The organism is Xanthomonas vasicola, from assembly GCF_000772705.2.
GTDB classification, from domain to species: domain Bacteria; phylum Pseudomonadota; class Gammaproteobacteria; order Xanthomonadales; family Xanthomonadaceae; genus Xanthomonas; species Xanthomonas vasicola.
On record NZ_JSBW02000026.1, the window covers coordinates 1 to 57671 of the forward strand.

The 57671-nt window shown below is 63.5% G+C and carries 42 protein-coding genes and 8 pseudogenes (1 of these 50 running past the window's edge); 25 read left to right on the forward strand and 25 right to left on the reverse strand.

Features of this window, described 5'->3' with window-relative positions:
* The 3 genes and pseudogenes from NX05_RS05175 to NX05_RS05185 all read right to left on the reverse strand — a co-directional run.
* Positions 1-235 (reverse strand): transposase (locus NX05_RS05175; RefSeq protein WP_155550123.1); only part of this gene is annotated, 235 nt, incomplete at its 3' end.
* A 98-nt stretch (positions 236-333) separates the two neighbouring features.
* Positions 334-4149 (reverse strand): LamG-like jellyroll fold domain-containing protein, encoded by a 3816-nt coding sequence (locus NX05_RS05180; protein WP_039437072.1) that lies wholly within the window; start codon positions 4147-4149, stop codon positions 334-336.
* Between the two features lie 359 nt (positions 4150-4508).
* Positions 4509-7290: pseudogene (locus NX05_RS05185) on the reverse strand (TonB-dependent receptor).
* A 287-nt stretch (positions 7291-7577) separates the two neighbouring features.
* Between NX05_RS05185 and NX05_RS05190 the strand changes: the two are divergent.
* Positions 7578-8600 (forward strand): sugar kinase, encoded by a 1023-nt coding sequence (locus NX05_RS05190; RefSeq protein ID WP_039437069.1) that lies wholly within the window; start codon positions 7578-7580, stop codon positions 8598-8600.
* Positions 8601-8775: 175 nt separating this feature from the next.
* Here NX05_RS05190 and NX05_RS24715 read toward each other — a convergent pair.
* The 3 genes and pseudogenes from NX05_RS24715 to NX05_RS24720 form a co-directional block, all read right to left on the reverse strand.
* Positions 8776-9061, reverse strand: a pseudogene (locus NX05_RS24715) (hypothetical protein).
* Positions 9062-9235: 174 nt separating this feature from the next.
* Complete coding sequence (fabV, locus tag NX05_RS05200; RefSeq protein ID WP_039437066.1) at positions 9236-10444, reverse strand: enoyl-ACP reductase FabV; 1209 nt, start codon at positions 10442-10444, stop codon at positions 9236-9238.
* A gap of 331 nt (positions 10445-10775) precedes the next feature.
* A complete protein-coding gene (locus tag NX05_RS24720) occupies positions 10776-11486 on the reverse strand; it encodes a hypothetical protein (protein ID WP_253956513.1) in 711 nt (236 codons plus the stop codon).
* A 554-nt stretch (positions 11487-12040) separates the two neighbouring features.
* Between NX05_RS24720 and NX05_RS21835 the strand changes: the two are divergent.
* Positions 12041-13331: pseudogene (locus tag NX05_RS21835) on the forward strand (winged helix-turn-helix domain-containing protein); the annotation flags it as partial.
* Positions 13332-13380: 49 nt separating this feature from the next.
* Here NX05_RS21835 and NX05_RS05235 read toward each other — a convergent pair.
* Positions 13381-14013, reverse strand: a complete 633-nt coding sequence (locus NX05_RS05235; protein ID WP_039437061.1) for a response regulator transcription factor — start codon at positions 14011-14013, stop codon at positions 13381-13383.
* The gene (locus NX05_RS05240; protein WP_039437058.1) at positions 14010-15236 is read right to left on the reverse strand and encodes a sensor histidine kinase; all 1227 of its coding nucleotides are present in this window, start codon (positions 15234-15236) and stop codon (positions 14010-14012) included. Before NX05_RS05240 ends, NX05_RS05235 begins: the two co-directional genes overlap by 4 nt.
* A 33-nt stretch (positions 15237-15269) precedes the next feature.
* Here NX05_RS05240 and NX05_RS05245 point away from each other — a divergent pair, with 33 nt between their 5' ends.
* From NX05_RS05245 to lldD, 4 genes are all read left to right on the forward strand, one after another.
* Positions 15270-15836 (forward strand): methyltransferase family protein, encoded by a 567-nt coding sequence (locus NX05_RS05245; RefSeq protein ID WP_039437055.1) that lies wholly within the window; start codon positions 15270-15272, stop codon positions 15834-15836.
* Between the two features lie 219 nt (positions 15837-16055).
* Positions 16056-16478 carry a DUF2141 domain-containing protein gene (locus NX05_RS05250; protein WP_039437052.1) on the forward strand — a complete coding sequence of 141 codons (423 nt, stop codon included), beginning with the start codon at positions 16056-16058 and terminating at the stop codon, positions 16476-16478.
* Between the two features lie 26 nt (positions 16479-16504).
* A complete protein-coding gene (locus NX05_RS05255; RefSeq protein ID WP_039437049.1) occupies positions 16505-18022 on the forward strand; it encodes a carotenoid oxygenase family protein in 1518 nt (505 codons plus the stop codon).
* A gap of 138 nt (positions 18023-18160) precedes the next feature.
* Positions 18161-19327 (forward strand): FMN-dependent L-lactate dehydrogenase LldD, encoded by a 1167-nt coding sequence (gene lldD / locus NX05_RS05260; RefSeq protein ID WP_039437047.1) that lies wholly within the window; start codon positions 18161-18163, stop codon positions 19325-19327.
* A 100-nt stretch (positions 19328-19427) separates the two neighbouring features.
* Here lldD and ku read toward each other — a convergent pair whose 3' ends face one another.
* Both ku and NX05_RS05270 read right to left on the reverse strand, forming a co-directional pair.
* On the reverse strand, positions 19428-20384 hold the full coding sequence (ku, locus tag NX05_RS05265; protein WP_039437045.1) for a non-homologous end joining protein Ku: 957 nt from the start codon (positions 20382-20384) through the stop codon (positions 19428-19430).
* Positions 20384-20782, reverse strand: coding sequence for a hypothetical protein (locus NX05_RS05270; RefSeq protein ID WP_010379762.1), 399 nt, complete (start codon positions 20780-20782; stop codon positions 20384-20386). Before NX05_RS05270 ends, ku begins: the two co-directional genes overlap by 1 nt.
* 151 nt (positions 20783-20933) lie before the next feature.
* Here NX05_RS05270 and NX05_RS05275 point away from each other — a divergent pair, with 151 nt between their 5' ends.
* Entirely contained in the window at positions 20934-21113 is a 180-nt protein-coding gene (locus NX05_RS05275; protein ID WP_026112262.1) for a hypothetical protein, read from the forward strand.
* A 418-nt stretch (positions 21114-21531) separates the two neighbouring features.
* On the opposite strand, the gene NX05_RS24725 is transcribed toward NX05_RS05275, so the two are convergent.
* The 3 genes and pseudogenes from NX05_RS24725 to NX05_RS05285 form a co-directional block, all read right to left on the reverse strand.
* Positions 21532-21828 (reverse strand): hypothetical protein, encoded by a 297-nt coding sequence (locus NX05_RS24725; RefSeq protein ID WP_039437044.1) that lies wholly within the window; start codon positions 21826-21828, stop codon positions 21532-21534.
* Between the two features lie 304 nt (positions 21829-22132).
* Positions 22133-22426: pseudogene (locus tag NX05_RS24730) on the reverse strand (hypothetical protein); the annotation flags it as partial.
* 224 nt (positions 22427-22650) lie between these two features.
* The gene (locus NX05_RS05285) at positions 22651-24789 is read right to left on the reverse strand and encodes a TonB-dependent receptor family protein (protein WP_039437041.1); all 2139 of its coding nucleotides are present in this window, start codon (positions 24787-24789) and stop codon (positions 22651-22653) included.
* Between the two features lie 155 nt (positions 24790-24944).
* Here NX05_RS05285 and NX05_RS05290 point away from each other — a divergent pair, with 155 nt between their 5' ends.
* The 6 genes and pseudogenes from NX05_RS05290 to NX05_RS24735 all read left to right on the forward strand — a co-directional run.
* Positions 24945-26147 carry an amino acid aminotransferase gene (locus NX05_RS05290; RefSeq protein WP_010367069.1) on the forward strand — a complete coding sequence of 401 codons (1203 nt, stop codon included), beginning with the start codon at positions 24945-24947 and terminating at the stop codon, positions 26145-26147.
* Between the two features lie 179 nt (positions 26148-26326).
* Complete coding sequence (locus NX05_RS21845; RefSeq protein ID WP_080764478.1) at positions 26327-27118, forward strand: hypothetical protein; 792 nt, start codon at positions 26327-26329, stop codon at positions 27116-27118.
* Between the two features lie 4 nt (positions 27119-27122).
* Entirely contained in the window at positions 27123-28109 is a 987-nt protein-coding gene (locus tag NX05_RS05295; protein WP_249027775.1) for a hypothetical protein, read from the forward strand.
* A gap of 417 nt (positions 28110-28526) precedes the next feature.
* Positions 28527-29537 (forward strand): class 1 fructose-bisphosphatase, encoded by a 1011-nt coding sequence (locus NX05_RS05300; RefSeq protein WP_039437036.1) that lies wholly within the window; start codon positions 28527-28529, stop codon positions 29535-29537.
* A 325-nt stretch (positions 29538-29862) separates the two neighbouring features.
* Positions 29863-30252 carry a hypothetical protein gene (locus tag NX05_RS05305; RefSeq protein ID WP_039437033.1) on the forward strand — a complete coding sequence of 130 codons (390 nt, stop codon included), beginning with the start codon at positions 29863-29865 and terminating at the stop codon, positions 30250-30252.
* Between the two features lie 351 nt (positions 30253-30603).
* Positions 30604-31062, forward strand: a pseudogene (locus NX05_RS24735) (PmbA/TldA family metallopeptidase); the annotation flags it as partial.
* Between the two features lie 362 nt (positions 31063-31424).
* Here the strand turns inward: NX05_RS24735 and NX05_RS05320 are convergent.
* A complete protein-coding gene (locus NX05_RS05320) occupies positions 31425-32072 on the reverse strand; it encodes a DUF938 domain-containing protein (protein ID WP_039437027.1) in 648 nt (215 codons plus the stop codon).
* Between the two features lie 278 nt (positions 32073-32350).
* Here NX05_RS05320 and NX05_RS21850 point away from each other — a divergent pair, with 278 nt between their 5' ends.
* Positions 32351-32620: a hypothetical protein gene (locus NX05_RS21850; protein ID WP_080764479.1), complete on the forward strand. Its 270-nt coding sequence runs from the start codon at positions 32351-32353 to the stop codon at positions 32618-32620.
* A gap of 114 nt (positions 32621-32734) precedes the next feature.
* On the opposite strand, the gene NX05_RS05325 is transcribed toward NX05_RS21850, so the two are convergent.
* Positions 32735-33529, reverse strand: coding sequence for an EcsC family protein (locus tag NX05_RS05325; protein WP_039437023.1), 795 nt, complete (start codon positions 33527-33529; stop codon positions 32735-32737).
* Positions 33530-33698: 169 nt separating this feature from the next.
* Between NX05_RS05325 and NX05_RS05330 the strand changes: the two genes are divergently transcribed.
* On the forward strand, positions 33699-34172 hold the full coding sequence (locus tag NX05_RS05330; protein WP_039437020.1) for an SRPBCC domain-containing protein: 474 nt from the start codon (positions 33699-33701) through the stop codon (positions 34170-34172).
* A gap of 341 nt (positions 34173-34513) precedes the next feature.
* Here NX05_RS05330 and proP read toward each other — a convergent pair whose 3' ends face one another.
* From proP to NX05_RS05355, 5 genes are all read right to left on the reverse strand, one after another.
* Entirely contained in the window at positions 34514-36004 is a 1491-nt protein-coding gene (gene proP, locus NX05_RS05335) for a glycine betaine/L-proline transporter ProP (protein ID WP_039437017.1), read from the reverse strand.
* Between the two features lie 640 nt (positions 36005-36644).
* Positions 36645-36974 (reverse strand): thioredoxin family protein, encoded by a 330-nt coding sequence (locus NX05_RS05340; protein WP_039437014.1) that lies wholly within the window; start codon positions 36972-36974, stop codon positions 36645-36647.
* Between the two features lie 20 nt (positions 36975-36994).
* Positions 36995-37393, reverse strand: a complete 399-nt coding sequence (locus NX05_RS05345) for a host attachment family protein (protein ID WP_010364644.1) — start codon at positions 37391-37393, stop codon at positions 36995-36997.
* Positions 37394-37496: 103 nt separating this feature from the next.
* Positions 37497-38633 (reverse strand): alpha/beta hydrolase, encoded by a 1137-nt coding sequence (locus NX05_RS05350; RefSeq protein ID WP_039437011.1) that lies wholly within the window; start codon positions 38631-38633, stop codon positions 37497-37499.
* 282 nt (positions 38634-38915) lie between these two features.
* Positions 38916-39401 (reverse strand): NUDIX domain-containing protein, encoded by a 486-nt coding sequence (locus NX05_RS05355; RefSeq protein ID WP_039437008.1) that lies wholly within the window; start codon positions 39399-39401, stop codon positions 38916-38918.
* A gap of 178 nt (positions 39402-39579) precedes the next feature.
* On the opposite strand from NX05_RS05355, the gene NX05_RS05360 reads away from it, so the two are divergent.
* Entirely contained in the window at positions 39580-40650 is a 1071-nt protein-coding gene (locus NX05_RS05360) for a M4 family metallopeptidase (RefSeq protein WP_039437006.1), read from the forward strand.
* Positions 40647-40958 (forward strand): protealysin inhibitor emfourin, encoded by a 312-nt coding sequence (locus NX05_RS05365; RefSeq protein WP_010364649.1) that lies wholly within the window; start codon positions 40647-40649, stop codon positions 40956-40958. The genes NX05_RS05360 and NX05_RS05365 overlap by 4 nt, the downstream gene beginning before the upstream one ends.
* Positions 40959-41259: 301 nt before the next feature.
* On the opposite strand, the pseudogene NX05_RS24150 reads toward NX05_RS05365, so the two are convergent.
* Positions 41260-41436, reverse strand: a pseudogene (locus tag NX05_RS24150) (SRPBCC family protein); the annotation flags it as partial.
* Here NX05_RS24150 and NX05_RS05370 point away from each other — a divergent pair.
* Positions 41398-42014 (forward strand): annotated as a pseudogene (locus NX05_RS05370) (NAD(P)H-dependent oxidoreductase). The pseudogenes NX05_RS24150 and NX05_RS05370 overlap by 39 nt on opposite strands.
* Positions 42015-42218: 204 nt before the next feature.
* Here NX05_RS05370 and NX05_RS05375 read toward each other — a convergent pair.
* Positions 42219-42923: a hypothetical protein gene (locus NX05_RS05375; RefSeq protein WP_039437003.1), complete on the reverse strand. Its 705-nt coding sequence runs from the start codon at positions 42921-42923 to the stop codon at positions 42219-42221.
* Between the two features lie 560 nt (positions 42924-43483).
* Here NX05_RS05375 and NX05_RS05380 point away from each other — a divergent pair.
* The 4 genes and pseudogenes from NX05_RS05380 to NX05_RS25340 form a co-directional block, all read left to right on the forward strand.
* On the forward strand, positions 43484-43780 hold the full coding sequence (locus NX05_RS05380; protein ID WP_010375385.1) for a XapX domain-containing protein: 297 nt from the start codon (positions 43484-43486) through the stop codon (positions 43778-43780).
* Between the two features lie 93 nt (positions 43781-43873).
* The gene (locus NX05_RS05385) at positions 43874-44866 is read left to right on the forward strand and encodes a VOC family protein (RefSeq protein WP_080764476.1); all 993 of its coding nucleotides are present in this window, start codon (positions 43874-43876) and stop codon (positions 44864-44866) included.
* A gap of 5 nt (positions 44867-44871) precedes the next feature.
* Positions 44872-46269 carry an alginate export family protein gene (locus tag NX05_RS05390; RefSeq protein WP_039437000.1) on the forward strand — a complete coding sequence of 466 codons (1398 nt, stop codon included), beginning with the start codon at positions 44872-44874 and terminating at the stop codon, positions 46267-46269.
* A gap of 34 nt (positions 46270-46303) precedes the next feature.
* A pseudogene (locus NX05_RS25340) lies at positions 46304-46405 on the forward strand (ATP-grasp fold amidoligase family protein); the annotation flags it as partial.
* Positions 46406-46589: 184 nt separating this feature from the next.
* On the opposite strand, the gene trhA reads toward NX05_RS25340, so the two are convergent.
* Complete coding sequence (trhA, locus tag NX05_RS05395) at positions 46590-47252, reverse strand: PAQR family membrane homeostasis protein TrhA (RefSeq protein ID WP_017113985.1); 663 nt, start codon at positions 47250-47252, stop codon at positions 46590-46592.
* Positions 47253-47429: 177 nt separating this feature from the next.
* Between trhA and NX05_RS05400 the strand changes: the two genes are divergently transcribed.
* Positions 47430-49925 carry a DEAD/DEAH box helicase gene (locus NX05_RS05400; RefSeq protein ID WP_039436997.1) on the forward strand — a complete coding sequence of 832 codons (2496 nt, stop codon included), beginning with the start codon at positions 47430-47432 and terminating at the stop codon, positions 49923-49925.
* On the forward strand, positions 49922-51409 hold the full coding sequence (locus NX05_RS05405) for a ribonuclease H-like domain-containing protein (protein WP_053012837.1): 1488 nt from the start codon (positions 49922-49924) through the stop codon (positions 51407-51409). Before NX05_RS05400 ends, NX05_RS05405 begins: the two co-directional genes overlap by 4 nt.
* A gap of 471 nt (positions 51410-51880) precedes the next feature.
* Here the strand turns inward: NX05_RS05405 and avrBs2 are convergent, their stop codons facing one another.
* Both avrBs2 and NX05_RS05415 read right to left on the reverse strand, forming a co-directional pair.
* A complete protein-coding gene (avrBs2, locus tag NX05_RS05410; RefSeq protein ID WP_039437562.1) occupies positions 51881-54025 on the reverse strand; it encodes a type III secretion system effector avirulence protein AvrBs2 in 2145 nt (714 codons plus the stop codon).
* A gap of 190 nt (positions 54026-54215) precedes the next feature.
* Positions 54216-55373 carry an ROK family protein gene (locus NX05_RS05415; protein ID WP_039437556.1) on the reverse strand — a complete coding sequence of 386 codons (1158 nt, stop codon included), beginning with the start codon at positions 55371-55373 and terminating at the stop codon, positions 54216-54218.
* A 103-nt stretch (positions 55374-55476) separates the two neighbouring features.
* Here NX05_RS05415 and NX05_RS05420 point away from each other — a divergent pair, with 103 nt between their 5' ends.
* A protein-coding gene (locus NX05_RS05420; protein WP_172645687.1) for a TonB-dependent receptor crosses the window boundary here: on the forward strand, positions 55477-57671 show its 5' portion. 469 nt of this gene lie beyond the right edge of the window; the window shows 2195 of its 2664 coding nt (coding positions 1-2195); its start codon is at positions 55477-55479; its stop codon lies beyond the right edge, outside the window.

Consider the following 57671-nt stretch of genomic DNA (forward strand, 5'->3'; position numbering starts at 1 on the left):
AGGTCTGCAATTGGGCGAACATCCGATCCAGCACACCGGACTTAGCCCAACGGTTCATGCGTGTGTACACCGTATGCCAGTTGCCAAAGCGCTTGGGCAGACCGCGCCATTTGCAGCCGTGCTCTGCCACGTAAAGGATGGCGTTGACCACCTGCAGATTGGTCATGCTGACATTGTCGCGCTGCGCAGGTAAGCAATGTTCGATGAGGGCAAATTGTGCTGGCGTGATCTCCATGTCCATAGTTTAATCGCCCGAGCCATTAGTGTTAACAGGCCCTAGTTACTTGCGGCCTAATACTGGGGTCTAGACGACTCACCGCTTGAGCCCGTTGCCTACTTTTTCGGTACCGCCAGCGTGTTGTTACGTTGAGTCACCTCAGCAACCTCGCCTTCCGTTACCAGACGCAAACGCGCGTCCTTGCCAGTACTAGCAGACGGCACCGCCACCCGCACAACCGCCGTCCTAGGCGTCAAATCGCGCGGCGCGGCAAGCGCCGGAAACCCTGCCCGCGCCAGCTCCTCCCCACGTGCATCCTCCAACACCACAAACCCAGCTGGTGCATCAGCATGCCCGAGGCTGTGCACGGTCACTTCGATGGCGTCTGCGGTCACGCGTACGTCGCCGTGGCCGATGCCAAGGTCCGGGCGTAGTTCGACCGGGGTGGTGGCTGCGATGCGCTCGAGCTGCAAGATTGTGGTGCGGCTTGCGGGGAAATCGATATCGAGGGAAGCGCTTTTTTCGAAGGCCACCTCGCGCGTGGTGCCGGTGCTGTCGATCTTGCCGTCGCCGTCGCGGTCCACGCCCTGGGTGATGCGCCATTGGCCTGGGGCGACGTTCCAGCCGGTCATGCTGGCGCGCTGGGGTTTGCTGGAGGTGTTGTAGGCAATGACGGTGAAGCGGTCTTGCTGTGGCGCGGGGATGGCGATGGCCACTTGGGTGGCGGCTTCTGGGTCGGCGAAGCGCCAGCTCACGGTGTGCCCGGGGTAGGTTTGATTGCGCTTGAGGGCCACGCCGCCAAGGCGGGCGCGCTGCAGGTTGACGGTGGGGGATTCCACTCGGTCGCTCCACCAGTGGCCTTCGGTGTGCATGTAGAAGTTCTGCAGCTTCTCTCTTGCTTCGCTGTGGTAAATGCTGGCGAGATAATCGAGGTTGCCAGTTTGTTCCCAGGCAACAAAGTGCGGGAAGTCCGGGGCGCTGCCGTCGTCTTTGTTTGCGGCGTCGATTAACTTGCTGGCCCAGTCATTGCGCTTGCCCATGACGTCGAGGAAGTTTTCGTTGAGCAGCGACAGGCCATTGGGGCCGCTGTTGGCGACGCGGTAGTTAATAGCCTTGAGATAACGGTCTTCGCCGGTGAAGCGGTAGGCGGCCCAGAAGGTGTGCAAGGTGTCGGCGCCGCCGCTGCCTTCGAACAGTTCGCCGCCGCGGGTTTTGCCGGTTTGCCAGTTGATCTCGTTGGGCAGGGCCCAGTTGCCTTTGGCGTTGGTGTAGGCGTGGGCGAGATAGCCGTCGGCTAATCCTGTAACGATGCGGCGGCTGTTGGAGTCGGCGTTGTAGCCGCCCAGCAGGATGGCCGGGTGCACGATGGGGAAGGAGTACGGTTTTTGCCATTGCCAGTTGGGTTGGCGGTAGACCTTGCGGCCGCCGAACCAGTTGCTGGCGAATAGCAGGTGGCCCTGCGGGTTGACCTGGATGATGGTGTCGAAGGCTTTGACGGTTTCCATCAGGCGCTCGACGGTGCGCGGGTCGCCCCAGTTGAGATACAGCAGGGCGCTGTTGATGTTGATGCCTTCCTCGTAGGAATGCAGCTCGTCGGTTTCGATGGTGGACAAGCCGTTGGTGAACATGCCGTTGCGGTAGTTGGCCTCGGACAGCGCCAGCATCGACGCATTGAGAATGTCCGGGTCTACGCCCATCAGGGCGACGCCGGGCCATTGCTGCACCAGATCGGAGTCGTCGGAAATGCCGCCACCGAAATCGCCATAAGCCACTTGGCGCTCGTCGATCCACCAGCGGATGTAGCGGCGCGTGGCCTTGAGGTCTTCCAGTTGCCAGAACGCCCAGGCGGGCACGCCCTTGGCCACGGTCGGCATCTCGACGGGCAACTCGCTCTGGTTGGCGTAGCTGATGTCGTTCCAGTATTCGCGACCGAGTGCGTTGTCCGGGTCGACGCGTAATAGGTCGGTGATGTCGGCATCTAGCCGTTTGTAGAGCAGCTGGCGCTTGGAGGTGGTGTGTTCTTCGACCAGGAAGCCCCAGTTGTCCTTGACCTGATTGAAGCGGTCGGCGACGTGTTCGCTGATGGTCTCAGCGCGCGGTTTGAACACCAGCTGTAATTGGGTGCCGTCGAGCGCCTTGGCATCGAAGCCGGGTGCGGCGGCGGCGATGCTGAGCATCAGGCTGTCGTTGCTGAGGATTCTGTCGCGCAGGTCCAGCCATAGCGTGCGCGCTTGACCGGGGACGACTGCGACAGAGACATCGAGCATGTCGCGTGCGGGCCAGATGGGGTCCTTGATGCGGATATTGAGCGGAATGCTGCCGTTGTGGGTGGCCGGCAGGGTGAGTGCCGGCAGGGTGATGGCGATGCCATCCAGGCCGTCGTGCATGTTTTCCCAGCCGTAGGACCAGCTGCGCATCAGCGGCTGATCCGGCGGCGGGTCGCCCAGGCTGGAGGGCATCAGGATGTGCACGATGGGGTGCTGGTCCGTGACTGCGGCCTTGTCGCTCGCGCGCTTGCGTGCCGGCCCCTTGGTGGGCAGCGCGATAACGGTCTGGCGCTCGCTCGCTGGGTAGCGGCCGGCGATGACAGCGCGCAGTTCGACGAGGTTGTCGTAGTCGGGCTGGATGTCGCTGCGCACGGTGTAGCTGAGTTGCGCGCTGCCTTTGGGCACCCCGCCGGGCTGCACGTCGTAGGCCCAGATTTCCTGGATGGGCGTTTCCTGCGCGGTGTTGGCAAAGCGCAGGGTGCCGCCGCGGCGTTCTTCGAATTGGTCCACGCTGCGCACCACACCTTGCTGGCGTGCGAACAAGGGCTGCGGCTGTGCGTTGGGCGCAGCATAGGTGGCCTGGCCGTAGGCGGCGCCGCGTAGTTCGATGCGGTTGAAGGGTTCGTCCGGCAAGGTGAGGTCGAGCGCCTTGCCGCCTTCGACGTAGGTGTTCCAGTCGGGCAGTTGGAAGTAGTCGTTGCGCCCCGGTAGCCGCGAGCGGTTATAGACGCCGGGCCAGGTGGTTTCGGCAATGCCGTCGGTGGCTTTCCACATCCATTGTTTGAGGTCGCGTGCGTCGGCGAATTCCACCTTGCGGATGCGCGTGACCGGTGCGGTCAAGGCAGGCGGTGCATGGCCGTTGTCCCAGCCGTAGCGATGCAGGAAGGCAGCATATTGCGCATCCGCAGCGATGGCAGGTGCGGTGGTGGGGTCCTGCAGGCGTGCGAGTGCGGTGGCGCCTGCGCCATCGAGCATGCGGTCGTAGATGCGGATCTCGTCGAAGTCGCTGCCGCGCAGGAAGTTGTAGCGGCTTTGCACTTGATGCGGCGACATCACGCGGCCGGCGAGGCCGAACTGGTCGAGTGCAGCGTCGAAGTCGAGCGCGCCACTGTTGGCGCAAGGCGCACCGCAGTCCACGCGCGCGGCCTCCTTGCCATCGACATACAGGCGCACGCCGCGGGTTTCGTCCCAGGCAAACGCAATGTGGGTCCAGTCGCTGGCCGCCGGATTCTTGTCGAGCTGGAAGGAGACGCGGGTGCGCGCAAGGTTGGCGTCGGTGACGAAGGCATCGAAGCCGTGGCCGTTCCAGTCGATACGCAGCCAGGCCATGTCCCAGCTGGTGTGGTCGGCGTAGCCGACGCGGAAGATGACGAACGGCGCTTCGCCGACCGGGTAACGCGAACGCCAGAAGAAACTCAGAGTGCCGCGCTGGGTGTAGAGATTGCCGGGCGCATTCCACGACAACACACCGTCGTCGGCCCATTCGATGGCGTTGCCGCGTTTGCCGGTGGGCACCAGCGCGATCTTGTCGCGGAAGTTGGGCACGCCATCGCCGCGGGCGACATCGGCTTCCAGACTGCGGTCGGCCGAGACGCGGAACAACAGCTCCGGTGCATCGACAGCGGCCGCACTCACCGGCAGCGCAATCAGTAACAGCACACCCATCCAACAGTTCAACACACTCACTGCCTGACTCCTAAAAAGCATCGCCGCACGGAGTCACCGCGCGGCGAATATTCGATAACGCATGGCGTTAGCAGCCCCACGCCGGCAGGGGTCTGCCACCTGTCTTGCCCGGCGCAGCGATGGTCTGCATAGGCTACGCGGTGCCTGCCTGCGCGTGCGTCGCGCAGTGATCGCCAACGCACGCATGCTGGTGAGCAAGGCGATGCGCGGTGCGGGCGGGCTGCAATGCATATCACTGCATTGCCTGCAGAACTACGTGATCAGCAACGCGCCGTGCGAATGCGTTGAAAACGTGAGATCACGCCCGCTACGCAATGTGCGTCGCGGGCAGACACCACTTAGAACTTGTAGCGCAGGCCCAGCAAATACTGCCGGCCGGTTTCGGTGTACTGCAGCGGCAACTCACCGGTTTGCGGCGACCACACCCATTCGTCGGACGCTTCGTTGGTGAGGTTGATGCCCTCCAGGCTGAGCTCCAGCTGCTTGCTGATCTTGTAGCGCAGCGAGGCGTCGATCATGGTGGTGCCGGTCATGCCGTGCACGCCATCGACGTTGAATCCTGCTTCCGTACCGGGGGCTTGGGTCAGGTAATCGTCGCGATTGGTGGCCGAGATGCGGCCGGCGAAGGTCTCGCCTTCGTAGAACAAGGTTGCATTCCACGAGGAGCGCGACAGGCCTGTCAGATCGTTTTTCATCACCGGTGTGCCGGTGCTGGACAGGTACTGGATCTGCGAATCGACCCAGGTGTAGTTGAGTTGCACGCCCAGGTTGGCCCACTTGCCCGGCAGGAACGTAAACGGCTGGACATAGTTCGCTTCCACGCCCTTCAACTCGCCGCCAGGTGTATTCAACGGAATGCTGAAAGTGAAGTCGTCGTTGACGCTGGCGCCGGTGCCATCCAGCAACGCAGCCGGCAGGCCACTGCTGGAATACGGGCGCACTTCGCGCGCGGTCTGGATGAAGCTTTCGATGTCCTTGTAGAACACACCGACACCTAGCATCGCCCCTTCGTTGAAGTACCACTCCAGGCCAAGATCGACATTGGTGGCTTCGATCGGATCCAGGTCCGGGTTGCCGCCTGACACGGTGCGTGCACCACCGGCCACGGCCACGGTCACGCCAGGCGTCAAGCTGCCCAGGCCGGGACGCGACATCACCTTGGCCGCACCCAGGCGCAGCAACAGGTCGGGCGCGAGCTCGGCTACCAGGTTGAACGAGGGCAGCGTGTTGTTGTACTTGCGGCCCACCGTGGTCAGCGCCGGTGCGTTGTTGATCAACGCATAGCCGGAGGACTCCTGCTCGGTACGCACATAACGCACGCCGAAGTTACCCGACAACGGGATGGAGCCTAAGTCGGTGGAGAACTCGCCCATCAGCCAGACGCCGCGGTCTTTTTCTTCAACACTGCGGGTGTTGTTGGCACGCGGCGCCACGGCGAAGGTGCCGCTGTTGCTGTAGATGCCAAGCTGGTCGGCCACCGCATCCAGATTGGGAATGACCCAATTGGACGGGCTGCCATTGATGCCCTTGAGACCGGCCTGCTCGGTCAGGTCCGACGGCACGATGCGGCTGCCGTTGGCAAAGGTCGGCACCGACACTTCGCTGGCGCGACGCAGTTCAACCGTGCTGAAGGTGTAGTTCTTGGCCAGCACGCCACCCTTGAGGCGGAAGCCGGGGCTGATGTTCCAGTTGAAGTCGATCTGCGCGGTATCGAAATCGTTGTCGACGGTCTGCGGACGCAGGCGGATTTCGGCCAGTTCCCAACCGGCGGGGTTGGTCGGGTCGATGCCGTAGTTCAGCACCGGCGCGCGGTTGTTGCCACGATAGTCGTAGCTGTACCCGTCGACGTCGTACTTGTCCATGATGATGGTGGTCTGTAACGGGTTCTCGTGCGCCGAGCGCGAGGTACCGACACGACCAGACACGGAGAAGGCATCGTTGAAGCGGTGCTCCAGATCCAGGCTGACCTGCTTGAATTCGGTATTCCATTCGTCGTGGCGGTTTTCCGAGCGAATATCGACGTTGTCGAATTCGCCGTACACCAGCGCGTTGTTGCGGATCTCGCCGTTGCGCACAATGGTGGCCGGCTTGCCGTCGCGATCGGCACGACGCGGCGTGCCGCTGTCGCGAGCGCGGCTGAAGGAGATCGCCTCGATATAGTGCTCATCGCGCGTGGCGTCGATCTTGGAATACAGCGCATCCAGCGAGACGGTGGTGCGGTCGGTGGGCTTCCACTGCAACGACCCGGTCCACGCCCAGGCGTTGCTGGTCGTGTTCCAGCTGCACATAGCGCGGGAATCGCGGGTGGTACACGTCGGCCGAGCGCGCGGCGGCGTAGGGCGATGCTGCACTGAAGTTACCGTTGCTCGGACCATTGGCCCAGCGGCCGGTGTTGGAGCCCTCTTCCAGCACCTGCCGCTCGGTATAGGCCACCGACAGCAAGGCGCCAAAGGTGTTGTCTGCCCAGGTATTGGCGATCAACGCGGCCACACGCGGGTTGGCCTTCTCGGCCATGGCGTTGTAAGCCGCCTGGGTGCTAGCGGCGAAGGTGAAGCCGTTGTAGTCGAACGGGCGCGCAGTGCGCAGGTCGACAGTGGCACCCAGCGAACCTTCTTCCACATCGGCCGAGGCGGTCTTGCGTGCGATCAGCTGCGAGAACAGGTCCGAGGCGAACACGTTGAAGTCGAAGCCACGGCCGCGGTTGGTGCCGCCGCTTTGGTCGCCGGCGCCCACGGTGGTGAGCGCTTCCATGCCGTTGATGCGCACGCGGGTGAACTCCGGGCCCAGACCACGCACGGTGATGGCGCGGCCTTCACCGGCATCGCGGGTGATCACCACGCCGGGGATACGCTGCAGCGACTCGGCCAGGTTGAGGTCGGGGAACTTGCCAATGTCCTCGGCGACAATGGCATCGACTACGCCGGCTTCGCCGCGCTTGATGTCCAGCGCCTTCTCAACGCTGGCGCGGTAACCGGTCACCGTGACGGTGTCCAGGTCCACGGCGGGCTCGGCCGGAGATGGGGCAGCTTCTTGTGCGGCAACGTGGCCGCTCAGCGCCAGGCCGATCGACAGTGCGAGCAAGGTAACCGGTGTCTTCCGGTTGGTGGTCCGAAATTGCATGTCCTCCCCTCCCAAGGGTCCATGAACAATGTGAAATTAGCGGGTTGCGAGCGGAAATGACACCGCTGGTCAAAACGACGTTACCAGCTGAATCGCCCTGTAACATCTTGCAGCGCAGCACAAAACGCCACCAAATTTCCGAAAATGGGGTGCAAGCCGTCACCTCACGTCGCATCATGCCCGTGGTAGCCAGCATTTCACGCCGGTTACAATGACACCGATGGTCATCTCGATGCGTGGCGGCGCCCCCACTCCGCCACGGATCACCCAGCCGAGGTAATTGCCGCATGAGCCGTGCCCGTATCCTGTGTTTTGGTGAGTTATTGCTGCGCCTTGGGGCGCCTGGTCACGCGCTGTTGTTGCAGCAGCCTCGGCTGGACGTGCACTGCGGTGGTGCAGAAGCGAATGTCGGCGTGTCGCTGGCGCATTTCGGCCATGAGGTGGCCATGGTCAGCACGGTTGCGGACAATCCACTCGGTGCGGCGGTGCTGGGCGAATTGCGCCGGCATTCCGTGGATACCCGCCACGTGCGGCGTGTGGATGGCCGCATGGGCCTGTATTTCTTGACTACCGGTGCCATCCATCGCCCCAGCGAAGTGATCTACGACCGCGCCGATTCGGCGTTTGCGCTGGCACCGGCCGATGCCTACGACTGGCCGCGCCTGCTTGAAGGCGTGCAGTGGCTGCACTTGTCCGGCGTGAGCCCGGCGTTGGGTGCCGATGTTGCGCAGGCCACGTTGGCGGCGGCACGTGCCGCGCGTGCGGCCGGGGTGAAGGTATCGTTCGACGGCAATTATCGGCCGAAGTTGTGGCAACGCTGGCAAGGCGATGCGCGCGGCATCCTGCATCAGTTGTTTGCCTGCGCGGATGTGGTGTTTGCCGATTACCGCGACATCGGCGTGGTGCTGGGCGGAGAGTTTGCGCAGGACACGCTGGAAGCGCGCGTGGAAGCGGCCGCGCAGCAAGCCTTCGCCGCCTTCCCGCAGTTGCAGTTGATGGCGTGCACGCAGCGCGTGGCGCATAACGTGGACCACCACAGCCTGGGCGCGATGCTGGTGCCACGCGAAGGCGCGGTGGCGCGTGCACCCATCGAAGAACTCACCTACATCATCGACCGCATTGGCGGCGGCGACGCGTTTGCGGCCGGCGTGCTGCACGGCCTGATCGAAAGCTGGTCGCTGGAAGACACGGTGCGCTTCGGCCTGGCCGCCGGCTGTTTGAAGCATTCGATTCCGGGCGATTTCAATCCGCTTTCGGTGGCCGATGTGCAGGCGTGCGTGGGCGATGCGCGGTTTGATGTGAAGCGGTGAAAGGCCGGGAATTGGGAATCGGGATTGGGAAATCGTAAAAGCTGAGAGCGCTGGCTTTCGGCACTTTTTCTAGAGTTGTTGATCAGAGAGCACGGTGTACTAGCTAACACGCTGTTGCGTGGCCTGCGGGCAGTGGGCAGATGCTCGCTAGGTTTTGCTTGCAGCGCTCACGGTTTCAAGCCGGCCTGCGTGCGCGGCGTTTGTTGATAATCCATGCCAGTGGGGTGCTCACCAGCACCACGCAGACCGACGCCGGAACGCTGAAAAACGCCGCAATCAACAACGCGTTTTGCCACGGCGGTGCCGAGCCGTCCTGCATCACCACGGCGCACATCACAGCCGTGGTGATCACAAGATTGACGGGTGTTTTAAGCGCACCGTGCACACGGATAACCGCAAGAGCACGCGCAGACGCCAGTGACCAGAAAGGTCAGGACAAGATGGGCAATGAGTTTGTCCATTGGGGGCAGAGATTCGGGATTAGGAGGTGGAATTTCGTCAAAGCAAGGGCAACCAGCATCGCGTGCCGCTTGTCCTTGCCGCAAACCGTTCGGGGCTGCCGAAGATCAGCGATGCGGCAATTCACCGCTCTTGCGAATCCCGAATCCCCAATCTCTAATCTCTAATCCCGGCAATCAAGCCAACTCGATGCAATCGAAGCTGACATCCGTCGCCACATCGGCGTCGTAATCCACATCGGTGCGCTCGAAGCCGAACAGCTTGAGGAACTCGTGCTTGTAGCCAGCGTAGTCGGTGAGCGCGAACAGGTTTTCGGTGGTGACCTGCGGCCATAGCGCCTTGCAGGCGTCCTGCACGTCATCGCGCAATTCCCAGTCGTCCAGACGCAGGCGGTTGTCGTCGTCTACTTGGGCCGGCTGGCCGTCTTCGCGGTACAGGCGCTCGCGGAACAAGCGATCCAACTGTTCGATGGTGCCTTCGTGCAAGCCCTTGTCTTTCATGATCTTGTAGACCATGGAAATGTACAGCGGCATCACCGGAATGGCGGCGCTGGCCTGGGTGACCACCGACTTGAGCACCGCCACATTGGCGCCGCCACCGTGCTTGGCCAGGCGCGCGTTTAAGCGCTGCGCGGTGTGGTCCAGATCGACCTTGGCCTTGCCGAGTGCGCCATGCCAGTAGATCGGCCAGGTGATTTCGGTGCCGATATAGCTGAAGGCCACGCTGCGGGCGCCATCGGCAAGCACACCGGCGCCTTCCAGCGCGTCGATCCACAGTTCCCAATCCTGCCCGCCCATCACGGTGATGGTGTCCTCGATCTCCTGCGCGCTGGCCGGCTCGATCGAGGCCTGGATGATGGTGTCCTTGTTGGTATCGATGGCGGTGGCGGTGTAGGTCTCACCGATCGGCTTGAGCGCCGAGCGCTTCACTTCGCCGCTGCCCGGCAGCTTGCGCACCGGCGAGGCCAGCGAATACACCACCAGGTCGACCTGGCCGCCCATTTCATTCTTGATCAGCTCGATGACCTGCGCACGCGCCGCATCAGAAAACGCATCGCCATTGATCGACTTGCTATACAGCCCGGCGGCCTTGGCATGTTTGTCGAACGCGGCGGAGTTGTACCAGCCGGCGGTGCCGGCCTTGGTCGCGGTGCCGGGCTTTTCGAAGAACACGCCCAGCGTGTCCGCACCGAACCCGAAGGCGGCGGTGATGCGCGAGGCCAGGCCGTAGCCGCTGGACGCGCCGATCACCAGCACTTTCTTGGGGCCGTCATTGCGGACGCCGCGCGCACGCGTTGCGGCGATCTGCTCGAGCACATTGCGCTCGCAGCCAAGCGGATGCGTGGTGGTGCAGATGAAGCCGCGCACTTTGGGATGGATGATCAACGGGAACTCCTGGTCAGCAAGATGCTGGCGGCATCTTAGTGCCTGGACGAGGTATTGGGGAGGCCCGGTGCTGCCGAAAAAAGGCGTGCCGCAGTCGTGGCAGACGAGCATTAGAGCCATCCACGACAACGCTCCCCACAGTGCGTCAGGTGTCCCCCTGCCGCACAGCGCCATGCATGGCGGCCCGTGAGCCGCCATCCACCGGCGTGAGTACCCAGACCCAGCACATGCCGCCTGCTGGCTCAGCCAGCAGGCGGCAGCGCATTGTCGGCTGCGGCGTCTTGCGGTGCCATCCACGCTTGCAGGGGCTCGGTGGATGAGTGGCAGGCCATTAGCCGCGCGACACGTGCGCAAGAAGTATTTCGATCAATGCACGGGGATCATGCCTAACCTGATAGGCATTATAGACCGCTGCATGACTTACCGGTTTTTTATCGCTAATATCTTTGAGTAGATTTCCCACCTGCGTCCTCTGCCATTCATTCATTTGCACCGGGTTTATCACCGTCTGATACCCGTACAATATATTCATCGCTTCCGCCATCACATCGGGAGCGATTTGCGCCTGGGATCCAAGCAGGGTGCTCTCCCCTCGCCTATAGGATTGTTCAGCTTCGACAGCCTGATACTGCGTTCTAGTGAAAGCTTCGAGGTCTCTCCTGCATTTCGCCAGAATTTTAGCCAACTCATCTCTGGATCTAGTCCTGGTATCACCTGCAAGTCGACCTTGCGCATTCTGCACGCCTTCGACGGCTCTCTGATACGTGCGCCCGAGTGCGGGATTATTCGCACATTGGTCTCTTATATTGATCAGATTTGGGAGTATCTCATTCTGAATTTCACGATTGCTCCGATGCTCTTCGTTGCTTAGCGCCCGTGGAGGCGGCGACACAGGGCGGCTGGACAATCCCGCAAGGCGCGGATTGACGTCGGAGCCGCGCCGTGCCCTGCCAGCATCTCCATCTCTGCGCTGGTCGTTTTCGGCCGGGCGAGAACTTGAAGAAGAACTGCTGGATCCAAAAAAACGTCCAATTCGACGCACTTTATTTCTCCTCATTCAAATGATGGGGCACCATCAAAATACGATTTCGAATCCATGCCCTGGCGAGCAGCGAAAAAGTGATGCCTCGACCGAAATGCGTGTCGGCTTGACGAAGAAAAGTTCAGCATCCTGACGTTGCAGATGCGGCAACGATCAGCGCAATGGGACTTGGGTATCGGTCGCATGGCGCACTCCGCAGCAGACCGGGACGCGGCGCCGAACATTTGCTGTGGCCGCTGAACGATCATCGCGGCACCCGTTCGCCGCCTGTCTTTACATCCAAGGGCCACCGCCGCTGTCCGTTGCCGATGATCGTTTCGGCCGCTTCCGATTAGCACGCCTCCGCCGAAGCACGCTTGCCGCCCATCCTGTTCCATTCCATCGATGGCGGCGCGTATACCGAGCACACCTTGCTGCGCCGTGCGTGCGCAGCGACGAACAGCGACCACAATCGCCTTACGCGGCAGCGAGCTGTGCTATTTTTCTGCCGTGCTTGGTCGCGCCTGTTGGCGATTGTCGAGGCCCCTTCCAGTTGTGCGACCGGTATCTCAGCGATGTCTCTTCGACGCGAGCGCGTCATGCAGCTGGGCTCGGTTCCGCGGTTCCGCCTTGGGCCATTGCTGGTGGAGCCGGAGCGGCTGACGCTGATCGACGACGGCCAGACCATCGCGCTGGAACCGCGCATGATGGAGTGCTGATCGCGCTGGCCGAGCGCGCCGGTGAGGTCGTCAGTGCCGAGCAGTTGTTGGTCGAGGTGTGGCACGGCAGCTTCGACGGCGACAACCCGGTGCTCAAGACCATCGCCCAGTTGCGCCGCAAGCTGGGTGACGACAGCCTCCAGCCGCACTTTATCGAACCATCCGCAAGCGCGGCTACCGGCTGCTTCCAAAGGTGGTGTTTCCGGACGCTTACCGCGGTGCAGTGATCCGCACGCAGGCGTGGGTGCACGGCAACCCGTACATGAGGCTGCAGGCATTCGATCCGGCGCATGCGGACGTGTTCTTCGGCCGCAGCCATGCGATTGCGCAGGTGCTGGGTGTGTTGCGCGCGCAGTTGCACAGCCAGCGCGGGATGGTGCTGGTGAGCGGTGCCAGCGGCCGCGGCCTTGCAGGCGCTGTGCAGCAGCGCGCACGTGGCGGTGCTGATGCTGACCCGCAGCGATTTTTATCCGCGCTTGATCGATGTATTGTCGGACATCGTTGAACTCAAACGTGGCGATGGGCATGTGGATCTGCTGCCGCCACGCGACGGCGAGATCGGCCAGATCATCCGCGCGCTGGCAGCAATGGCCGGGCTGCGCTTCGAAGAAGATCACAACAGCGCCGGCCGCCTGGACGATGTGTTGCGCGACGCCACCGCACGCCAGCCCGATGCGCTGCCGTTGCTGCAGCACTTGTTGCATGCCCTGCATGCGCAACGCAGCGACGACGGCCTGCTGACGTTTGCCGCGTATCACGCCCTGGGTGGGCTGGAAGGCGCGCTGGCGCATCATGCCGAGCACACCTTCCGCGCATTGCCTGGCGATGCGCAGGCCGCGCTGGGCGAGGTACTGACGCTGTCGGGCGTGATCCACCCGACAGCGATGCGGTGACCGCGCGGCGTGCGCTGTGGTCGGCATTGCCGGCAAACAGCGCAGCGCGCGTGCTGGTGGATGCGTTCGTGCATGCGCGCCTGTTCGTCAGCGAGCTGGTGGCCGGCGAGCCGGGCTTTGCGGTCGCGCACGAAGCCTTGTTGCGGCAATGGCCGCGCGCGGCCGAATGGATCCATGAAAACCGCCGCCTGCTGCAGGCGCGCAAACGGTTGCAACTGGCTGCACAACGCCGGGCCGCCGAAGGCCGGCGCACCAAATCCCGGCCCTTACGATTCCCCATTGCTCATTCCTCATTTCCCACCCTCAAATCACCCGCAGCGTGATCGCCTTCAACACCGCTCGCGTGCGGTCGCGGGTGCCGAGCTTTTCCAGGATGGTGGAGACGTAGTTCTTCACCGTGCCTTCGGCAAGAAACAGGGTGCGGGCGATCTCCTTGTTGGAATAGCCGCCGGCCAGCAGGCGCAGGATCGCCACCTCGCGTTCGCTGAAGGTCTCGCGTGGGGCCTGCTGGTCGCGGAACTGGTAGCGGGCGCGCACCGGGTCGGTGCTGACCGGCTGCAGCAGGGTGTCGCCTGCGGCCACCCGCTCGATCGCTTCGCGCAGGTCTTCCGGGGCGGCGTCCTTGAGCAGGAAGCCTTGCGCGCCAGCCTCGGTGGCACGCAGCAGCAGGTCGCTGTCGTCGAAAGTAGTGAGCAGCAGCACGGGGGTGCGGTCGCCGCGGGCGCGCAGCTGCTCCAGCGCCTGGATACCGTCCAGGCCGGGCATGCGGATGTCGCTGAGCACCACGTCCACCGTATGGATGGCGAGCGCATCCAGCAGGCCCTGGCCGTCGTCGGCTTCGCAGACCACCGCCACACCCTGTTGCTGCAACAACGCGCGCAAACCGGCGCGCACCAGGATCTGGTCGTCAGCCAGGGCAATACGACGTGAATTCATACCGGGAGTCTCGCCATCAGGTGCATGCCGCCCGTGGGTGTGCGGCCGAGGTCCAGCTGACCATGTAATGCGGCCAGGCGTTCGCGCATGCCGGTGATGCCGTTGCCTTCGCGGATGCGCTCAGCGCGGCGGCCATCGTCGCAGATGTCCACGTGCAACTGCGCGCCTTCGCAATGCAGGTGCACGGCCACTTCATCGGCATCGGCATGCCGCACGGCGTTGGTCAGCGCCTCCTGCACCAGCCGCAGCAGCAGCTCGGCCACGCGCGCGTCGGTGACACGCACGTCGGCATCGATCTGCAGGCGCAGCGTCGGGCGCGGGAACGGGGCAGCCAGCGCGCGCAAGGCGGTCTGCAGATCCAGCCCCTGATCGTCGCGCAGCGACTGCACCACATTGCGGATGTCCGACAGCAGTTCGGCCGAGAGTTGCTCCACCACCGCCACCTCGTCGCGCCGTGCCAGGGCCGGGTCGGCACTGAGCAGGCGCAGGTTGATGCGCATGGCGGTGAGCTTGTGCCCGGCCACATCGTGCAACTCGCGCGCCAGCCGCAGGCGCTCGGCATCGCGCGCACTGTCGGCCAGCAGCGCGCGGGTGGCCAGTAGGTCGGCGTTGACATACGCCAAGGTGTCGCGCGCATGCTCGGCACTGCGCGCGTAATGCGCGGTAAGGGCGGCAAAGGCCTGAAAGCCGGCGTAGATGCTGACGATCAACAAGGCCCGGTCGAACCCGGCGTGCACCAAGACCGCGTACATGCCCGCGTTCAATACCAGTGCCAGCAGCAGCACGCGCAACGGCGGCCAGGTCATCCCCGCCTGCGCCACCAGCATCACCAGCAGGACCGGCGCGGTGCCGGCACGCGGCTCTATCCAGACCAGCAGCAATGCCAACGCCGCCTGCAGCAGGGTGGCCACCGTGCGCAATGCATGCGTTTGCGGCAATACGGTGTGCAACACGAACAATGCGGTAAAGCCGGCCAGCGCGCCCCAGCGCCAGGCACCGTGGGCCGACGCATCGGGCATGAACGACAGCGCGACCGCGGCAATGGTGAACGCGGCGGCCAAACGCAGGGGGTGCAACAGATGGCAGAAGGAAGAGTTCATGCGGCGATGCTGACCGCCATGCAGGCGCTCGGCAATGGTGCACACGCAGAAGGTGACTTCTGGCAGGTGGGATCGATGACCTGCGGCTCCTGCCCAGGATGCGGCACGTGCGCACACTGGCATCACCAGCCCACCCCATCGCCACGGAGTGACGCCATGTCTGCTTCCAGCCTGTTTGTTGCGCTCAATCTGGTCTGGGGTGGCTATGAGCTGCTGCTCAGCCGTCGCCACCGCGCCAGCGATGGTGGCGCACACGATCAAGGCACCTTGAAGCACCTTTGGCGGGTGCTGTCTGCGGCAGTCGCTGTTGCGGTGGTGCTGGCGTATAGCGGCCTGGCGCATTGGCCGCAGGGCTGGGATACGCCGCTGCAATGGGCCGCCTGCGCCTTGATCGGCAGTGGGCTGGCGCTGCGCGTGTGGGCCATCCAGGTGCTGGCGCGCTGGTTCACGGTGGATGTGACCATCCAGCCCGATCATCAGCTGGTGCGCAGTGGCCCGTATCGCTGGCTGCGGCACCCTTCGTACACCGGCGCGCTGCTGGCGTTTTATGGGCTGGCGCTGGGTATGGGCAATGGGTTGTCGGTGATGGCGATCGTGGTGCCGGTGACCTTGGTGTTCCTGCACCGCATCCGCATCGAAGAGGCCGCGTTGCAGCGCGCGTTCCCGGTGGCTTACCCGGCGTATGCGGCGCAGAGCCGGCGCCTGCTGCCGCTGGTGTGGTGACGGCGCAGACGGCAGCGGCGTCGCGCATGGATGCCAGGGGAGTGCTTCGTCTGCTTGCACACAGGTTCGGCCCACACGGCATGCAACCTGGCGTGCTGCTGCACGGTGTGGGCGGCCACGCACGGTCCGATCTGCGACGGCCGCCAGCGCAGCTAGGTGGATACGTTGAGTACGATCGGTCCCACCGCGTCGCATCCCTATCGCTGCCAGGAGAGTTGCATGCTTGCCCGTATCTATATCGTTGCTGCATTCTCATGGCTGCTCGGCAGCGCCGACGTGCACGCCGCCGACCTGAACGTGGACGTCAGCGGTTTGCGTTCGCAACAAGGCAAGCTGCGCATCGCGGTGATCGCCTCGGCCGCACAACTGGACAGTGCACAGCCGCCGGTGCAGGCGCAGACGCTGCCGATCACCAGCAGCACACCGCACATCCAGTTCAAGAATCTTCCGCCCGGCCGTTACGCCGTGATGATCAATCACGACGAAAACGCCAACGGCAAGCTGGACACCAACCTGATCGGCATGCCGGTGGAAGGGTATGGCTTCAGCAACAACCCCACCGGCATGCGCAAGCCTGGCTTCGACGAGATCGTCTTTGACCTGCCGGCCAGCGGGAAGCGCATCAGCGTGCAGATGCGCTGACGCCGGCACGCGAAAGGAGCACTGCCATGCACCGTCGTCGCTTTCTGCAATCCCTGTTGGCCGCCAGCGGCAGCGCCGCGCTCGGCAGCTGGGCGTTGTTACGCAGCCTGCCTGCACACGCCGCAGAAGCGGCGGCGTTTCATACTCAATTGCAACGCACGCCGTGGTTGCTGGGCTGGCGCAGCGTGACCAGCCCCACCTTCGGGCCGACCACCACAGCACTGCAGGGCAAACTTCCCGAAGGACTGGCAGGCAGCCTGTATCGCAATGGCCCGGCCTGGACTGAGCGCGCCGGGTTCCGCTACGAACACTGGTTCGATGGCGATGGCATGGTGCATCGCTGGCAGCTGGGCGGCACCCAGGTGCAGCACTTCGGACGCATGGTGACTACGCATAAATTCACCCAGGAACAGCAGGCCGGGCGTTTTCTGTATCGCGCCGCTGGCACCTCCGTGCCCGACATGCAGCCGGCCCGCAATAACGACGACGTCAATACCGCCAATACCTCGGTGGCGATGCTCAATGGCCGGTTGTTCGCATTATGGGAAGCGGGATCGGCGATTGAGCTGGATCCGGATGCGTTGCGCACGCTCGGCCCGGTGACCTGGCGCGACGATCTGGCTGCGATGCCGTTTTCCGCACACCCATTGATCGACCGCGACGGCAGCGCATGGAACTTCGGCTCAATCAATGCGGCAGGCGCCAGCGGCGTGGTGCTCTGGCACCTGGGCGCAGATGCCACGTTGCGTCACGTGCAGTTGCTGCACACCGACGCCCCCGGCTATATGCACAGCTTTGCCATGACAGATCGGCATTTGATTTTGGTCATGGCGCCGTACCGCAGGCTGGACGGCGAGGGCGCGTTCTTCGAAAAAATGCGCTTTACGCCCGAAGCGCCATCGCGGATTGCGGTGGTGCCCAAGGATGCGTTGGACCAACCACGCTGGTTTGAAGCCGACTTTGCGGTGGCATATCACTTTGCCGACGCCTATGCGCATCGCGACCGCATCGTGGTGCGCGCCATCGTGTACGACGATCCGGAGCAGGCGCGCTCGCCAATGCGTGCGGCCGTGCACGGCGACCCGGCGGCCGCACCATCACAGGTGCAACTGCGCAGCCTGCATCTGGACCTGAGCAACGGCCGCGCGCACTGGCAGCCGCATCCGGTGGATAACCTGGAATTGCCGTTGTACGACCGCCGCACCCCGACCACCACCGGCGCACGCCTGTATGCCCCATGCATCGATGGGCCCAACAACTCGCCGTTTCTCAATGCCGTGGCCGGCTATGACCTGGAACGCGACCGCCGCCAGGTGCATCGCTACGGGCCGGACGTGCTGGCTGAGGAACATGTGTTCGTCCCCAGGCCCGGCAGCGACCGCCCAGACGATGGCTGGTTGGTCGGCACCGTGCTGGACACCCGCCGCGCCCGCACCGGGCTGATGGTGCTGGACGCACAACATATCGATGCCGGGCCGGTGGCCCAGGCATGGCTCCCGTACGCGCTACCGCTAGGGTTTCACGGGCATTTTGCGCCGGCCTAGGCGGGCGCACAGCGACGGGCATGGCACTGCGTCGAGCCAATCCGGACCTAGAGTGCTGACTGGCTGTCCCGGTGCCGTGCTGTCTTGTATGGATCGTCTTACACTCGGCCGCTCCCCGCCGCTGCCGTCCCGTCTTCGATGATCATTTCCGCCGCTTCCGACTACCGCGCCGCCGCCGAAGCACGCTTGCCGCCCTTCCTGTTCCATTACATCGATGGCGGCGCGTATGCCGAGCACACCTTGCGGCGCAATGTCTCGGATCTGGCCGATATCGCGCTGCGCCAGCGGGTGCTGCGCAATATGTCGGATCTGCGCCTGAGCACCGAGCTGTTCGGCGAAACCTTGGCGATGCCGGTGGCATTGGCGCCGGTCGGCCTCACCGGCATGTATGCACGCCGCGGCGAAGTGCAGGCCGCGCGTGCGGCGGCCGCGCGCGGCATTCCGTTCACCCTGTCCACGGTGTCGGTGTGCCCGATCGAAGAAGTGGCGCCGGCGATCGAGCGGCCGATGTGGTTCCAACTGTATGTGCTCAAGGACCGCGGCTTCATGCGCAATGCGCTGGAGCGCGCCAGGGCGGCGGGCGTGACCACGCTGGTGTTCACCGTGGACATGCCCACACCGGGCGCGCGTTACCGCGATGCGCATTCGGGCATGAGCGGGCCCAATGCCTCGCTGCGGCGCATGCTGCAGGCGGTGACGCATCCGCGCTGGGCGTGGGATGTGGGCCTGCTCGGCAAACCGCATGATTTAGGCAATATTTCTGCCTATCGGGGCAGCCCCACCGGCCTGCAGGATTACATCGGCTGGCTGGGCGCCAACTTTGACCCGTCCATTGCCTGGAAAGATCTGGAATGGATCCGCGAGTTCTGGACCGGGCCGATGGTAATCAAGGGCATCCTGGACCCAGAGGACGCGCGCGATGCGGTGCGTTTCGGCGCCGACGGCATCGTGGTCTCCAACCACGGCGGCCGTCAGCTCGACGGCGTGCTGTCCAGCGCGCGCGCCTTGCCGGCGATTGCCGATGCAGTGAAGGGCGAGCTGAAGATTCTGGCCGATTCGGGCATCCGCAGCGGGCTGGATGTGGTGCGCATGCTCGCACTGGGTGCCGATGCGGTGCTGCTGGGCCGCGCGTTCGTCTACGCGTTGGCGGCCGCCGGGCAGGCCGGCGTGGAAAACCTGCTGACCCTGATCGAAAAGGAAATGCGCGTGGCGATGACGCTGACCGGGACGCATTCCATCGCTGAGATCAGTGCCGACGCATTGAGCCGGGTGACGCGCGAGCGGGCCGATGCGATCTCGCCTTAAGGCCGCTAAAACGTAGCGCGCAATCGACTGCTGTGAGTGGCGGTGAAGCGCGCGCCGATATGCGGGCATGCCACGCATGCAGTCCGTTCTGCGAGCCTGCCTACCCTGCCTTGCGCCTTGGCGCCGCCGTCTTGGTGGCGGTCTTCTTGGTCGCCTTGCTCGCGGTCTTCTTGACAGCTTTTTTTGCCGCCTTCTTGGCCGCGGTCTTTTTTGCAGGTGCGCCTGCCGTGTCGGCGCTGTTCTTCTTGGCCGGTGTGCGCGTATTCGCTTGCAGGCTCTTCTGCAGCAACGACATGAAATCCACCACATTGGTGGTGGCATCTTCGTGCTGAGGCGGCTCCACATCCGCCGTGGTCGTGCCACCCTTATCCTGAATACGCTTGCGTAAAATCTTTTCCAGCTTGCCGCGGAATTCGTCGTGGTAATCCTCCGGCTGCCACGTGCCAGACATCGACTCGATCAGCTGCTTGGCCATCTCCTGTTCCTTGGGCGTGATGCGGTACTCACCCACCGCGCCGGCCGGCAGCTTGTAGTCCTGCGGGTCCACCACCTCCTGTTGGTAACGCAGCAGTAGCAGGATCAAGGCATCGCCCTGCGGCATCACCGCCGCCAGATATTCGCGGGTGCGGATGACCACTTTGGCGATCCCCACCTTGCCGGTATCGCGCAAGGTTTCGCGCAGCAGCACGTAGCCTTTCTCGGCTTTTTTCCCAGGCACCAGAATGTAGGGCTTTTCGAAATAACGCGGGTCGATATCGGCCGCATCGACAAAGGTTTCCACCTCCACCGTTTCATGGCTTTCCGGCGAGGCCGAGCGGATGTCCTGCTCTTCGACAATGACGTAGCTGCCCTTGTCGTATTCGAATGCCTTAACGATCTCCTTCCACGGCACCTCGTCGCCGGTGTCGGCATTGACGCGCTCGAAGCGGATCGGCTTTTTGTCACGTGAATCGAGCATGCGGAAATGCAGATCCACCTTGCGCTCGCCCGACATCAACGCTACCGGCACATTAAGCAAACCGAAGGAAAGGGTTCCGGTCCAGATCGGTCGTGCCATCAGTGCGCTGCTCCATGGATCGCTGCTTCGGGAATGTGGTCCAACGCCAGCCAGGCGTCCTCGACAATGTCGCGCACCTGCGGCCAGTCCAGTCGCGATGCGCCACGCATGCTGTCCCACTGCGCGGCCAGGGCCTGCTCGCAATTGGCATCGGCGCCGCGCGGCCAATCGGCGGCGTGAGTGATACGTGCGAATGCATAGGCCGGCGATAAATCGCGCCAGGTTGGCCCACCCCGCCGACGGCGGCGCTGGTAGTCGGCCAGGCTGTAGCAGTGGAAATCCTGCGGCACGCCAGCGGTATCCGGCACGCGCGATTTGCGATGCGCGCGTGTGGGCGGAGCGGGCTCGACAAGGGCGCTGAGCAGACGACGGTCGGGACGACGATCCTCGGGGCGCATGGAGCGGCTCCACGGTGCGGCATGGGGGGCTGACATCAGTAACGCCGCTGCCGTGAGCCATGCGTGAGAAATTCGCACACATTCTGCGATTTGCATGCTCTTCACCGCAGGCGCGGTGAACTGCCACTCCATCTTGTTTCAGGAGTACGCCATGTCCCGCGACCCCTTACGCGACCAGCCCACCCAACCAGGCGAGCAGCACGGCAAGCGCGACGCCGAACACTATGAAGATCGTGGTGCCGGCGATGCACCGGGGCGCCTGATTCCTGCCGATGGCCAGACGCCGGCAAAGAAGCCAGGCACCGCGCCGTCAACGGCGACAGACGACTGAATGCATGTGGTTGGCAAGTATCTTGTTGGGAGCGTGTTGTTGAAGGACGAACCGGCTGGTGTCAGGTCGCTGCGTAGCAGGTGCTGCTGATCTAAGTGCGCTTTGCTCACGCCCGGCCAGATAATCGCGCACGATGCGCATGTCCACGTGGTCTGCCCAGGCTGCGTGGCACACCAGCAGACTGGCTGCCATCGCCACCACAACGACCGTTCGTTTCCAAGCCATCATCACCGCGCTCCATGCCTTGACTGAGTGTCAGAGGCTAGCATTCCGCTTCGACAACATCTGGCCGCACTGCTGATTTGCTTAGACGCGATCAGCATGACGTCCGGCAAGTGCAGAGCGACGTCGGAGCGCTCGGCGGCAATCCAGCGATTAGCTCCACAGCCGATCACCGTTTGCCTCGCGCAATAGCGCACTAGCCGGCCGCCGTACTTCCTGCCGCACGCCATTGGCGTACCGCCGCAAGCACACGGGTGCCGTCTGCCGCGCTGCTATCGCGTGCGGCGTAATCGTGTGGCCGGGCTTGAACTTGGGCCGCTAACGTTGCGCACGCAGCATGTGGGTCTGCCAGCACGGCGGCACGCTCGGTTGTGTTCAATACCAGCAGAATCGAGAAGCCGGCGGCTGAGATCGAGCAGTTGATATCCAGCCAATCGCGATCGTCATCGCGCAAGAGAAACCAATCTGCTGGGGCGTCATCGACAACGACCATGGGTGTGGCCTGGCGTGTGGATGGAGAGACACTACATGCCGCTTATCGCCGCCGGATGAAGACATGCGCGTTATCCACGGCACTTTATAGCGCCCGAGGGCGCATCAATAATGTAAGCAAATCGCGCTCGTCGTTTGAATCGCAAAAAACGCTTGCCTGATGAGTTGCGAGACAATTTTCACCAAGCGACATGCGCGTTTTGCAAACGCCCAGCCGCCACACGCTCACCCGCCAAAATCCCACTGCAGCCCCACGGTATAGGTGCGGTCCGGGCCGGGTTCGTCATAGCGGACGTTGCCGTCGTTCCGGCCGCCGTACTTCCTGCCGCACGCCATTGGCGTACCGCCGCAAGCACACGGGTGCCGTCTGCCGCGCTGCTATCGCGTGCGGCGTAATCGTGTGGCCGGGCTTGAACTTGGGCCGCTAACGTTGCGCACGCAGCATGTGGGTCTGCCAGCACGGCGGCACGCTCGGTTGTGTTCAATACCAGCAGAATCGAGAAGCCGGCGGCTGAGATCGAGCAGTTGATATCCAGCCAATCGCGATCGTCATCGCGCAAGAGAAACCAATCTGCTGGGGCGTCATCGACAACGACCATGGGTGTGGCCTGGCGTGTGGATGGAGAGACACTACATGCCGCTTATCGCCGCCGGATGAAGACATGCGCGTTATCCACGGCACTTTATAGCGCCCGAGGGCGCATCAATAATGTAAGCAAATCGCGCTCGTCGTTTGAATCGCAAAAAACGCTTGCCTGATGAGTTGCGAGACAATTTTCACCAAGCGACATGCGCGTTTTGCAAACGCCCAGCCGCCACACGCTCACCCGCCAAAATCCCACTGCAGCCCCACGGTATAGGTGCGGTCCGGGCCGGGTTCGTCATAGCGGACGTTGCCGTCGTTGACGATGACCGAGCCCACGTACTGCCGGTCCAGCACATTGTCGATGCGTGCGAAGGTGCGCAATGCACCGAGCGTGGTGGTCCAGCGCCGCGAGGCTTCCAGATTGACCAGCGCGTAGCCGGGTGCACGCTCCGTGGCCAGGTCGTTGACCACGGTGGCGCCGGAGGCCACCGATTCGGCGGCGAATTGCCACTGCCCCGGCTGCCATAGCCAACGCGCAAACAGCTGCTGACGCGGCACGCCGGGCAGGCGCGATCCGCTGGCCACCACTGCGGTGGGCGTGGCGCAGCCGCTGCTGGCACAGGTGAGGTAGCCATCGCGTACGGTGGCGTCGACGAAGGTATAGGCCAGCTGCAGCTGCTGCGTGGCGCCGATCGGTTGCTGCCAGCTGAGCTCTGCGCCCTGGCGCCGCGTCGCGCCGATATTGCGATACGTGCTGCGCCCATTGGTGTTGCTGGCCACTGCCAGTTCGTCGTCGGTGTCAGCGCGGAACAACGCAAATTCCATCGCCGCGCCGCTTTGTGCACGCCACTTGCTGCCGACTTCATAGTTGCGGCTCGTCGCCGCGCCCAGGTCCAGCGCCAGGCCGGCGCCGCCATCGCTGCGGTAACCGAGTTCGTTGAAGGTGGGCGTTTCGAAACCGCGTCCAACCGAGGCGTAAAAGCGTAGATCCTCGTCGGCGCGGAACACGATGCCGACCACCGGCGTGGTCGCCGAATAATCGCGCTGGCCGCTGTCGTCGGGATTGCGGCCCACAATGTAGTGGTCGTCCGACTCGAAACGCACTTCACTATGGCGCACGCCCAGCAGCGCCGACCAGGGCTCGCTCCACTGCCACCACAGCTGCGCGAACTGGTCCACGTTCTCGACCTGGTCGCGCTGGTTGCGGCGCAATGCGCCCTTGACGCCGAGTGTGTCGCCGACAAAGTTTTCGTAACCGGTGCGGTGCTGGCGCTGGCGGTCGACATTGGTGCCGACGGTGAGCTGCAAGGGCCGGCCCAGCGCCTCGCCCTGCCAAGCCCAGCGCGCGTCGGCGCCTTCGTAATTGCTGTCCAGATCGATCACCCCGCCCGAATGCAGCGGGTTGCGCTGCACCGCGACCGGAATCGCCAGGAACTGCTCCACGCTGCGCTGGCCGCCATAGGCCATCAAGCGCAACGTCTGGTTGTCGAATTGCTGGGTGAAGATGGCGCCGGCCTGCGATTGGCGCACCGACTTGCGGGTATTGAACTGGGTGGCCACCGATGTGGCCTGCGCCGGGTTGGCATTGAACTGCGCGCGGGTCAGGCCGAGCGGATCTTGTGCATCGGGTGCATCCAGATAATTGAGCACCAGGTCCAGCCGGCGGCCCTCAGCCAGATCGAAACCGAGCTTGGCATTGACCGAGTCGCGCTTGGCGCGGCTATGGTCGCGGAAGCCGTCGGTTTCGAAATGATTGGCGGCCAGGTTGTAATGCACCGCGCCCTGCTGGCCGAGCAATTGCGCGCCGACGTTGACGGTCGCGTTGCTGCCATAGGTAGCGCGCAGCCGCCACGGGTCGTTTGGGGCGCCGTCGGCGCTCCACAACTGCAGCACGCCGCCGGAGGAATTGCCGTACAACGCCGAAAACGGCCCGCGCAGCACCTCCACCCGCTCGGCGCCCAGCACGTTGAAGTGCGACAGCTGGCCCTGGCCGTCGGGCATGCTGGCCGGAATGCCATCGACCAGCAGCCGCACGCCGCGCACGCCGAAGGTGGAGCGCGCGCCGAAGCCGCGAATCGACAGCTGGGTGTCCTGCGCGTAGTTCTGGCGGTCGCGCGCCACCAAGCCGGGGATGCCGTCCAGCAACTCGGAGACCTGCGCGCCGCGGCGGTTGTCGTCGTCGGCAGACACCGCGGTGAACGAGGCCGGCAGATCGAAATCCTCCACCCCGCGCACGCGCGCAGCGTCCACCTGCACGGCAGGCAAGCGCTGGATCGGTGTGGAGGCGGGCGGCGCCGGATCGGCGGCCAGGACGAGCGGCGTGGCGCTCATAGCGAACAGGCCGCAGGCGGCGGCCAACAAGGTGAGTCTGGGCATGGGCGTAGTGTCCCTCATCCGTACTGCGCGCGCATTGTTGCGTACGGAACGAAGCATGCTACGCCGGCCATGGGCTGCTACGATGAAGTGGTTTGGCCCAGCAGCGGCCATTCCCCGGAAGTCCCTCACTCTTTCGTCCTTCAGCGAGTCATGCCGTGTCCTTCTTTGCAAACGTGGAACAGGTTCCAGGCGACCCCATCCTGGGCCTGACCGAGGCCTACAACGCCGACAGCCGCCCCAACAAGGTCAACCTGGGCGTGGGCATTTATTACGACGAAAACGGGCGCATCCCGCTGTTGCGCGCCGTGCACAAGATCGAGCAGCAGCTCGCGCAGGACGCCAAACCGCGCGGTTACCTGCCCATCGACGGCCTGGCCGCGTACGACAAGGCCACCCAGGAGCTGCTGTTTGGCGCCGACTCTGCGCTGGTGACCTCCGGCCGCGTGGCGACCTCGCAGACCGTCGGCGGCAGCGGCGCGTTGCGCGTCGGTGCGGACCTGCTCAAGAAGCTGCTGCCTACCTCCACCATCGCCATCAGCAACCCCAGCTGGGAAAACCATCGCGCGGTGTTCGGCGCGGCCGGCTTCGAGGTTGTGGATTACACCTATTTCGATGCCGCCAGCCATGGCCTGAACTTCGACGGCATGCTCGCCGATCTGGCCAAGCTCGAACCGGGCACCGTGGTGCTGCTGCACGCCTGCTGCCACAACCCGACCGGCGCCGACCTGAGCAAAGAGCAGTGGAAGCAGGTGGCCGGCCTGTTGAAGGAACGCAACCTGTTCCCGTTCGTCGACATCGCCTACCAGGGCTTCGACAAGGGCATCGAAGCCGACGCGTATGCGGTGCGTCTGCTGGCTGCCGAAGGCATCGACAGCTACGTGGTCGCCAGCTCCTACTCCAAGTCGTTCTCGCTGTACGGCGAGCGCGTGGGCGCGCTGTCGGTGGTCTCGGCCACCGCCGCCGAAGCCAAGGCGGTGCAGTCGCAGGTCAAGCGCATCATCCGCACCATCTACTCCAGCCCGTCCACGCACGGCGCCGCCTTGGTGGCCGGCGTGCTGACCAGCCCGGAGCTGCGCGATCTGTGGGAGCAGGAACTGACCGAAATGCGCGAGCGCATCCATTCCTTACGCGCAGGGCTGGTGGAAAAACTCGCCACGCTGGGCGCCCCGGAGTTCGACTTCATCCAACGCCAGGCCGGCATGTTCTCTTACTCGGGCCTGACCAAGACCCAGGTAGACCGCCTGCGCGACGAGTTCGCGATCTACGCCGTCGGTACGGGGCGCATCTGCGTGGCTGCACTGAGCCAGCGCAACCTGGACTACGTGGCCCAGGCTGTGGCGACTGTCAGCCGGGTGTGAGTGCCAGACTTTCCTGACACGTTTTGATGCAGTTTTCTTCCCCAGATTTTCACCAAAATCTGACTTGACCTCAGCACAGTACTCATTAAGTATCAAAAAACTAGCGTAAGGAAACGAAAATGCGATTCAGAACATCATTATTTCTATCTGTTCTTTTCATCGCATCCCCTGCGATGGCAATGACTAAGACCTGCGATGGTTGTACGGAAGCAGAAATGAGATCCATGATATGGAACATACTGATTTTCGAAAGTGGGAACTATAGAAATGCCCGCCAACCCGCTTATGTTGCAAACCCTCAATCCAAGTCTGTTCTAAAGGGAATTTATAGTTGGAATTATGAAGCAGACGGTGAAACTATTGTTCAGAACGTCAGCGCAGGCGCTGTAGAGCCGCAGATTTTTGGATTTGTTAGTACTCTATCTGATGCATATGGCGAAAGAATGCTAACTAGTAGTTCTGTAGGTCTGGCTGATTCAAATCGCCCAACTTCTATCTACGATGTCATAGACAACCCGTCGCGCGAACAGCAGGTAGTGAGCGCAATCGAGAATTCCAAGGCTGACTTTTTTCAAAGGGCAGGGGACGCTGCGAAAGTTTTAAACCCCCTTTCCCTCCTTCCTGGCTTCAATCCAGGCGGGGTCAATTTGACCGTTAAGTTTGTTTTTGACGATAAGAGCACTGCAACGTATACATTTGATAGTCAGACAAAGTCGTGGAACCGCGCGAAGGACAGCCAGCGCGACTCTAGCGGCAACATAGTGCCGACAAAGAAATCTGAATTTTCAGGCGGCGAGGGTAGCATACGCACTTATGATTTCACTAACAGTCAAGAAAATATGGATAAGTTCTACAACTGGGCAATTCGAAATGGCATCAGCTTCTCGCAACCTACGGGATCGGGAACGAGAACTGGCATAATCTGCACAAGCACAAAGGACGGCGTCATCTGCCATATAGTTGCTTATTAATTTCATGAGATTTTCGAAGAACTCAGCAGGGTCTTGGAGGCCTCTGCTTTTTTTATCGGGCACTACTGCTGTCTTTCTTTTTTTTCTGTTCTGCGACTCAAAAAAAAAACCTCCTGAACAAAAATCGATAGAGCACCCTCATCAAATTCTTGACGTACGATCAGAGCTGAAGTTACCAAGCGCATATGACGGCAATGCTCCCGTTAGCGGTGTTCCCGCCAGGATGTATCTGAGCGATATGGAGATGCGCTCCAAACGGGGTGATGCTACGGCAGCATGCCATGTGGCAGTCATTTATGAGAAGTGTCTGCTGCTGCTGCGTCAATATGACGACGTAGTAGCAATGATTGAGTCGAAAAATCAGGGTGCGGCCGGCTACTTTGAAGCACTTCGCTCGCGATCCGATTACTGCGCTGGCATATCGATAAATTCCAACGACGCCATCGATAAATGGAAGGACGCCGCACAGAAAGGCAACCTCAATGCAATTAGGGGCTACATCAGTGGATCTGCTTTTTTGGGTATTTCGGATGCCGCAGAATACCGAACAGCCTTTCAGGCATATTCTCAATCAGCAGAAGGTTTTGCATGGAAGCTAGCAGACCAAGGTGATGTCAATGCAGTGCTTGCCTTGGCCCATGCTTATGAAAGTGGCCCCACGCCGGCTGGGCCAAAGCTATCTCAAGTCGTCAAGAAGGACCCTACCAAGTCCCTGGCAATCTTCTACTATCTTGAAGATGCTCCGTCCCGGACACCAATCCATTCTATAGCGGAGGAACGCGTCAGGGGCCTTGCATTGACATCCATCAAAGCGATGGAATCCAGTTTGAGTGCAGCGTCGATCCGCTCCTCCGCAATCATGGCAAGTGATCTGCAGCGCCGCTGGACCAAACCATTGAATTATGAAAAACTTTTTATGTCCACGCTCGAGGATGGTACGCTGAGTTCTGCCCAGGCCGAGGACTGCGACGATCAGGAGAACCGACATTGAGGAATAATCATAGTCTCTGCATCATAGCAGTGCTACTTTCTCTTGCCTCACTGTGGGCCACGCAGTTCAAACAACTTAATAGCTATTATTTTTTACCTATTTTCTTCTCAATTTTTTCCATCGCATTGATAAGCCTTCAAGAGAAAGGTAGGCTACGGCACTTTGAAATGATCTCGGCCGTTACGATTTTAGTAATTGCCATTTTTGTCGGCAAACAAAACTATTTTTTAATGCAAGTATTTCTTACGCGAAATTTCCGTATTAATGATCCAAGTTTTTCAGTGTCGGAGTGACGGTCAACGTGCCTCATTTTTTTAGCCTACATCGCCTATGCTACGTCATGGATTGTCGTCCTCATAACGCTCTATTTCCGGTTCGCTATACTCAAAGCCACAGACTCAAAGACAGACATCTTTCATGACTCGCCCCTCGCTGACCCGCTTCCTGATCGAAGAGCAACACGCCGGCCGTATCGATGCGGAATTGCGCCAGCTGATCACCATCGTCTCGCGCGCCTGCAAGCGCATCTCCATCGCCGTGAGCAAGGGCGCCCTGGGCGGTGTGCTCGGCGATGCCGGCACCGGCAACGTGCAGGGCGAGGCGCAGAAAAAGCTCGATGTGCTCAGCAACGACATCCTGCTCGAAGCCAATGCCTGGGGCGGCCATCTGGCCGCGTGCGCGTCCGAAGAAATGGACCACAGCCAACCGGTGCCCGACCAATATCCCAGCGGCGATTTCCTGTTGTTGTTCGATCCCTTGGACGGCAGTTCCAACATCGACGTCAACGTGTCGGTGGGCACGATTTTCTCGGTCTTGCGCGCGCCCAAGGGCACCGAAAAGCCGGGCGACGAGCACTTCCTGCAGCCGGGCACCCAACAGGTGGCCGCCGGCTACTGCATCTACGGCCCCAGCACCATGCTGGTGCTCACGCTGGGCCACGGCACCCACGCCTTCACGCTGGAGCGCGAAGAAGGCAGCTTCCTGCTGACTCAGGCCAACATGCGCGTGCCCGAAGACACTGCCGAATACGCCATCAACATGTCCAACCAGCGCCACTGGGAACCTGCGATGCAGGCGTATGTCGGCGACCTGCTGGCCGGCAAGGACGGCACGCGCGGCAAGGAGTTCAACATGCGCTGGATCGCAAGCATGGTGGCCGACGTGCACCGCATCCTCACCCGCGGCGGCATCTTCATCTACCCTTGGGACAAGAGGGACGCATCCAAGCCCGGCAAGCTGCGCCTGATGTACGAAGCCAACCCGATGAGCATGCTGGTGGAACAAGCCGGCGGCGCCGCCACCACCGGACGCGAACGCATTCTCGACATCCAACCGACACAGCTGCACCAGCGCGTGCCAGTGTTCCTGGGTTCGATGAACGAAGTGGCCGAAGCAACGCGGTATCACTTGGATGCGGATAAGGCGTAACAGCAGTTGCAGCTCTAGCAGTACGCAAGCTCGATTCCACCAAGACACCCGCCTAGTGCGGGTGTCTTGGTTTATGGCACCGGCTGACTGCGTTGCCGATTAAGCGGCGGGGGCTGACAACTCCATCGCTGGACCAGCCTTGGAAATGCAGCGTCCGAATATAGTGACTACCTCCGTGCGGGCAGGCCTGCACGCTGGCCACTGCAATCGTTGCTGCAAACGACTTTCATCGCTAACAGCTCAACTTGACCAACGATACTGGCAGCGCTGTCGCACTGCATCGGATACTGCGTCTTCTTTTTGCCGACAATTGGCGTAACTGAGTATGACGTTAGCGAGTGCTCGCTTTCTGCTCGTGCTCACCGGCGTGGTGTTGCCGTATGCAGCACGCTTGCCATTTGGGCTGGAGTGGCTGCAGCAATATACGGATACCGGCGCAGGCGGTTGGCTGCTGTTGGTTGGGTTCAACGCGATTGCCTTGGGCGCGCTGCTCGGCATCAGCTTCTTGTACCGGCGGCCGATTGCATTGTTGGTGCCGTGCCTGATCGGTTTCGGCGCACTCGCCTGGGCGCATGCCACGCTGGATTTGCGCGCCGATGCGCAGTCGGCGTTGGCGCTGATCTTCATTCCAATATACGCGTTGCTGCCGACCGCAGTGGGCGGCGCACTCGGCTATTTGTTGGATCAGAGGCGCCGGCGTAGCGCAACGCACTGAGACTGTGCTGAGGTGCCGGCTTCAGCATTCAAGCGGACACTGTCAGGTAGTGCGCATGCGGACGTTTGCAGCGAAGTGATCCGTGGGTGTCATCCGAGTTTTCTTGCCCACTTCAGAGAGCGCACGCCCTGCTAAAGCGCAACTGTCTCTGCAGCCGGACCAAAGCTTGGTAGACATCGGGGCACCAACATGCGCGCCAGTCACGCGTGCTCGCGTTCGCTTATTACAAGCCTAATTACGGTTTGCAGGGCGAGAAATTTTCTGGATCAAAACGAGCGGCACTGACCACACGGTATGCGCGGTAACGCTCGTCGCCTCTCGCGCTGCACGCATCGATTGGAGAGACCGCACGTGGACCGTCGTACCTTCCTCACCTTGTCCGGCATCGGTGCCGCCGGCTTATTGCTGCCGCACACACGCTTGATCGCAGCCGACCAATTGCTCACCCCGGCCGATGCCGCGCGCAACCGGCGCCTGGCCGATAGCGCGCTCACCACCGCCAAGGCCGCAGCTGCCAGCTATTGCAATGTGCGGGTGGGGCGCTATTAGCGTCAGTTCGTGATCACGCGCGAGGCGCAGGTGGAGAACGTGGTCAATGCCGAATCCAGCGGCGTGGGTGTACGTGTGCTGGCCGATGGCGCATGGGGTTGTGCGGCCACCAACACGCTGACCAGCGATGGCGTGGGCACCGCCACGCTGCAGGCGGTGGCCATTGCCAAAGCAAATGCGCGGTTGGACGGCGCGCCGGTGCAATTGGCGCCGGTGACGCCGGCCAGGCAGGTCAGCTGGAAGACGCCGATCAAGAAGAACGTGAACGAGTTCCGCAAGGCAAGGTTGCAGATGGCGTTTTCCTGGACGAAATAATCTGCCGTGGCAACGCAACGCATGGCTATGTGCATCGCGGGTTGGTCCAGAGCAGGCACTCCTGACGATGGCGTCGTTCCCGCATCGCATCTCAACACGCGCGTTGGAAATTGCAGCAGACGCGTCGGCTTGTCATTCCATGGACACCACACGCGGCCACAAGGCCGTTACCGGTTCCTGCAACGCTCGCAACTCTTTGCACACCGGCATTGACCCGACAAATCTGCGTTTATCTGCAGGAACACGCTACATGCCGTCGCATGATCGACAGCTGCTTCTCCATCGGCTGCGCTCGGCAAGCCGGTGATTCAACTCGTGGCCGTCATACGCCGCCACACCCGGCAATAATTTTTCGCCGGCAATGCCACGTCGTCGATCAGCTGCAATCCCACCGATGCAGCCAACGCATCCACTGCTTCGGCATCGCGAATACCCGATGCGGGGTCGCGCTCGCGCAGCATCGCGTCGAAGTCACGATTGCTCTCGCTGGTGAATTGCCCGTTGCGGTTGAATGGTCCGTAGATCGCCAGCACCGCATCGGCCGTCATTATCGCCGGCAAGCCGGCAAACAAGGCCTGCGCCTGCGGCCAGCCCATGATGTGCAAGGTATTGGCGCTGTAGATCGCATCGAAGCCGCGCTGGCCGTTACGCAGCACCGGCAAGCTGGGCGGTGGTGCAAGCCCGGGGGCGGGCGTCAACGCGGCCTGCAATGGAACAGGCGGTGGCGTGTTCGGAAGCGCCGCCTCGTCCAGCCACGTCCGTATACCGGGCAAGTGCTGCGGATGGTCGCTGGCCTGCCACTGCAACCACGGCATCGCCTCAGCGAAATGCACTGCATGCTGCCCGGTGCCTGCGCCGATTTCCAGCACGTGCTGCCGGTCGGCGAAATGGCGGAGCAGCAAGTGCAGGATCGGATCGCGGTTGCGCGCGGATGCGGGGGAGAAGGGCTTGGACATGCATGACCTCGTGGGCGATTCGTGTGCACTGCCGCCGAGCGGCCTTCAAGGCCATAGCATGGCGACAGCGCCGCCATTGTAGGCGTGCGGTATCGCCTGGCATCGGCGGCCGCCCACGCAGCGGTCGCCGGCTTTGCGAAGCCCACAGCGCGCGCGCTGCAGAAATAACGCTAGCTTCGATACGCCTTCCACCCAATGCAATGGACTTGACCATGTCTACCAGCAATCGACGTAACGTTCGAAAGACCCTAGTTCTCTGCGCACTCGCCGCTACCGCAATGGCCAACTTGATTTCACCTGCCAGCGCGGCAGTGATCGGTAACGTCAAGGTTTCCGGTAACGTGCAGGATAGAGCAACCTCCGGCACCTCCGCGCCCTCCAACCAGGCCGTCTTCAAATACCTATGGCAGGCGGGCTGGAACGCTTGCCGCAGCAATTTCCCAGGAACCAGGTCGATGGCGCTCACCCGCGTGGTTGCTCCCGTGGCATCCCAGACCGGCAATTGGCAGAATGTCACTGCATTTTGGGCCTGCAGAGACACGCCCTGACGCGCACCAGACATTTCAACATCGGCTGGCGCCCGGCACCGTCGGGCGTGTAGCTGAAGCGGTGATGGCGCCGCGTTATACCCACGCGTTGAAGTGCAACTGACGGCCGCACACTCAACGCGGCCCCTGCAATGCCTCATACGCACGCCGTACCGCATCTTCGCCAAAGCGACGCTCTAGCCGGCGCACGATGAAATGCCCGCGCGCCATGGCCTGAAAGTGGCGCATGAACACGGTATTGAGCGTGGCGCCACTGACCGCGCCGACCAGCGGCACTGCCTGCACGGCCAGTTTTTCGCCCACATTCACCGAAAACTTCGCCGCGACGCGCGACACCAGCGAGACCAGCGCTGGCGCGCCCTTGCTGGCGAAGCCGTGCGCGGCCACATAGCTGGCCGCAGCGCTCAGTTGCTGCGCCATCGCCGCACGGACTGCGAAATAGCCCGATTCGGCGCCATCGTCGCTGGCACTGCGGCCGCCATGTGCCAGCACTTCCAGGCAGGCCAGCGCGGTTTCCGGCTCGTGCAGCGATTCGCCTTCTGCACGGGCGATATCGGCGATGGAGCGCAGCATCACCGTGGTGGTCACCGGCAGCTCCACCATCAAGCCCGGCAGGCCGAAAAAGCCACCTGCACCGCCGGCCACTGCCACGGCCAGCGTGTGCCGCGCGGTGGATGCAGGCTGCTGCGCATCGGTCTTGCCACGCAGACTCAGTAGCGCCGATTTCATTGCGACCTGCAGCGCGCGGCGGGTCACGCCATCGATGCTGCGGGTCACCATCTTGGGGAGCCGCTTGGTAATCAGACTCTCGATCGGGGCACCCAGCGCATTGGCCAATTGCGCCGCAACGCCGGGGTTTTCCAGCAAGGCGTGGGCGGTTGCCAAATCGCGCTGCGCGGCAGCGTCCATCACCGGTATCGGAAGCGTTGTCATGCCTGCTCATCATGGTTGGGACTTGAGCGATGGTACCCAGCGCGATGTGAGCGCCGCACAAGCGAACTGAACACTGCTGGGCCTGCAGCGCTATTGGCTGTTAAAATACTGGATCATCGGCGTCCAGGCAGCGAATGCTCACCAGATGAATCGCGAGATCCGCCACAGCATCGTCATTGCTGCCGCACCCGAAGTGGTGGCTGCCGCATTGTCCGAGCCCCGCCGGCTTGCGTATTGGTGGACACGCGAAGTAAGCCTGGCCGACGATCTGGTGCGCCTGGATTGGAGCCGGCAAGGCTGGCGGGTAGAACTGAGTATCGATGAAGGCGCCGATCACCAACTGGTGTGCTGGCGCTGCCACGATTCCAACATGCTCGATACCGACGCCTGGAAAGGCACCGTGATGCGTTTCGAGCTGCGCCCCACCAGCCAGGGCACACAGATCGATTTCGTGCAGTCCGGCTACCGCGATTCGCCGTGCAAGGAGGCCTGCGCGCGTGGTTGGCGCTTCTTTCTGGGCAGCAGCCTCAAACGCTATGTGGAAACCGGCGAGGGTGCGCCGTCGGCCGATATACGCATGCCCGAGTTGCTGGAGCAGCATGCGCACAGCGCGCGCTGAAGGCGGCAGCGGCGAGCTTCAGCATCGCTCGACGCGCTGCGTCGATCACAGCAACAGCGTGTTGACCTGAAACACAGCGAGCTTTCTAGCCATTGCGCGTGTGACGAACAAGAACAGCCAACAGGGCTACTACTGCGTAAACTGCCAAGCGGCTATTCGCGGCAGTTCGTTGGCTCTTAGCCGCCATCTTCGACGATTCCGGCTGTGGCCCGCCTTCCGGTTGGCAGCGATGCACAGCGCCATCGCCCGCATCGGGTATCGCACCACGTAGCCCGTTACTGCGACAGCACAACAATGCGCCTGTCGCAACAGACGCATGTCGTGCGAAAAACGCCAAGCGCTCACGCCGTGCGCGGTTGGCCCATCGATGATGCTGTGTTGATCGGCAACTGCGCATCCACGGTCACCGGGCTGTCGGCCTGCAACAGTGCACGGGCTTCAGCATCGCTGGCCACCGCCGGCGGCGAGCCGCGTAGCGGCAATCCTGCGGTTTCGCGCACGCACAACATGGTCACCAGGCCAACCGCCGCCGCACCCATCAGGTAGTACGCCGGCACCAGTGGGTCGCCGGTGCGCTCTACCAACCAGGCAGTCACCAACGGCGTGGTGCCACCGAACAACGACACCGAAACATTGAAGCCGATCGACAACGCGCTGTAGCGCACCGGCGTGTAGAACAGCGCCGGCAAGGTGGATGGCATCGAACTGGTGAAGCACACCAGCGCCAGACCAAGCAGCATCAACCCGGCGAAGATCAACCCATCGTTGCCGCTGCCGATCAGCAACAGGCATGGAATTGCCAGCGCAAACAGCGCAATGCAGGCGCCGATGATCATCGGCCGCCGGCCCAGTTTGTCGCTGAACATACCGCCGACGATGTTGAGCGGCATCATCACAAGCATCACCAGGATGATCAGCAACAAGCCCTTGCTCTCGGCATAGCCCACGGTGACGCTGAGATAGCTGGGCATGTAGGTCAGCAACATGTAGTCGGTGACGTTGAACACCAGCACCAGTCCCACGCACTTAAGCAGTTGCGGCCAATGCAGGCGCAGCAGCGTCATCAGGCCTTGCGCGGCGGTCTGGCGTTCGCGCTGTTCGGATTGTTCGGTATAGGCGCGAAATGCCGGGGTTTCTTCGAGCTTCATGCGCATGTACAGGCCGAGCAGGCCGAGCGGGCCGGCGATCAGAAATGGCACGCGCCAGCCCCAGTCGAGCATCTGCGCCGGGGTGACGCTCATGTGCAACACGGTGACGGTGCCTGCGCCGGCGATATAGCCGCCGAGCGTGCCGAATTCCAGCCAGCTGCCCATCAGGCCGCGATTGCGGTCGGTGGCGTATTCGGCAATGAAGGTGGCCGCGCCGCCGTATTCGCCGCCGGTGGAAAACCCCTGCAGCAAACGCGCCAGCAACAGCAATGCAGGCGCCCACAGGCCAATGCGCTCGTAGGCGGGAATCAGGCCGATGCTGAAGGTGCCCAGCGCCATCATGATCATCGTGGCTGCGAGGACTTTCTGGCGTCCGAAACGGTCGCCGAGCGGGCCGAATACCATGCCGCCAATCGGCCGCACCAGAAAGGCCACGGTGAAGGTGGCAAAGGTGGCGATCAACTGCGCGGTCGGGTTGCTGGATGGGAAGAATACCTGGCCCAGCGTCACCGCCAGATAGCCGTACACGCCGAAGTCGAACCACTCCATCGCATTACCCAGCGCCGCAGCGCCGACGGCTTTGCGCAGCATGCCGCGGTCCACCACGGTGACATCATCCAGTTGCAGCTGGCGGCGGCGTTTGAACCAGCCAAAGTGCGAACGCATCGCGCGGGCATCGTGCATAAGTGGTCTCCATAAGTCGCGCCTCGGATTGCTCGTCGGACGCAGGCCATCGCTGCCCGCTCGCCCTGGCAACGCACAGGACACGGCACATCACGCAAGCACGGCAGCGCATTGCACTGGATGACACCGGAGGCATTCCCGGACGGCCGCGTGGATTCAGCGACGCTGCAGGACAGACGACCAAGGGGTGGGCAATGCCCAGGGGCTTGATCGGCATCTTATGGTACTACAGCACGCAAATCATTGCAGGCGCGACCGCGTGCAGTGCCGGAAAAGGCCGTATGTCCAGCTGCGTTGTATGCATTGGCAAACGATGTGCACCGACGCGTCCGCTCTGTGTGTGCGTGCGCAGTGCCGTCATGGATGCATGCGGCCTGCATCGAAGCAGTCAGTGCATCAGCGATACCGCCGCGCATGTCGACCTATTTCAGAAAGGCTGGCAACTGCTGCACCGGCTGTGAGTCGAGCGCGGCGAGTGCTCGAAACGCTACTCCGCTGCTCGCGTACCGCCGCTGCCGCGCCGTCCGCACACACTTAACCAATGCTCACTAGGCTCCTTTGGCTACGCTTACTTCTGCGTAGGTTACGAAGCAATGCATCTGTCCAAGCGCGAGGCCAAGCTCAGCAATACAGGAGGTAATCAGCCTGCATCCAGCACCGACAACATGTCCTGCAGATTCTCACGCGTCTGCGGCCGCACGGCACGTGCCAGTTCTTCGCCATCGCGCAGCAGGATGATCGTGGGCCACAACTTGACACCAAAAGAGCGGCCCAGCGGCCGCCCTTTTCCATCTTCGATCTTGCGGTAGTCGATCGCCTCGTATCCGCCCAACAGCTTTTGCAACAGCGGTTGCGCGGCAATGCAGTGGCCGCACCAATCGGTGCCGAATTCCAGTACTTGCAGCCCGGCCTGTCTATCCACCTCGCTGCGTTCCGGTGCCTGGATGGCGTACTCGCGAACGAACCCCATTGTCTCGATACTCCGCGTGATTACGACAGGGCGCGCTGGATGTCTTCCAGCGGCAGGTTGGTCAGATCCTTGGCCAGGTCACCCACCAGACGCTGCTGGGTTTCCTTGTGGAGCAGCGGGCGCACGCGGCCCAGCGTGGTCGGGTCGGCCACCAGCACCAGATGCGTGTACTCGTGTTTCAGCGCGCCATCGTTCAAGGCGTGCGAGAGCTGCTTGGCGAAGGTCATTTCGTCGCGGTCCGCCTCGGTGAGATCCTGCGGCGCCTTCCCTGCCGGGCCATCGTCGTCGACGTTCTGCACGTCGGTACGCGCGTGCTGGCGCAGCACCACCTTGGATTCGTTGCCGGTGTTGGTGAACCAGCGCGCTTCGCCGCCGTCGGCCACGACTACCAAAGCACCCTGAGGAATTTGCAGACTCATCCGATTTCTCCTGATCAATGTTGGCGCCGTAGCTGCAGCGCCAGTCGGCCTCAACCTAGGCGAGAAGATGTAAGCAGCGCGCCTAGCCGATGTCAGCGTGGCGTTAGCGTGGTGCAGCGAACGTCGGCGGCGGCAGACCCAGGTGCTTGCTGAAGAAACGCGCGGCCACCCGCAGCGCCTGCTGGCTCTCCGGCAGCGCGTTGGTGAGGTGAAAGGCATGCCCCAGTCCATCCCACACATGCAGATCCGATTCGCGCCCCAGATCCACCAGGCGCGCATGCGTGTACGCGGCATTGCTCAGCTCGGCCGCACGCGTGGCGGTGAGAAATAGCGTTGGCGGGAACTGCTGCAGCACCGCATCGGAAAACACCGGCGACACCAGCGGATCGTGGAAGTCCACGTTGTCGCCGTAGTACAGGTCTTCCCAGATCGGCAACGCACCGGCCTTGTCCGGCAGCAAGGCATCGTTTACTGCCGCCACCACAGTGCGCGAATCGCCGCGGTAGCGCGCATCGCCTGCGGCGCAGAACAGCCCGGCCGCCGCTGGCATCGGCAACGTTTCCTTGGCAAACCACGCCAGCGATTCGCCGGTGAGCACGCCGCCGGCCGAACAGCCGAACAGGCCGATGCGCTCGGGCGCGTAGGTCTTGAGCGCGGCGCGATACACCGCCGCCACGTCCTCGCTGGCGGCCGGGAAATGGTGCTCGGGCCCCATCCGGTAATCCACCGCCACCACGATCATGCCGGTCATCGCCGCCAGCGGAATGGCTTCCATCAATCCGAACGATGCCGCGCTGCCCATCACGAAGCTGCCGCCATGCAGTTCGATCAACATGCGCTTGGCCTGCTCGGGTGTGCGCGTGCGCGGCTCCACCCGCAGCACCGGCACACCGTTCCAGGTTTCTGGCGTGATCTCCACCGCGTAGCGCGTGCGCAGCTGCGCAATCACGCCCTCGGCCCAGCGCTCGGTATCGGCGCGGATGCTCGGTAATTGCTTGAGCAAGCTGGCGTTATCGGCCTTGTCCAGCGGATTGACGCGGGCCACGTCGGCAGCCACATGCGCACGCGCAGCCGGGCTCAGATACTCCGACACCGGCAGGTCGAAGGCAGGCACATGCCGGATGCCATCGGGGGCGGATGCAGCGGCCGGTGGTGCCGGTTCGGCGGCGGTTGCGTGCATGCTGCACGCGGTACAGGCCAACGTGAGCGCCAGCGTTTTGTTCAACCAATGACGTGTCATGCAATGCCCTCCCAGGCAAGTCGAACCGCCAAGGATAGCGTCAGCGGCCGGCTGGCATCGCGTGCAGACAACGGCGTTGCATGTAACGACGCGATGTAACGCAAATACTGCAACTACGCAGACCGCAGCGTGCAATCGGACCATCGCATCAAGCGTGCGTGAGCGTTCGGGATCGCAGCGGGCATGCGCGTCCAGCGCTAGGCGGACATCGAGATTCCGCAACCACCGGCACCGACCTGCGCCTGCCGACGGGTGGATGCATGCATCAAGTGCATCGTGCGCTCAGCCGGCGGCCGCAGTCGGTGGCAGATGCTGCAAGGCCTGCAACGTGGAGGTGGTCAGTGGCTTCGGCAGTGCGTCCAGCGCGAACCAACCGATATCGGCGATCGCTTCCGGCTCGCGCCGCTCGGCATGCTCGCTGCCCTGGATCGCAGCCACATACACCGGCGCGACCCAATGCTGCTGCGGCGTCAGCTCCGGCTCGAAGTAGCTGACGATGCACAGCACGCCTCGCAACTGCACGTGCAGGCCGGTTTCTTCCAGCACTTCGCGCACTACCGCATGTTCCACCGTTTCCATCCAGTCCACCTTGCCGCCGGGCAGGCCCCAGTGGCCTTGCTCGGGCGCACGCCCGCGCAGCACCAGCAGCAGGTGGCCATCGGCCCGCTGGATGAAGGCGCCACAGCCAACACGTGGACGCAATTCGGAAGACATCGGCATCGGAACGCTCGCAGGCTCTGGCGCATCAGTGTCCCAGATCTGGTCCATCAGCGACCATGCGCATGCGACTTATAGACGGCCAAACGCCAATTCCACAGGCGCTGTCGCAGCTGGAATGAACGCACCCCGCGCGATCCCCACTGCACGCAGTATCCAGCGCCGGCTAACGAATTCCTAAAGTCGGCGCCCGCATAGTCGCGGGCGAAGCCCATTGTGGAGGTCGCTCATGTCCGCGTTCGCCAACCCGCGCCGCGCCGGGATTCTGCCGCAGTATCTGCTCGAACACGTGGCGCAGGCGGCGCCCACGCATGCGCGCCAGTGCGCGGCGCTGTCGCGGCAAATCACTGCGCAGCTCCGGCAGCAGCGCGCGCTCGGCCTGCTAGCGCGCGCCGATGCGCCGGCTGCAGAAGCCGAGGCAAAACAGGCTGCCCAGGCGGTGCAGCGACGCATTTACGATGCCCAGCAAGGCACTGCCCTACCCGGCACTCTGGTGCGCGATGAAGGCGCCGCGGCGACGCAGGACGTGGCCGTGACTGAAGCCTACGACTACCTGGGCGCCACCCACGACTTCTTCCAGACCGTGTACGGACGCAATTCGATCGATGCCAAGGGCATGCCGTTGATCGGGACCGTGCATTACGAGCGCGGCTACGACAACGCCTTCTGGAACAGCGAGCAAATGGTGTTCGGCGATGGCGACGGCGAAGTGTTCAACCGCTTCACCATCGCCATCGATGTGGTCGGTCACGAACTCAGCCACGGCGTGACCGAGCGCACCGCCAACCTGATCTATCAAGGCCAGTCCGGTGCATTGAACGAATCGGTTTCGGACGTGTTCGGCGTACTGATCAAGCAATACACGCTGCACCAGAGCACCGACCAGGCTGACTGGATCATCGGCGCCGGCTTGTTGATGCCTGGCATCAAGGGCGTGGGCCTGCGCTCGATGCAGGCACCTGGCAGCGCGTATGATGATCCCGCCCTGGGCAAAGATCCGCAACCGGCCACCATGGCCGGCTATGTCGACACGCAAGAGGACGATGGCGGCGTGCATTACAACTCCGGCATTCCCAACCACGCGTTCTATCGCGCCGCGGTCGCGATCGGCGGTGCTGCGTGGGAGAAAACCGGGCGCATCTGGTATCGCGCGCTCACAGGCGGCGAACTGGCCGCCGGCGCGGACTTCGCTACGTTCGCTGCGCTGACCGTCAAGGTGGCCAGCGCCGACTACGGCGCCAACAGCAGCGAAACCGCAGCCGTGCAGCAAGCCTGGCGCGATGTGGGTGTGCTCGCATGAGCCCGCAACGGCCACCGGTGGAAACGGGCGTGACCCTGCGCCTGGCACGCGAAGGCGGCGTGGCGGCATTTCCCGCCATGCGCCGCGAGCGCCAGCTGGCGATGGACGCGCTGGACGATGCGCAGCGGCTGCACTTACGCAGTGTGCTGGATCAGTGCATGGCACACGCGCTGCCGACCCCGCAGGCCGCTGGTGGCGACCGCCGCTATTTCAGCATCGTGTGGGACGGTGCCAGCGAGCCGTTGCGCATCCCCGAAGAACATGCCCCGGCCGAAATCGTGCGGCTGTGGAAGCAGGGCACGCTGTAGCGTAGGTCAACCGCCGCAGTGTGGCTTGGAGGGATCGCTCTACAGCGACACGTGTGCCACGTATCGCGTTTACCTTTGACACAAACGTAGACACCGCGCAGTCCGCGGTGTCTGTCGGTAAGCGAATGTGGTCCAACTGCGGATGCCTGCACCCTTTAAGCTGCCTAGATGCTCTAGGGCTGCACAGCTGGTGAGGCATGGTGGGGCCCACCGCGTTAGCGCGACGTGCAGCGCAGCGGTCAGTCTGAAGACACCTCCCTCATCGCTGCACTGCACCAAGCACGCGCGGCGCGGCGCCTAGTCAATTTTCTGGATGCGCTTCCACCAGATGCGCCAGCAGCATCAACGGATTCTGCCAGCCCAAATAACAGGCATGCAGCGGAATCTGCTCGGGAACGCCTTCCTGCGCCACGTGCAGATCGGTACCGCACAGCAGCATATGCAGCTGCACCGTGGTCAGCATGGTGCCGGGCAGCGCTCGCTGACGCACGCCATTGCCGCGCAGGTGAGCGCGGGACTTGAGGAGGCCGCCGCTGACCACACGGTCGAGCTGGCCGACCTGGCGCAGGAAGGCTTCGATCCGCGCTTTACCCAGGCCGACGTCGCGCTGTTTCAGCAGCAACCTGCACCGCCGCCAGATGTAGCGGCTGAACACGCGCGGCTGGATGGCGCCGATGCGCTGCTGCTGGTGTTCCCGATTTACTGGTGCTTGTTTCCTGCACTGCTAAAAGGCCGGATCGATTGGGTGTTTACGCTGGGCTGGGCGTTTGATGAAGGCCCGGATGGCAAGATCGTGAAGAAGCTGCAGCACCTTGATGTGCACATGCTGGCCATTGGTGGTGCGGACGAGTGCACCTATGCGCAGCACGGCTACTTCGGTGCAATGAGACGCAGATCAACCACGGCATCTTCGATTTCTGCGATGCGCAGGTTTGCACCTCGGAGTTGCTGACAGTGCCGGATGCTGGCTTTCCGCAATCTCACTTCGACAAAGCGCGTGCGATTGGTGGGCGGTTTTTTGCCGCAAGAGCATTTGCTGGTAGCGCACCCAGCTGACCCCAAGCTACAGCGCTGCGTCGTTGTGATTGGCAGGTGTGCCCAGCTGCGCGCGTGCCTGCGTGGCTGCGTGCCGATGATGCTCGCGCGTCATGACGTCGCTTGCATGGTGCATGCTCTAGTCCTGACGTGCCACCGCATGACCGTTACTGTTGGCGCATGCAATCTATGCTGCCGCGCGTCCGGGTCGCCCACCACCACACATCACTCAAACGGCCGAGGAGACGGACGCGGGGAGTTGGCAAAGATCTGGTACAGCACTGCCGCACGCTCGTCTGCAACGACGTTCTCGATATTGCTCAAGCCTCTTTGTGCGATCGCGGCCGATGCCTTGTGATCGCCGAGCAGATAGGCAAGCCGCAGATACGCTGCGCTGTCGACCAGATTCTTTTGCGGGGTGTCGCCGATGTAGGCTTCGGACAGCCCGTAATAGGCGTAGATATTTCCGCTGGCTGCGGCCTTCCTCAGTATCGCCACGCCACTGTAGAAGCGACCGCTGAGCGCGGTCGTGGTGCCGTAGAGCACTGTGGCGGCCTGGTTGCCCGCTTGCGATTCGGCCTGCAACTGCGCCAGATCCATCTTGCTCAAGCGTGCGTGCTCGGCCGGCGATGGGTAGCCGTGGGCAATCAGCCAGTGCGCTTCTGCCGGCGAGCTGGCCAGCAACGGGCCGCCAGCGATGCAGGCAACTGTGCCGGGCTGGCAGAGATACGGTGTGGTGTCGGCATGGGTGGGCGCTGCGCGCGTCACCGCGGGCTGCGGCACGTTGCCTGGTGCAGCGCTGGCGCTGACGGTGCGTGCGTGGGCTGCGGGTGTGATGGCTGCAGCTAAGTGCGCAGGCGGCGACGCATGTGTGCAGCTGCTGCCTGCCACGGCAGTGAGTGCGGTCAGCGCGATGCTGGCGAATTTCATAGGGCTGTCCTGTTGGCGTGCGGGATGTGCCGGGTTGCACATCGCCGCAGCTGCGTTGCTCCTTGGAGCCTGCACCTTGCGTGGCAGCGATGATGCGGTCAAGACCGCCGCAATGGGCTGCGTGTTTGGCAGCAGCGCCGTGTTTGCGTAGTCGGCGGGGGCCGCGCGGCTGCGGCCGCCGTGGCAGCTTAGACCAGTGCTACGCCAAGCATGCCCCGCTGGTGCGATGGCGGCTGCAGCTGACGCATCGCCAGCATGCTTGCCCGTCTCCCCCGTTCGGGTCATCGGGGGGTGACCCGTCCCGGTGTTCTGGATTGGCAGCAAAGGGGCCAGCATGAGGACACCGCAGCCATCGCAACACGCCATGGCCAGTGCTCCCGTTTTTGAGAGATCGCGTCGATGACATGGTCCGACTGCTCCACGCAACGCATAGCACCGGCTGGTTGTGTGCTTTCCCCGCCCTGCGGTCGTGCACGGCTGTTTGCGCGGCGGCGGCTGCCTGGTGCAGGCCTGCACGGCGCCGCCGCTGGCGTGGCGTGCCTGGACGCCAGGAGCCCGTCATGAAGCCCTATCTGCTCTCGCTCGCCGCCGGCCTGCTGGTCGGCGTGATCTACAGCCTGCTCAACGTGCGCTCGCCGGCACCGCCGATCGTTGCGTTGGTCGGCCTGCTCGGCATCCTGATCGGCGAACAGCTGCCGCCGCTGGCACGCCAGCTGCTGACACGCAGCCACACCGAAACGTCATGGCTCCAGCAGCAGGTCACGCCGCATATGTTTGGGCATCTGCCCAAGGCACAGCGCCCACCGACGCAGGCTGATGGCGCTGCGCTACCGCAAGACGCGCGGCACGACGGCTGATCGCGTTGCGTGCATGCATGGCGATGGCGCACATGCGATCTGCTGTGCAACGCGCAAGTTGGCGCGCCATCGCTGCACAGACATCCATTCCCAATGTTGGAGCGCGTCGCTGTCAGCGACCGCCACAGCAGCACCAGCACGTTGACGCAACAGCGCGCCGCATGCGCGCGGCTGCGCCCTAAGCACTCCACTTTCCAAGGAACTTCCATGCGCCTGATGCTCTCCCTGAGCCTGTCTGCTGCCCTGTTGCTGCCGGCATGCGTGCAGGCGGCGCCGCCGGTGTCGGTGGGCCCGCAATACGACACCACCCATGTGTACGTCGCACCCGACGATGTCGATGCGTTCGCGCGTAGCTTTGCAGCCACCTTTGAAGGGCAAAGCACCCGTCAGGTGATTGCCACCGTGACGCCAACGCCGAGCAGCACCAGCTCGCAGCTGGTGCAAACCAAGGCCGGCACGGTGTCGTTGTTCGGCTTCCGAACGCCGATCCCCTACCCGTTCGGGTTGGAACGCACCGGGTACCTGGTAACCGACATGGACCAGGCCATCGCCGCAGCGCGCGCTGCCGGGGCGGAAGTGCTGGTGGAACCGTTCAAGGATCCGATCGGCCGCGACGCGGTGATTGCCTGGCCGGGCGGCGTCACCATGCAGCTGTATTGGCATGACACCGCACCGCACTACGCGCCGCTGGCCACCATTCCGGAAAATCGCGTGTACGTCTCGCGCGACCGTGCCGATGCCTTTACCGCTGCATGGCTGGCGTTCTCGCACGGCAAGGTGGTTAGCGATGACCGCAAGGCCGACGCTGTGCTGATCGGCCGGCCGGGCAATACCTATCGCAGCATCCTCATCCGCTCCGGCTTCGGCGATGTGCACGTGCTGGTGACCGATGGCCACCTGCCGTACCCCTACGGCCGCGAGCTCACCGGCTACGCGGTGCAGGATCTGGAAGCGACGCTTGCGCGGGCCACCGCATCGGGGGCGAAGGTACTGGTGCCTGCGGTGGCGGGTGCGCACCGCCGCTCGGCGATGGTGAGGTTCCCCGGCGGCTATATCGCCGAGCTGCATGCCGATACCCCGCTCTGATCGACATGACAGCACGCCTGGCGTTGCCGCTGATCGCGCTGGTCTACGCGCACACCGCAGCCTACGCGCAAGCGCTGGTGCCTGCCGGCGACACTGCAGCCGCGCGCCCCAAGATCGCATCCAATCGCTGGCAGGAAGATTGGTCGCCGCTGGCCGATCCTGCGCTGCGCACACAGCCGTTCGATCGTTTCAAGTTTGTGGCGCTCGGCGATGCGGCTTACGCATCGTTCGGCATCAACCTGCGCGAACGCTTTGAAAGTAATCATGCGCCGGCGCTGGGGATTGGCCGTGCGCGCGACAGCTCTCTGCTGCAGCGCCTGCAGGCGCATGTTGACCTGCGCGTTGGAGAGCACTGGCAGCTGTTCACCCAAGTGGAAGACGCGCGTGCTTTCGACAAACGCCAGCAGGGGCCGGCCGATGCCAATCGCGCAGATCTGCGCATGGCGTTCCTCGCCCACACCACGCCGTTGGGCAACGGCGCATTGAAGTGGCGCGTGGGCCGGCAGGAGTTTGCATTCGACCTGCAGCGCTTTGTCTCGCTGCGCGATGGGCCCAATGTGCGTCAGGCGTTCGATGCGGCGTGGGTCGACTACGAAACCGGCCCATGGCGCGTGATCGCTTTCGTCAGTCAGCCCGTGCAGTACGCCAACGCGCGCAACTTCGACGATGTGTCCAACCGCCATCTTCGCTTCGACACCTTGCGCATCGAGCGCCACGTATTGGGCACCAACGAGCTATCGCTGTATTACGCGCGATATCGACAGGACGCCGCCAGTTTTCTGGATGCATCCGGCGATGAACGTCGCCACATCCTGGATGCGCGCTTTGCGGGTGCGCATCGGCAGATGGATTGGGATGTGGAGGCCATGGGGCAGCGTGGACGCGTCGGCAGCAGCCGTGCGCGTGCCTGGGCCATGGGCATCAAGACCGGCTATACCTTGCAGACCATCGCATTGACTCCGCGTCTGGGCCTGCAGGTGGATACCGCGTCCGGCGACCGTCATCCCGGCGACGGCCGCGTGGAGACCTTCAACCCGCTGTTCCCGAATGGGGCGTATATCAACTTGGCCGGCTACACGGGCTACGCCAACCTGCTGCTGGTCAAACCGATGCTCACCGTGCAACCGACCGCAACACTCAGCGTCACTGCGGCGTTGGGGCTGTTGTGGCGCCAGCGCACCGCCGATGCGGTGTACGTGCAACCGGACATTCCGCTGGGTGGAACGGCGGGCACCGGCACACGCTGGACCGGCCATTACCTGCAGCTGCGTGGCGACTGGAAGCTCAACGCGCATCTGCAGACCGCGTTGGAAGTAGTGCAGTACCAGGCCGGCGACAGTGTGCGTGCGGCGGGCGGTCACGACAGCCATTACGTTGGCTGCGAAATGAAGTTCATGTGGTAGCTCGCCGCCGCAGCGCGCGGCGGCGTTGCCGTGCCTGGCGAGCGATTGGCGAGCGCCTCCTTGTGCGCAAGAACTGACGGAGCAGGCGCTGGAACTGAGCAAGATGCTGGCAAGTGACTTCGGCTACCTGCGTTCGCCTACCCATTCCATCGGTGGCACACCTGCTTGGTTGGCAGTGCGCGTCAGCAGGCCAGAACTACGCGCTGTGGCGTAGATCGGCGCCAAGGATCACGCGCGGCCGGTCTCGGCGCCACGGATGCATGCCGCGTCACGCAACAGCGAGAGCACTTGTGGCTGGCGCGATGGATCGCGCCGGCGCCCTACATTTCACCCAATGGCCGCAGGCACAGCCAGATGGCATACCAATGCGACAGCGCGCCGCCCAGTACATGGGCGTGCCAGATGGCGCGGTTGTAGACCAGGGATTTGCGCACATAGAACGCCACGCCCACGGTGTAGAACGCGCCGCCGGCGACGATGAGCCAGAGCACCGCGCTGTCCAGCCCGGCGATCATCTGGTTGACCACCAAGCTGCCCGCCCAGCCCAGCAGTAGATAAATCGCCACCCAGAAGCCCTTGGCGATGCCGGGCAGGCACAACTTGGCAAACACGCCGAACAAGGCCACGCACCAAACGCTGAGGATCATCACCCAGCGCCAGGTGCCATCGAGCGCGACCAGGAAAAACGGCGTGTAGGAGCCGGCGATCATGACGAAGATACCGGCGTGGTCAAACTTGCGCAGCATCGGTTGGCGCTGCGGCGGGGCGAAGTTGTAGGCCGCCGAGCAGGCGAACATCACCAGCAGGCCCAGCGCATAGATGCAGGTGGCCAGCAGCATGGTCTGGCTGGCGTGCGCGCGCCACACCATCCAGGCGCCCCCGACGATGGCCAGGAACAGGCCGGCGGCATGCACCGCAATATCGGCACGGCGGGCGGAGACAGACTTGTAATGCGGATCAGTGACGTTGGCGGACACGGGCACGGCGTTTCTTCGATGTGGGGGATCCCACAGCGTGCAAGGCAGCCGTGACGCTGTGGGGGGCACAGGATACCCGGCTTGCTGAATCCGCTCAGTGAGGCAGGCTGTGCGCGGCGGCGCCGGTCTCATACCCTGAGACATCCTTTTCGTTTGATCTCCCTCTTTGGGAGCCTTTGCCGTATGCCTCCGTTTGCCCTCGCTCCCCGCACCGAAACCGCCGAACGCGCGCTGGCCACCACCGACGGCCGGCCCACCCGCGATGGGGCGCTGCTCACCGAGCGCCTGGAACGGCGCTACCACGACCGCATCACCGGCAGCTTCACCATCCCCGGGCGCGACGGCCGCTACGCACCGATCCCCGACGATGTGCCCAGTGCATTGGCCGATGCACTGCACGCACGCGGCATCAGCCAGCTCTACAGCCATCAGGCCGACGCCTGGGCGGCCACCCAACGCGGCGAGCATGTGGCGATCGTGACGCCCACCGCGTCAGGCAAATCGCTGTGCTACACGCTGCCGGTGGTAAGTGCGGCGATGACCAGCGGTGCCAAGGCGCTGTACCTGTTTCCGACCAAGGCGCTGGCGCAGGATCAGGTGGCCGAGCTGCTGGAGTTGAATCGCGCCGGCGAGCTGGGCGTCAAGGCCTTCACCTTCGATGGCGACACGCCCGGCGATGCGCGCCAGGCGATCCGCCTGCATGGCGACATCGTGGTGAGCAACCCGGACATGCTGCATCAGGCGATCCTGCCGCATCACACCAAGTGGGCGCAGTTCTTCGAGAACCTGCGCTATGTGGTGATCGACGAGATCCACACCTATCGCGGCGTGTTCGGCAGCCACGTCACCAATGTGCTGCGCCGGCTCAAGCGCATCTGCGCGTTTTACGGCGCCAACCCGCAGTTCATTCTGTGCTCGGCCACCATCGGCAACCCGCATGCGCACGCGCAGGCCTTGATCGAAGAACAGGTGCATGCCATCACCGAATCCGGCGCACCCACCGGCGACAAGCACGTGCTGTTGTGGAACCCGCCGGTGGTCAATGCAGATCTGGGCTTGCGTGCGTCGGCGCGTTCGCAAAGCAACCGCATTGCGCGCATCGCCATCAAGAGCGGCTTGAAGACGCTGGTGTTCGCGCAGACGCGTTTGATGGTGGAAGTGCTGACCAAATACTTGAAGGACATCTTCGACCACGACCCGCGCAAGCCGCCACGCATCCGCGCGTACCGCGGCGGTTATCTGCCCACCGAGCGGCGCGAGGTGGAGCGTGCGATGCGTGCGGGCACGATCGACGGCATCATTTCCACCTCCGCGCTGGAGCTGGGCGTGGATATCGGCGCGCTGGACGTGGTGATCCTCAACGGTTACCCCGGCAGCGTGGCGGCCACGTGGCAACGCTTCGGCCGCGCCGGGCGCCGTCAGCAACCGGCGCTAGGCGTGCTGGTTGCCAGTTCGCAACCGTTGGACCAATACGTAGTGCGGCACCCGGATTTCTTCGCCGATGCCTCGCCCGAACATGCGCGCACCGCGCCGGATCAGCCGCTGATTTTGTTCGATCACATTCGTTGCGCTGCGTTCGAATTGCCGTTCATTGCCAGCGAACCGTTCGGGCCGATCGACCCGCTGGTATTTCTGGAAGCCTTGGCCGAAAGCGAAGTGATCCATCAGGAAGGCGACCGCTGGGAATGGATCGCCGACAGCTACCCGGCCAACGCGGTGAGCCTGCGCTCGGTGGCCGATGGCAACTTCGTGGTGGTGGACAAGAGCGACGGCAAACAGCAGATCATCGCCGAGGTGGATTATTCGGCCGCTGCGCTGACCTTGTACGAAGGCGCCATCCATATGGTGCAGAGCACGCCGTACCAGGTGGAGCGGCTGGACTGGGAAGGCCGCAAGGCCTACGTGACGCGCACGCATGTGGACTACTACACCGACAGCATCGACTACACCAAGTTGAAGGTGCTGGACCGCTTCGATGGCGGCGTGGCCGGGCGCGGCGACTCGCATCATGGTGAAGTGCATGTGGTGCGACGCGTCTCCGGCTACAAGAAGATTCGTTACTACACGCATGAAAACATCGGCTACGGGCCGGTGAATCTGCCGGATCAGGAATTGCACACCACCGCAGTGTGGTGGCAGTTACCGCAGGCCACCCTGGGCAAGGCGTTCGCGTCTAAGCGGGATGCGTTGGATGGTTTCCTGGGCGCTGCGTATGCGCTGCATGTGGTGGCCACGGTGGCGGTGATGGCCGACGCGCGCGATCTGCAAAAGGCCGTGGGCAATGGCGACGGCGCGTGGTTTGCGGTGGCCGACCAGACCGGGCGCGGGCAGTTGCGCGGCGTGGAAGAAGGCGATGCCGCTACCGTGGAATTGCAGCAGGCTTTTGTGCCCACGGTGTATCTGTACGACAATTTCCCCGGCGGCGTGGGCTTGAGCGAACCGCTATGGCTGCGCCAGGCCGAGTTGCTGCAGCGCGCCGACGAGTTGGTACGGCGGTGCGATTGCAGCGCCGGTTGCCCTGCCTGCGTGGGTCCGGTGCTGGCCGCGCACGAAGAAGGCAAAGGCGAGTCGCCCAAGTCGCTGGCATTGACAGTATTGGCATTGTTGTTCGATGCGGATGCACCGCTGCGGCATGCCACGCAGGTGGATGAGGACCTGGCGCTGGACGTGCTTGCATGAGTGTGAGTGCGGACCGGCTGCGCTTGCTGCGACGTCAGGCCGGGCATGCGGATGCGCCTGTGCCGGTGATGGCTGATGGTGGCGATGTACCGCAGGGTCCGGCGGCGGTAGATGCGAAGGACGTGGGTGCCGCGCTTATGGATGAGGTGCCGCAGCCAGCGTCCGGCGCAGCCGCGCAGGGCACGTTGCCTGCGCCCGACAATGCTCCGCGTGTCAGCGCGGAACGCCTGCAGTTGCTGCGCCGTCAGGTCGGCGGGCTCACGCCTGCAGCGCGCAAGGACGATGCGGTGATGCCGACGCGTGCGCAGCGGGCAACAAGCCCCAGCGCCGCGTCATCTGGTTCACGCGCTCCTTCGCTAGATAGCGCGGCTGCACGTCACGGCGCCGTTTCCGGTCGCTCTAACGACGCGCGTGCGCAGACCGGCGCGCCCACACGCACGCGCCGCGCCTTGCAGTCGCCCACCTCGGCGCTGCATGCGCGCGATGCATCGGTATTTGCGTGGGTGGAGCACGATGTGCAGCACACATCGGCGGTGCGGTCGGATGTCGGTGTCGGTGTCGGTGTCGGTGTCGGTGTCGGTGTCGGTGTCGGTGTCGGTGAAAGCGTCAGTGTGGATGCCACTAGCGCAAGTCCTTGGCGAACATCGGCAGCATCGATGTCGGGGTTACCACAGACACAACGACGTACCGATATCGCCGGCCTGCGCAAGATGATCGGCCTGCGCGCGCGCGCGGTGTCGGCGCACACGCCAGTCCGTGCGCCATCCACCGATCGGCATCTCCCTGGCAACGAAATCGCACCCGGCCTGCATCTGATCGAAGCGTTCCTTCCGCGGGCGATTCCATCCGAGGCGCTCTCGCTGGCTTTCGCCAAACGCGACGATGCCGTCGACCCGATGAACCTGCTGTTTTTCGATACCGAAACCACCGGCCTGGCCGGCGGTACCGGTACCCGCGCCTTCATGATCGGCGTGGCCGACTGGTATGTCGATGCCGTGCAAGGCAGCGGCCTGCGCGTGCGTCAATTGATGATGTCCACGATGGCGGCCGAAGGCACGATGCTCGATCTGTTCCGCACCTGGCTGTCGCCGCGCACCGTGCTGTCCAGCTACAACGGCCGCTGCTACGACGCGCCGCTGCTGAAGACACGCTACCGCCTGGCACGCCGTGGCGACCCGATTTCTGCACTGGACCATGTGGATCTGCTGTTCCCTACCCGCCGGCGCTATCGCGGCATCTGGGAGAACTGCAAGCTGGCCACCATCGAACGGCAACTGCTGCGCGTGGTGCGCGAAGACGACCTGCCCGGCTCCGAAGCGCCAGCCGCATGGTTGAGTTACCTGCGCGGCGGCAGCGCGCGCAACCTGCGCCGCGTGGCCGAGCACAATCACCAGGATGTAGTGACGCTCTCGCTGCTGATGCAGCGCCTGGTGGCAGTGGAAGCAGAGGAGCGCAATGCGCTGACGTTGGCGTGCACGCCTTGATGGGGTCGTGCGACTGAGATGCATGGTGGGTGCGGGGCAGGACGTTGGTTTGACTGACTTCACTACAGGACGCACCGCGCACGCTGCGTGCAATGGACCACCGCCCGCCCGGTCATTGGCTGCGGCATGTTGAGCCACGTGGCGCGTTTTACCGATGCTGGATGCTGCGGAGGGAAACATGCAACACAGTGGCGCCGGCGGCCCTGCGCTTACTGCGAAGACATCACGCACATACCTGCAACCGATTCGTTGGTTGCAGGCATGTGCGGATGCGTCAGCATGTAAAGCGAAATCGCACGCTGCGGCACGTGGACGCATTGCACTGCAGCGTGCTGCAGCGTCCCCATCGCCCGTGCGCTGGCGTGCCGGTGCGAGCCGCACGCGCTAACGCTGCTGCTGCGTGACAACAGGGCGGCTGCATGCCGCCCGAAGTGCTCAAACCTGCCAATCGGCGCCGTGACGTTTAACGGCTCAATCAGGCTCGGTCTGGTTGGCCTGCTCATTGAGATAGTGGGTCACAGGGGCACCGCGATATGTGTCGGTCAACAAACCAAGCGCTTTAGCGCGCTTATCCACGGCACGTGTTGCCGCAGGGTCATTCACCATGTCTGCGGTGTGATCCCTTTGTTGACCTTCGCGGACCGCTGCGATGTGATCGGGGTCGGCAGGAATGCGCGCGGCCTGGAATTCGCCGATGCGCTGCTTGACGATCGCGGCGTCTCGGTCGATATCGATGGGCGTTTCCGGCGGCACATCGAGTTCGTTGCCGATATGGCCCCGGGCCAGCATACGATTTTCCAGGATGGCGAGCAGTTCCGCCTCGGGCTGATCGGTCAACAGGCTTTCGCCTTCATCGCGGATGGCGCCGGCGGTGGTGCGCTTGACGCCGAAGCTCTCGCCGCTGAGCTTCTTGAGCTCTCCGAAGTTGCCATAGATGTAGTAGTCCTTGTCGTGGTTGGCGCGCGGCACGGAGAAATCCTCATACCGGTAACTCACAGAGTACGCAGCCTTTGCGTAGGCCGAGTCCGGCTGGCGCATCCGCGCACGCGCCAGTTTCATCGCCTTACCGGCATCGCTGTCGTCGGTGGCGACCGCCTCCACGATCACCGGGCGCATCTTGGTCCAGCTCTCCAACCACTGCATTGCGGTGTCCGCTAGCCCATCCGGGCCAGCTGCCTTGCCCGGGAACAGATCGCGCAGCTGTTCGTTGGCCAACATGCCCTGACTGAAGACGGGCACCACGTTGATCTTGGCAAGCAACCGATCCAGCGCAGCGCGGCGCGGCGCATCCTGCGAGTGCAGCGGGTTGATTTGGTAGCGCTTGTACAAGTTGGACAGGAACTGGTCGAAGCCGCCGGTGTAGTATTTGGCATACACCTTGATCGCTGCTGCTTTGCGCAAATCGGGACGGCGCATCAGCAGCATCGCCACCGCCTCGCCGGTGTCTTCCTTGCAATCCAGCGCCACTGACATCGGCTCGGGCTTTTTCAGCACGTGCTCCAGCATTTGCTCTACGCCGGCGATGGTCTGGTTGGTCTTGACATAGGTTGCGTCTGCCGGATTGCGGATCACCAGCGGCATCTCACGCAATTCTGCAAATGGGATCTGCGATACCAGCCGGTTCTCTGGATCGCCAGTCGTGCGGCCGAGACTGAAATCGTGCAGCAACACCGGGACGCCATCGGCACTGACTTCCACATCCAGTTCCAGGTTGCGATAGCCCTGCAGATAGGCATGATCGATGGAGGAAAGCGAGTTTTCCGGGATGCCGGCATGGTTGTCGAACAGCCCGCGGTGGACCATCACGTCCGTGCCAATCGCGCGGGTACTTGGCGCTTCGAAGTAGTTGTCGTGTACGAGCGAATTCATGCGCTTGCGCAGCAGCGCTTCCTTGCCCTGTAGCAGGCGATGGTCGTTGGCCTTGAAGAACGCAGCGCCACCGTCGCGCGCCGGCACCTCGTGACCGTGGTAGCGCGCGGCTTTCTGCAACTTGCGCCGCGCCGGCGTGCGTGCGGCGGGCTGCAGCCAGTCCGGCGTTGCCAGCCCGTGGCCGGGTAGATCCAGCGCCTTGCCCAGCGCGGTAAGCGCCGCGTCGCTGAAGGTGTCGCCAGACGCAAACGCGCGCTGCAGATTGAAGATGATGCGATCCTGCTGCGCATCGATCAGCACGGGACCGGCCGCCGCACGTGCGCGTGCGGGCAACCCGCGCGACATGGCATTGAATGCAGCCGTATCCAGATACACCGGCTCCAGTGCGCCGGCGGCGAAGCGTGCGGCAATGCTGTCGGGCGTGAGCGCCGCGCCGGCCTGCGCAAGATGCGTAGCGAGCTTGTCTTGCAGTGTCTGCACGGTGATCTGCCGCGCCTGCACTTCGGCCAGGCGCTGCTCTGAGAATTCGCTGTCGAGCGCCACCAAGGCCGGCTTGCCGGTCATCGCGCTGTCGTTCAATGGCACCAGCGGAGGTGTGCTGCCGGCGCGGCGACGCGGACGTTCCCGCAGTGGCGGGGTGTCGCCCTGCATGTGCGGCACCTGCATCGGGGTGCTCGCACTGGTGTGCGTTGGTATCTCCAGCGCGGCGGTGTGGGCGACGGACGGTTGCAGAGGGCCTATACGCATAATGACCTCGAAAACGCGGCGGGCGGCCAGTAGACCGCATGGCATATGACAATTCGCAACCGAGGCGAAATATGCCACCGGTATGCGAAACGCTGCCTGCGGTGCGCACGGCTGTACTGCCGGCCAACGCATGCCTGGTTTCGATGCGTTTCGCACCGCGTGGCGCGCGCATCAGCGCGCATGTCGCCTGCTAGAACAGCGTTTCCTTGAACGGCAGCATGGCCGCGCCCAGCACGCTGGCGTGGGTCGTCACCTGCCCGACTTTCAGCGCCGGATACGGCAATGCAACGCCACGTCGCGGCGCCGGTTCGAAGGCAATGCGGGCGATCAACCGGTGCGCAAGATCGGTTGGCAGGCGCGCGCCAAAAACAATGACACGCGGATCGATCAACGCAATGATTGCCGCCACCGCAAGCGTCACCGTCGGTTGCACCGCATCCAGCCACGCGTCGATTTGCGGCCACGCTGCATCGTAGTGCTGCAGCATGGTGTGCAGGTCCGGTAGCACGTGGCCATCGGCCGCCAGCGCTTGACGCAGGCTTTCCAGCGTTGGCCGCGCCATGCCGGTAATGGCCGAGATGCGCCCCAATTCGCCCACATTGCCGTGCCCGCCGCGACGTACGTGGCCTGCAGCGATCACGCCGGCAGCAAAGCCATCGGCGATCGACAAATACACAAGATCCGGTGATTGGCGGCCAATGCCATACACGGCTTCCGCCAAGGCGGCGCAATGGGCATCGTTGTCCATCCAGACAGGGAGCTGCAGGCATCCGGCGACAAACCGGTCCAGCTCCACCTGCATCCATTCCGCTGCCAGCGACAGGGGCGGATTGACCCGGGTGCCGTCACCGATGCGCGGCCCGGTCATGCTGAGACCGACGCCGAACAGCTGCTGCCGATCCACGCCCGCCGCCATTAGCAACGCCTCCAGCAATGCCGGCAGTTGCGCACGCACCACCGCCAACGTTAGCGGGAAGGCGGTGAACTGGCGCATGCCACGGACCTGCCCGGCGAAGTCGATCAGCACCACCGCGATGCCATCGACCATCAACGACACCCCAACGCTGTATGCATACCCCGGCACCAGACTCACTTGCGCGCTGGGTTGGCCGCGGCCGCGACGCGACGAGGGCCCCAACTGCAGCAGGCCATGTGCCACGAGCGGGTCGATGATGCCCTTGATGCCGGGCACGCTGAGCCCGCTGGCGCGCGGCAGATCCGAGCGTTCGCACTGGCCTGCACGGCGGATCAGATCCAGCAGCAGACGCTCGCGTGGGCTGGCGGCCTGCCCATCGCTGCGACGGCGGTAATGCGAACGAATGGCTGCGTTTGCGAACAAAGAGGGGATGCAGGGAGAAACGTCCGTCGTTGTCATAATCGTTTTAATTAAGCAGCTTAATTTAATCCGCCTGCGGCCCCACGGTGGGGCCAGCCGACGTTGGTATCGTGCCATGCGCCTGTTGCATCCCTATCCCCATTCCCTCCCCCGTCGCCCCGCCCTGTCTGGCCCACCGCATCCGCATGCGCTATCGCTTGCGCTGGGGCTGGCCTTGATCGCTTGGCTTCCCTGGCAGTCCACCGCTGCCGACATGTCCGGCGGAGCCGACGCGCTGACCATGGATACGGTGCAGGTGCGCAACCCGTTCCAGTCGCAGAACACGCGCGCCATCGCCACCAAGCAGGCGGCGCCCACCATCGTGGATTCGGTCGCCGCCGACAGCATCGGGCAATTGCCTGACTTCAATGTGGGCGATGCGCTGCGCCGGGTCACCGGCGTGAGCACGGTCGAGTACCAGGGCGAACCGCGCTATGTGACGGTGCGCGGCCTCAACGGCAACTACAACAGCATGCTGATCGACGGCTTTGCGTTTGCCAGTAACGACATCGGTAGCCGCCAGGCGCTGATGGATGTGCTGCCGGCGAACTTTGTCGACCGCATCGACGTGGTGAAGTCGTTGCTGCCGGAAAACGATGGCGGCGCGATCGGTGGCGTCACCAATCTGGTCACCGGGACCGGCTTTGCCCGCCCCGATGGCCTGCTGACCGCCTCGGCCAAGGGCGGCGCCAACCTCATGGGGAGCCGCTATGGCGGCCGCACGCCAATGGGCGAAGGCGAGCTGAAATGGGGCAAGCGCTTCGGGCGTGACGGTGAGTTTGCGTTTCTGGGTGCGGCCAGCGTTTGGCGCCGTGACATTTCGGTGCCGCAGCAGGAAAACGGCGGCGCCCTGAACTGGTACAACGCCGATGGCACGCGCGCACCGGTGGCCTATGGCGGCACCGGCGCTGCAGTGCCCAGCGAGCGGCGCTGGTACAACTATGACAACACGCGCGAACGCCGCGGCGTGACCGCACGCGTGGATTGGCAGCCGGAGGGTCCGCTCAGCGGGCACGTGTCTGGCTACACGTTCGACCAGCACGAAGCCTCCGACCGCAATACGCAGGCCGCCCAGGTGCAAAACAGCGCGCGCCTGACCCGCAGCGGCCCGGAAAGCGGCACGCTGGATAACCTCAACCAGCTCGTCGAGTTAGGGCAACTGCGCTGGAAGCGCGGGTTGTCCGGCATCAACGGCGAACTGTTGGCCGAGCTGCCCGCCCAGTGGCGCGGCGCGCTGCGGGCAAGCACCTCGCGCGCCACGGTGGACAACCCGCAGACCTGGGACCGCTTCCAGCAGAACCACCTGGCCTACGGCTTCGATTGGAGCGGCACCCTGCCGGCATTCACGGCCTTGAACCCCGCACTGGCCGACGACCCGACCCGCTACGCCAACCTCAACCACCAGCAGGAGCGCACGACCTACGCCGAACGGGTGAGCGACCTGCAACTGGAGCTACGTCGCAACATGGACGAAGACAGCCGGGGGCTAGGACTGGCCTGGGGCCTGCGACAGGTGCGCACGCACATGCAGACCGCGTTCCAGCGCACGACCTGGAGCGGTTTGCCCTATTCGCTGGCCGATGTGCTGGGCGATCCCACCTGCGCCCTGGGTTGCAACGCGCCCATGTTGACCATCGACCCGGACCTGGCCGACGCCCGCTGGGACGCCGCGTCCGGCCAGGCGCGCGGGGTGGTGGACACCACCGCGCAGAACAGCGGCAGCTACAGCGTGGATGAGCAGGTGCGCGCCGGCTTCGCACAAGCACAGTGGCGCGGCGAGCGCTGGCGGTTGACCGGCGGCGTGCGCCTGGAGCAGACCCGCTTTGGCAGCAGTGGCCAGCAATTGAGCGGAACCGTCTGGACCCCGGTCAGCGCGCAGCGCAGCTACCGCAACTGGTTGCCATCGCTGGCCGGCCAGCTGCAGACCAGCGCCAACGGCACCTTGCGCTTTGGTGCCTCGCGCTCGATCGGGCGACCGCGCCTGGACCAGATGGCGTTGAACGGCGGCGTGCTCACGCTGGGCAGCAACCCGCCCACGCTCAACCAGGGCAACCCGGACCTGCAGCCGCGTCGCTCGCAGAATCTGGACCTTGGCCACGACTGGACGTTCGACGACGGCGGCAGCCTGCTGTCGATCGCGCTGTTCCACAAGGCCATCGACAACGAGATTTTCCGTTACGGCCAGCTGCAGAGCATCGACGGCCAGCAGGTGCTGGTCACCCAACCGCGCAATACCGACCGGCCGGTCCACATGCGCGGCGTCGAACTCGG

Bases quoted from the DNA above. Each gene is read 5' to 3' on its own strand.
- NX05_RS05180 (WP_039437072.1), bottom strand. From the start codon at position 4,149: ATGGGTGTGCTGTTACTGATTGCGCTGCCGGTGAGTGCGGCCGCTGTC.
- NX05_RS05190 (WP_039437069.1), top strand. From the start codon at position 7,578: ATGAGCCGTGCCCGTATCCTGTGTTTTGGTGAGTTATTGCTGCGCCTT.
- NX05_RS05235 (WP_039437061.1), bottom strand. From the start codon at position 14,013: ATGAATTCACGTCGTATTGCCCTGGCTGACGACCAGATCCTGGTGCGC.
- NX05_RS05240 (WP_039437058.1), bottom strand. From the start codon at position 15,236: ATGCCAGTGTGCGCACGTGCCGCATCCTGGGCAGGAGCCGCAGGTCAT.
- NX05_RS05245 (WP_039437055.1), top strand. From the start codon at position 15,270: ATGTCTGCTTCCAGCCTGTTTGTTGCGCTCAATCTGGTCTGGGGTGGC.
- NX05_RS05250 (WP_039437052.1), top strand. From the start codon at position 16,056: ATGCTTGCCCGTATCTATATCGTTGCTGCATTCTCATGGCTGCTCGGC.
- NX05_RS05255 (WP_039437049.1), top strand. From the start codon at position 16,505: ATGCACCGTCGTCGCTTTCTGCAATCCCTGTTGGCCGCCAGCGGCAGC.
- lldD (WP_039437047.1), top strand. From the start codon at position 18,161: ATGATCATTTCCGCCGCTTCCGACTACCGCGCCGCCGCCGAAGCACGC.
- ku (WP_039437045.1), bottom strand. From the start codon at position 20,384: ATGGCACGACCGATCTGGACCGGAACCCTTTCCTTCGGTTTGCTTAAT.
- NX05_RS05270 (WP_010379762.1), bottom strand. From the start codon at position 20,782: ATGCGCCCCGAGGATCGTCGTCCCGACCGTCGTCTGCTCAGCGCCCTT.
- NX05_RS05275 (WP_026112262.1), top strand. From the start codon at position 20,934: ATGTCCCGCGACCCCTTACGCGACCAGCCCACCCAACCAGGCGAGCAG.
- NX05_RS24725 (WP_039437044.1), bottom strand. From the start codon at position 21,828: ATGGTCGTTGTCGATGACGCCCCAGCAGATTGGTTTCTCTTGCGCGAT.
- NX05_RS05285 (WP_039437041.1), bottom strand. From the start codon at position 24,789: ATGCCCAGACTCACCTTGTTGGCCGCCGCCTGCGGCCTGTTCGCTATG.
- NX05_RS21845 (WP_080764478.1), top strand. From the start codon at position 26,327: ATGACTAAGACCTGCGATGGTTGTACGGAAGCAGAAATGAGATCCATG.
- NX05_RS05295 (WP_249027775.1), top strand. From the start codon at position 27,123: ATGAGATTTTCGAAGAACTCAGCAGGGTCTTGGAGGCCTCTGCTTTTT.
- NX05_RS05300 (WP_039437036.1), top strand. From the start codon at position 28,527: ATGACTCGCCCCTCGCTGACCCGCTTCCTGATCGAAGAGCAACACGCC.
- NX05_RS05305 (WP_039437033.1), top strand. From the start codon at position 29,863: ATGACGTTAGCGAGTGCTCGCTTTCTGCTCGTGCTCACCGGCGTGGTG.
- NX05_RS05320 (WP_039437027.1), bottom strand. From the start codon at position 32,072: ATGTCCAAGCCCTTCTCCCCCGCATCCGCGCGCAACCGCGATCCGATC.
- NX05_RS21850 (WP_080764479.1), top strand. From the start codon at position 32,351: ATGGCCAACTTGATTTCACCTGCCAGCGCGGCAGTGATCGGTAACGTC.
- NX05_RS05325 (WP_039437023.1), bottom strand. From the start codon at position 33,529: ATGGACGCTGCCGCGCAGCGCGATTTGGCAACCGCCCACGCCTTGCTG.
- NX05_RS05330 (WP_039437020.1), top strand. From the start codon at position 33,699: ATGAATCGCGAGATCCGCCACAGCATCGTCATTGCTGCCGCACCCGAA.
- proP (WP_039437017.1), bottom strand. From the start codon at position 36,004: ATGCACGATGCCCGCGCGATGCGTTCGCACTTTGGCTGGTTCAAACGC.
- NX05_RS05340 (WP_039437014.1), bottom strand. From the start codon at position 36,974: ATGGGGTTCGTTCGCGAGTACGCCATCCAGGCACCGGAACGCAGCGAG.
- NX05_RS05345 (WP_010364644.1), bottom strand. From the start codon at position 37,393: ATGAGTCTGCAAATTCCTCAGGGTGCTTTGGTAGTCGTGGCCGACGGC.
- NX05_RS05350 (WP_039437011.1), bottom strand. From the start codon at position 38,633: ATGACACGTCATTGGTTGAACAAAACGCTGGCGCTCACGTTGGCCTGT.
- NX05_RS05355 (WP_039437008.1), bottom strand. From the start codon at position 39,401: ATGGACCAGATCTGGGACACTGATGCGCCAGAGCCTGCGAGCGTTCCG.
- NX05_RS05360 (WP_039437006.1), top strand. From the start codon at position 39,580: ATGTCCGCGTTCGCCAACCCGCGCCGCGCCGGGATTCTGCCGCAGTAT.
- NX05_RS05365 (WP_010364649.1), top strand. From the start codon at position 40,647: ATGAGCCCGCAACGGCCACCGGTGGAAACGGGCGTGACCCTGCGCCTG.
- NX05_RS05375 (WP_039437003.1), bottom strand. From the start codon at position 42,923: ATGAAATTCGCCAGCATCGCGCTGACCGCACTCACTGCCGTGGCAGGC.
- NX05_RS05380 (WP_010375385.1), top strand. From the start codon at position 43,484: ATGAAGCCCTATCTGCTCTCGCTCGCCGCCGGCCTGCTGGTCGGCGTG.
- NX05_RS05385 (WP_080764476.1), top strand. From the start codon at position 43,874: ATGTTGGAGCGCGTCGCTGTCAGCGACCGCCACAGCAGCACCAGCACG.
- NX05_RS05390 (WP_039437000.1), top strand. From the start codon at position 44,872: ATGACAGCACGCCTGGCGTTGCCGCTGATCGCGCTGGTCTACGCGCAC.
- NX05_RS05400 (WP_039436997.1), top strand. From the start codon at position 47,430: ATGCCTCCGTTTGCCCTCGCTCCCCGCACCGAAACCGCCGAACGCGCG.
- NX05_RS05405 (WP_053012837.1), top strand. From the start codon at position 49,922: ATGAGTGTGAGTGCGGACCGGCTGCGCTTGCTGCGACGTCAGGCCGGG.
- avrBs2 (WP_039437562.1), bottom strand. From the start codon at position 54,025: ATGCGTATAGGCCCTCTGCAACCGTCCGTCGCCCACACCGCCGCGCTG.